Below are 56943 nucleotides of genomic sequence, written 5' to 3'. Positions count from 1 at the left end.
GCCCGCACCCTGGTGCAGGCCGGCCACCAGGTCACGCTGTTCGAGAAAAGCCGTGGCGCAGGCGGCCGCATGGCCACGCGCGAGACCGAGTTCGGCACCTTCGACCACGGCACCCAGTACTTCACGGTACGCAACCCCCTGTTCGCCCGCGCCCTGGAAACCGTGCCCGGCCTGTGCCGGCCCTGGAGCGCCAACGCCGTGCGCGTGCTCGACCCGCTGGGCCGGGTAGTGGCCGCGCCGCTGCCCACACGCGAATCGCACTGGGTGGCTACCCCCGGCATGAACGCGCTGGTCAGGCGCTGGGCTGAACCGCTGCTCGCCAAGGGGGCAGTGGAACTGCAGACCCGGGTGGTGAAGATCGAACGTGATGCACTGAACGAGCGCCGCTGGCAGCTGCACACCGAGGGGGCAGACGACAGCCGCCATGTGCACTCCGGTTTTGATGGCGTGCTGCTGGCCATGCCCAGCGTGCAGGCCCACGAGCTGTTGCGCAACTCCAAACAGGCACCGGCCCTGGCCGAACGCATCGCCGAAGTTCGGGTGGCACCCTGCTGGACGCTGATGGCGGCCTTTCCCCAGGCCATGCAACCGGGCCTGTCGGCGCTGGGGCCGCAGTGGAACGCGGCTCGCAGCACCCACCACCGCATCGCCTGGCTGGCGCGCGAGTCCAGCAAGCCGCAACGCGGCCCCATCGAACGCTGGACCGTGCAGGCCAGCGCAGCCTGGTCGCAGGAGCACCTCAACGACGATGCCGAGCGCGTGCAGGCCAAGCTGCTCAAGGCCTTCGCCGAAGTCACCGGCATCCGCGCCGAACCGAGTTATGCCACCGTGCACCGCTGGCATTACGCCCAGACCCTGCAGCCCCTGGACCAGAGCCACCTGTGGGATCCGGCCTCGCACATCGGCGCCTGCGGCGACTGGTGCATGGGACACCGCGTCGAGGACGCTTTCATCTCCGGACTGGAGCTGGCGCTGAAAGTCGCATGAGGACATGAGCACCGCCGGGCCGCCCCAAGGTGCGAAGGCCTCCTTGGGGCTGACGTCCGCGGCTCCCGGCCTGCTTGCGCAGGCCGGGACGGACGGAAGAGCCGTTGCGTCTCGCGACGGCACGTCCAGCGCTGCACACGCAGTGGCAAGCGTGGGGGCCACATACATCGGCCGATTCTCCCCCTCACCCACCGGCCCGCTGCATGCGGGTTCGCTGGTGGCGGCGCTGGCCAGCTGGCTCGATGTGCGCGCCCACGGCGGGCGCTGGCTGGTGCGCATCGAGGATGTCGACGTGCCACGCTGCGTACCCGGCGCCGACCAGGTGATCCTGCAGCAGTTGGCCGATTGCGGCCTGTTGCCGGACGAGCCCCCCCTTTACCAGTCGCAGCGCAGCGCGCTCTACCAGCGCGCGCTGGACGATCTGGTGGCACGCGGCCTGGCCTATCCCTGTGCCTGCAGTCGCAAGGACATCGAGGCCGGGCTGCAGCGGCTGGGGCGCAGCAAACCGCGCCACGGCGAACTGGTCTACCCCGGCACCTGTCGCGCGGGCCTGCATGGCCAGGAGCCTCGTGCCTGGCGGCTGCGCGCGCCCGCCGGCACCCTGCTCTGGAACGATCGCCGCCTGGGCGCGCAGGCGCAGGATGTGGCCGCCGAGGTGGGTGACTACGTGCTCAAACGCGCCGACGGCTATTTTGCCTACCAGCTCGCGGTCGTTGCAGACGACGGCGTCCAGGGCATCACCCACATCGTGCGCGGCGAGGACCTGGCCGACAACACGGCACGGCAGATCCTGCTGCAGCGCGCACTGCACCTGCCCACACCGGCCTATCTGCACACCCCCCTGGTGCTGGGCGCCAACGGCGAGAAACTCAGCAAGCAGAACGGCGCACAGGCGCTGGACACACGTGAGCCCCTGGCCGCACTGAACGCAGCTGGCGCAGTGCTGGGCCTGCAGGTACAGGCCACCACCGTGGGCAACTGGCTGGCTGCCGCCACGGCGCAATGGGCTGCCGTCTGGGGCGCCCGGTAAAATCGGTCCGTGACCGATACCCCCAAGCCCCCCGAACAGGACGCCTCAGCGTCCGCCCCGCCCAAAGACCGGCGCCGCCTGCCGCCGCCCGGCGTCGACTTCCCCAAGACCATCAAGAGCTTCGTCAAGCGCGCCGGTCGCACCACCACCGGCCAGGCCAAGGCCTTCGAACTCTATGGACCGCGTTTTGTGCTGCCCTACAGCGCCGCACCGCTGGACCGTGTCGCCGTCTTCGGCGCCGAGGCGGCTCAGCACCCGCTGATCCTGGAGATCGGCTTTGGCATGGGCGACGCCACCGCGCACATCGCGGACCTGATGCGCGAGAAGAACTTCCTCGGCTGCGAGGTGCACGAGCCCGGCGTGGGCGCCCTGCTCAAGCACATCGGCGAACGCGGGCTCACCAACATCCGCATCCTGCAGCACGACGCGGTGGAGGTGCTGGACCACATGCTTCCCGAGCAGAGCCTGGACGGCGTGCACGTCTTCTTCCCCGACCCCTGGCACAAGACCAAGCACCACAAGCGCCGCCTGCTGCAGGCGCCTTTGGTGGCCAAGCTGGCCGCGCGACTGAAACCCGGCGGCTACCTGCACTGTGCCACCGACTGGGAGCCCTATGCCCAGCAGATGCTGGAAGTGCTGGGCGCCGAGCCGCTGCTGAAGAACACGGCCGAGGGCTACGCGCCCAAACCGGACTATCGGCCCCTGACCAAGTTCGAGAAACGCGGCCTGCGCCTGGGCCACGGTGTCTGGGACCTGGTCTACACGCGCGTCTGACGCCGCCGGCGGTCATCAGCCCATGAGCCGTCCGCCCCATCAGCACAAGCCCCCCATGCTGGACGGCGTCAGTGCGAGCTGCGTTGCCCTGCCGCACGGTCCGTGGCCACGGCTGATCGACTTCCTGGGCGAGCGGCTGCCCAAGGTCGGCATGGACGAATGGCAGCAGCGCATGGCCCAGAACCGTGTGCTCGACGAGCAAGGTGTGCCGCAAGCTTCCGATGCGCCCTATCGCCCGGGCACGCGCATCTACTACTACCGCGAACTCGAAACCGAGGCCCTCATCCCCTTCGAGGAAGAAGTGCTGTACCAGGACGAACACCTGCTGGTGGCCGACAAGCCGCACTTCCTGCCCGTCACGCCCAGCGGCCGTTACGTGCAGCAGACCCTGCTGGTACGCCTCAAGCGCCGCACCGGCCTCGAACACCTGAGCCCCATCCACCGCATCGACCGCGAGACCGCCGGCCTGGTGCTGTTCAGCCTGCGGCCGCAGGACCGCGGCGCCTACCAGGCCCTGTTCCGCGAGCAGGTGGTGGACAAGGACTACGAGGCCATCGCCCCGCTGCGCCCCGACCTGCCATTGCCCGCGGTGCACCGCAGCCGCATCGAAGCGGACGAGCAGTTCTTCCGCCAGCGGGAGGTGCCGGGTGCGCCCAACAGCGAAACGCAGATCGCGCTGTTGGAAGCCCGCGGTACCCTGGCCCGCTACCGCCTGCGACCGCGCAGCGGCAAGACGCACCAGTTGCGTGTGCACATGGACGCGCTGGGCCGCCCCATCGTGGGCGACCTCTTTTATCCCGAGGTCGTGCATGGCCCGGGCCCTGCGCAGGAGGACTGGAGCCGCCCCCTGCAGCTGCTGGCGCGCGGCATCCGCTTCTCCGACCCCGTCACCGGTGCGCTGCGCCAGTTCGAAAGCCGGCGCCAGCTGGTCTGGCCCGCGGATGCATGATGTAGCGATCCTTACACTTCATGGCACCGGCCAGCGGCGATACTGGGCGTGTACTTTCCCCCCTCCCATCTGCACATCATGAAAAAACAACTCACCCTCCTGGCCCTCACCCTGGCCTGCCTGCACAGCAGCCAGGCCGGTGACCTCTCGAACCTGGCAACGCTGAACGCCGCCGAATTCCGCGCCGTCTCCGAAGACCTGGGCTCGGCCCTGAGCTACAAAGCCCTGCTGCCCACCGAAGGCCAGGGCATCACCGGCTTCGACCTCGGCGTGGCCGTCACCAGCAGCGACATGTCCCACAGCAGCGGCGCACTGAACAAGGCTGGTGCCGGCCTCACCTCCAGCGCCCTGCAGACCGTGCGCCTGCATGCGCACAAGGGCCTGCCCCTGGGTTTTGATATCGGTGGTTTTGTCGCCAGCGTGCCGGGCCTGGACGCCACGCTCAGCGGCGCCGAACTGCGTTACGCCCTGCTGGGCGGCAACGTCGCGCTGCCCGCTGTCGGTGTGCGCGGTGCCTACACGCGCCTGAGTGGTTCCGAACAACTCTCGCTGAGCACCCGCAGCCTGGACATCTCGGTCTCCAAGGGTTTTGCCATGTTCACCCCCTATGCCGGTGTCGGCCGGGTCTGGGTGGACAGCGAAGCGCATGTCGGCGGCCTGGGTAGTGTCAGCCCGAGCCTGGGCAAGGTCTACGCGGGCGCCAACCTGGGCCTGGGCCTGATGAACCTGGCCTTCGAGGTGGACAAGACCGGCGAGGCCACCACCTGGGGCCTCAAGCTCGGCCTGCGCTGGTGATCGCCCGGCGCTATAGGGCTATCATTTTTTCCGATGGGTGCTAAGTAAAAACCAGCGCCCCCCGGCCGGTCGCGCTCCCTATACTGCAGGATTGCATCGGCCCGCCTGTGGCGGACTGCATCCACCCGAGGAGCCCCCCATGAAACTCAAGACGCTTGCCCTGACCCTGGGCACCCTGCTGGCCGCTGCGCCGGCCCTGGCCCAGAACTACCCGAGCAAACCCATCACCATGGTCGTGGGTTTCGCCGCCGGCGGTGCCACCGACGCCGTGGCGCGCATCATTGCCAAGCACCTGGGAGATGAGCTCAAGCAGAACGTGATCGTGGAGAACAAGGCCGGCGCCGGCGGCAACATCGCCACCGACTACGTGGCCCGCGCCGAAGCCGACGGCCACACCCTGCTGCTGGGCAGCGTGGGTTCGCTCACCGTGGCGCCGCACATGCAGGCCAAACTGCCCTACAAACCGCTGCAGGACTTCGCCCCCGTCACCATGGCCGTGGTGTTCTCCAACGTGCTGGTGGTCAAGCCCGACCTGCCGGTGAAGAACCTGTCCGACTACATCAAGCTGGCCAAGGCCAAGCCGGGCACCATCACCTACGCCTCCTCCGGTGTCGGCGGCGCCGGCCACCTGGCCGGCGAACTGCTGGAGCAGAGCGCCGACGTTGACATGACACACGTGGCCTACAAGGGCGGCGGCCCGGCCATGCTGGGCATGCTCGGCGGCGAGGTGGACTCCTTCTTCGGCACCCCGCCCTCGGTCGGCAAGCACGTGCAGGCTGGCAAGGTCCGCGCCATCGCCACCACGGGCGCCAAGCGTGACCCGCTCATGCCCGACGTGCCCACCGTGGCCGAGCAGGGCTACCCCGGCTACGACACCATGAACTGGTACGCCTACGTCGTGCCGGCCAAGACGCCGCAGCCCATCGTCACCAAGCTGAACCAGGTGCTGGTCAAGATCCTGAAGGACCCGGTCGTGGCCAAGGAACTGGAAGCCAAGGGCCTCTCCCCCAGCCCCAGCACGCCAGCGGAACTGGGCGCCTACATGAAGCGCGAGTACGACATCTGGGCGGTGGTGGTCAAGAAGGCCGGCATCAAGCCCGAATAAGCCAGAGCTGAAACCTCTCCCGCACGGGCCTGCAACGCGCAGGCCCGTTGCCATTGGGGGCGGCCGGTACGCGGATGCCGCTGCCGCAAGCACCGCCGGCGATCAGGCTTCGAAATATTGCCAGCGGTTCTTGCCCGCCTGCTTGGCCTGGTACATGGCCTTGTCCGCATGGCGGATCAGCTGGTCCGGCTCGGCATGATCGGGCGGGCTCAGCGCCACGCCGATGCTGGTGGAAACACTGACCTCCTTTCCCTCCAGTTCGACGGGCTGCTGTACGGCCTGCAGCAGGCGCTGCAGCACGGGCTCGACGTCCTGCGCCTGCTCCAGGTCGACCAGCAAGGCGACAAACTCATCCCCGCCCACGCGCGAGAGCGTGTCACCATCGCGCAGCACGGCCTTGAGCCGGTGAGCCATGGTGACCAGGAACTGGTCACCCGCCGCATGACCGTAGCGGTCATTCACGGCCTTGAATCCATCCAGGTCCAGGAAGGCCACCGCCAGCGCCCGGTCGCGCCGCTCCGTCTGGGCCAGCGCCTGCTGCAGGCGATCGGCCAGCAGCACCCGGTTGGGCAGGCCGGTCAGGGGGTCGTAGTGCGCCATCCCGGCCAGCTGCGCATTGGCCTGCTCCAGCGCATGATGGCTGAGTTCCAGCTCCTGCTGTGCGGCGATACGAGCCGTGATGTCGCGAATGACCACGGTGAAGGTCTGGTGGCCCTCGATGGTGACATGGGAGATCGCTGCTTCGATGGGGAACTGATGCCCGTCGGCATGCAGGGCATGCAGCTGCCCCCGGCTGACCATGGATCGGTTGGAACGCCCGGTGCGGGCAAAGGCGTTGATAAACCCGTCATGCCGGTCCCGATGCTGCATGGGAATCAGCATCGAGACCGGCTGCCCCAGCACCCGTGCCTGGGTATGTCCGAACATCGCTTCGGCTGCCGAATTGAAGATCACGATGCGGTGCGACTCGTCGACGCTGATGATTGCATCCATCGCCGATTCGATGATGCCCTGCAGCCGCAGCCCGGCCTGCTCCCGGGCGGCCTCCCACTGCCGCTGGCGGCGCGCAAGGTAGCGGTAGGCCCAGATGCCGGAGCCCCCCATGAGCAGCAGCAGCAGCAGCGTCGCGCGCATCTGCCCCCACCAGATATCCAGCATCGTGGGAACCGGCATGGCCACGTAGACCGTGATGGGCAGGCCTTTCAGCCGCTCATAGGCATACTGGTAGTCGCTCCCACCGATCTGGTTGATGCCCTGCATCTGTCCCGTGGCGGGGAAGTTCTGCGTCACCAGATGGCGACGCAGGGCCCCGCCCCGGGGCGTACCGTAGACCTCGGTGTCACTGATGCCAGGGCGCACCGGATAACGGCTCAGCAGATAGGCATCGTCACGCAGCACCCCGATGGTCATGCGCTCGATGGCCGGCATGTCCCGCCAGAAGCCGGACAGCAGATCGACTGGCGCCGCAAAAATCAGCACGGCCAGGGGCCGCCCGTGGGTATCGCGCAGCACATGGCGCATGCCGAAGTGCCAGCGCGGCTCGGCCGCATCGCGGTGCGGCCGGCTGATGTCGACCAGCGCACTTGTCTGGAGCAGTTGCTGGAAATCCGGATCATCCGCCCGTGCCGGAATGTCCGACGCTACGCGTCCGGAGCTGGTCGCGAGGTAACGCCCCTGCGGGCTGAGCACGTGGATGGCCAGCAGTTCCGGGCGCAAGACCTGATACCGCTGCACGCTGCGCGCCAGCGCCGCCGGGGGCAGCAGCCGGCCCTGCGGCGCAATCTCTGCGGCCAGGCCCAGCAGGCCCGTCTGCTGCTGCTCGAAAAACCTGTCGAGCAGCTGGTGGGACAGGGAGAGCACCGTGCGCAGGTTGTTGATCTCGTTGTCCTTGACATGCAGCCAGGTCCGCCAGCCGTGGAGGAGCGCAAAGCCCAGCAGCAGGACCAGGACCAGGGGCAGCAGACGGTTCCAGCGCGGACGGACCGGCTGCTCTGCCAGGGCAACGGTATTCGATACGGACACGTCTGTTTCACCTCCAGGGGCTGGCGACTGGCACCGGATGCCATCCGGACCTTGGCCCCCAAAGTTTTCGCTTGAATGTCAGCGACTTTCTCACTTTGAATCCTCCTCGCCCTTTGGGGCCTCCAATGGATCCCCGGGTGCGAGTTGTGCGAGCCGTTCTGACAGTTGCGTCATGAAATCGACCGCCCGGTACATCTCGTCCACCAGACCGAGCGCCTGCAGCAGCGTGTACTGCGACTCGACCTCCTGCAGGGCAAAGTCCATCGTGGCGTAACGGCCGAACTCGCGCAGCCGCATCACGGCCTCGGCCGCGGGACTCACCTCCTCGAGCGGTGCGCGCCGGCCCAGCTCCCCCAGCAGCCAGTCCCGGAACCAGGCCGGCAACGCGGTCTCCCCACTGACCAGCGCCCCAACCAGCGGCACCGAAGCCAGAGACAGGGCGTCCATGTCCCCGCGCACCCGCCGGAGCAAGAGATCAAACGGGCCCGAGTCCACTCTTGCGATGTCACGCTGTTTCATGGCACGGTCGCCTGCAGCACGGACTGGCGGCACAGTTCATCCACGGGCACCGGCCAACCCAGCAGGTAACCCTGGAAGAGGTGGCAACCATAAGCGTTCAACGTGACGAATTGCGACTCGGTCTCCACGCCCTCGGCCACCACGTCCAGCCCAAGGTGGGCGGCCAGGGAGAGGATGGTCTTGGCGATGGCCACATCGTCATCGCTGGTGTCGACGTGGCTGACAAAGGACCGGTCAATCTTCAGCACGTGGATGGGCAGTTCCTTGAGGTAGGACAGCGAGGAATAACCGGTGCCGAAGTCGTCAATGGCAAAACGCACGCCGCGGTTGCGCAGCAGCTTCATCTTCTGCACCGTGTCCTGCAGGTTGTCCTGCAGCGAGCTCTCGGTGACCTCCAGTTCCAGTTGGCCGGGCAGGATCTGGCAGCGGTCCATGGCGGCGATGACCTGGGGCACGAAATCCGGCTGACGGAACTGGCGGGCGCTCACGTTGACGGCAATCTGCCAGGCCCTGTGTTGCGGGTCCCCCCGCCAGCTGGCCAGCTGCGCGCACGCCTGCTCGATCACCCACTGGCCGATGGGCACGATCAGGCCGGTTTTTTCCGCCAGCGGAATGAAGTCACCAGGCGAGACCATGCCGCGTAGGGGATGGCGCCAGCGCAGCAGGGCCTCCACCGCCACCGTCTGGCGTTGGCCGTTCATGATGGGCTGGTAGAAGATCTGGAACTGTCCCTGCGTCAGGGCCAGGCGCAGATCGGCTTCCATGGCCATGCGTTTCTGGAAGGCGCTCTGGATGGCCGGATCGAAGAAACACAGGGTCGCCCGGCCCGCATCCTTGGCCTGGTACAGCGCGATGTCGGCCTGCTTGAGCAGTTCCTCGGCCCGCTGGCCCTGGCCCTGGTACATCACCACGCCGATGCTGGGGGTGCTGTTCACCTCGGCCCGCGCCAGCGGGTAGGGCTGGCTGAGAATGCGCAGCATTTCCTCCCCCAGCAGGCCGGCCTGCGTGGTGGCCTCCACCTCGCCAGTGCCCAGATCGGACAGCAGCACCACGAATTCATCCCCGCCCAGGCGGGCCACGGTGTCACTCTGGCGCACGCCCTCGCGCAGACGCTGCGCCACCAGTTTGAGCAGTTCATCACCCTGCTCGTGCCCCAGGGTGTCGTTGATGTCCTTGAAATGGTCCAGGTCCATGAAGAGCAGTGCGCCAAACTGGCCACTGCGCGCCGAAGCCACCAGGCCCTGCTGCAGGCGGTCCATCAGCAGGCGCCGGTTGGGCAGGCCGGTCAGCGCGTCCTGGTAGGCCATCTGCTCTACCTGCAACTCAACCCGCTTGCGCTCCGTGATATCGGCGCGGATGGCCACGTAACGTTGCGGCCGGCCGTTCTCGCCCATGTAGGGCACGATGGTGGTCTGCACCCAGTAGAGAGAGCCGTCCTTGGCGCGGTTGCAGACCTCGCCGCTCCAGACCTTGCCCCCGGAAATCGTGCGCCAGAGTTCGTGGAAGAAGGAGGCGGGATGGTGGCCGGAATTGATCAGGCGGTGCGTCTGGCCGATCAGCTCTTCGCGGCCATACTGGGAGATCTGGCAGAAACGGTCGTTGACGCTGGTGATGACACCGCGCGCGTCCGTGATGGCCACGATGGCGTGCGCATCCAGCGCGGTCTTCAGGTCGGCCACCTCGTGCATGGAGTCCATGAGCTGCCTCTGCAACTGCTGCAGATCGGTGGTGTCGATGGCCACGGCCATGGCTCCGATGATCTGGCCGTCCGGTCCGTGCTCCGGCGCGATCGAGACCGAGCTGTAGAGCGCTTTGCCCTGCTCGGTCCGCATCTGCCCTTCGTAGGACGTCATCTGTCCCGTGATGGCCCGGGCCCAGCGGTAGCTCACCTCGGCGCGGCGCTCGGGCGCCACCACCTCCTCGAACGAGCGCCCCACGACCTGCTCCACCGGCAAGCCCAGCATCTGCGCCATCTGCTGGTTGACATAGCGGTAGCGGCCTTCGCGGTCCAGCCGCGCCACCCCGGCCGGCACCTGCCGCAGCACGGCATCCAGTTCGGACTGCTTGCTGCGCAGTTCCTGCTCCGAGCGCTGCAGCAGTTCATAGGGCTCGCGCATGCCCAGCCTGAAGGTGGCCGCATAGATCAGCGCATAGGAGACCACCTTGAACACATGGCCGAAGATCACCAGGAAATCGCTGGTGTCGACATAGGAGGTGAAGGTCAGTTCACCCAGGCCCATCACGAAACAGGCCGCGGCAAAATAGTAGTGGCGCGGGCCGCCGCCTTCGCGCTGCGCCATGTGCCAGAAATACCCGGCGGCCAGCAGATTGCCCGCACACAACACCCATTCGATATAGGCCTTGAAAGGCGTCACCCCCTGGCCGGGAACGAAGGTCTGGGGAAACCAGTCCAGCCGCCAGGTGCCGATGGCAAACAGCGCGACAATGGTCAGCCCCCCGGCCAGTTGCCAGTGCCAGCGTTGGCCGGGCAGGCGCACCTGCAGGGCCACCAGCCAGACCGCCAGCAGCTCGAAGCCCCGGCCCATGAACCAGAAAAAGATGGCCTTGCCCGTACTGCTGGGGCTGCCCAAAGCTGGCATGCCCTCGTAGCTGAGGGCGTGGATGATGTCCACGCCGGCCACCACCGTGAAGGCGTAGATCAGGGTACTGGCGATGCGCCGGTCCTCTCTGGAAAAGGCGTGCCAGGCGATCACCACCACCAGCACCGAGACCACCACCGAAAACATTTCCAGCAACAGATGCGTCACCAGCATGCCCGGGCTGCCGTGCGCAAACAGGCTGAAGCCGGGCAGGGCCAGCACAGCCACCAGCGCCAGCAAGGCCGCCACGCTGACCGTCAGGGCCAGGCGGCGGCTTTTCTCGATCAGGGGCTCACTACCCATGGCTTCCCACGCCTTTGCATGTCCAGGGCATCAGAAGGAGAAGAGACGAGGTTTCAGAAGCTTTCCCAGTCACCGGCATCGCTACCGCTGGCCTTGGAAGCCGGGGCTGCAGCGGCCGGGGCCGACAGGGCCGCCGGCTTGCCGGCGGCGGGGCGGGCCGCCGGCCGGGGGGCGGGCGCAGCCGCACGTGGCGCCATCACCGGAGCATGGTGGCTGACCGTCGGGGCCACGGGCTGCCCCTCGGCGAGCTTGAACACGGCCACGGCCTGCACCAAGTCCTGCGCCTGGCCGCGCAGGCTGCTGGCCGCCGCCGCCATCTCTTCCACCAGCGCCGCGTTCTGCTGCGTGGCCTGGTCCATCTGCGTCACGGCCTCGCCGATCTGCGCCACGCCCTGGCTCTGCTCGGTGCTGGCCGCGCTGATCTCACCCATGATGTCGGTCACGCGGCGGATGCTGCTCACCACCTCGCTCATGGTGGCGCCGGCCTGGTCCACCAGGGTCGTGCCCTGGCCTACCCGCTCCACGCTGTCGGTGATCAGCGTCTTGATCTCCTTGGCCGCTTCCGCGCTGCGGCTGGCCAGGTTGCGCACTTCGGCCGCCACCACGGCAAACCCGCGGCCCTGTTCGCCAGCCCGCGCGGCTTCCACGGCTGCGTTCAGCGCCAGGATGTTGGTCTGGAAGGCGATGCCGTCGATCACGCTGATGATGTCGGCAATCTTCTTGCTCGAATCATTGATGCCCTTCATGGTGTCCACCACCTGGGCCACCACTTCGCCGCCCTGCACGGCCACCGTGCTGGCGCTTTGCGCCAGCTGGTTGGCCTGGCGGGCGTTGTCGGCGTTCTGCTTCACGGTGGAAGAGAGTTCTTCCATCGATGCCGCGGTTTCCTCCAGCGCGCTGGCCTGGCTTTCGGTGCGCGCACTCAGGTCGGTATTGCCCTGGGCAATCTCGGAACTGGCGGTGGAAACGGATTCCGAACCCTGGCGCACCCTGCCAACAATCTGTGCCAGGTTGTGCTGCATGGCGGCCAGCGCCTGCAGCACCTTGGCCACCTCGTCCTTGCCGGTCGCGTCGACCCGGCGGGTCAGGTCACCCTGGGCCACGGCTTCGGAGACATCGACCGCGTTCTGCAGCGAGCGCGAGATGCCGCGCACCAGCATCAGGCCGAAGATGAACGCAAAGGTCACGCCAGCCACGATGGCCACGACGGAGAGGGTCAGGATGCCCTTGTAGCGCGCCACACCGGCCTCGTATTCATTTTTGGCTTCTGTGAGCTGCAGCTCCAGCAACTCGCCGATGGACTTGCGCACATCGTTGTACTCGGTGCGGATCGTCGTCTGGTTGAGCTGGCGTGCCTTCTCCAGATCGCCGGAACGCACGGCGTTCAGGAACGGGGTCAGTCCCGTGGCGTTGTATTGCGCCCGCTCTTCGGCCAGCTTCTTGGCGATCCGGGCCTCATCGGCCGTCATCGCGGTGGCCATGTAGGCATCCCAGATCTTGTTGATGGTGGCCGTGTTGTCGGCGATTTCCTTGTCCTTGGCCGCAATTTCCTGCGGCGTCGGGTTCAGCACGATGAAGGCTGCGTTCAGGCGGTTTTCCAGCAGTTTTTCCTGCATTTCGCCGAGCTGCCCCATGGGCACGGTGCGGTCCTCGTAGACCGTCTTCAGTCCCGCGTTGGAGGAATTGATGCCGTACAGGCCGATGCCGCCGATCACGATCAGCAAGACCGACAGGATGCCGATGAGTGCGATCAGGCGCGTGGATATCTTGAGGTTGTTCATGCGGATGCTCCTTGAGGATGTATTTATTCAGACCGTTCCGGCATGAGCCCCATGTCGGCGCTGCTCATGAGTTTCTCGATGTCCAGCAGGATCAGCATGCGCTGGGCATCGCCCTGCACCACCGTCGCGATGCCGATCACCTGCGCCGTCGATACGGCGCCGCTGAATTCGGGCGCGGGCTTGATGTCTTCGCCCTTGAGCGCCACCACGTCCGACACGGCGTCCACCACCATGCCCACCACCCGGTCGCCGATGTTGAGCACGATGGTCACGGTCTGGCTGTCGTACACCACATCGGCCATGCCGAAGCGGATGCGCATGTCCAGGATGGGCACGATGACACCGCGCAGGTTGAGCACGCCCAGCACATAGGGCGGCGCGTTGACCATGCGGGTGGAGGCCTCGTAGCCCCGGATCTCCTGCACCTTGAGGATGTTGATGCCGTATTCCTCGCCCCCGAGGCGGAAGCTCAGGTATTCCCCGTTGCCCGGCGTCACGGCGCTTGCGCCTGGTGAGGCCTGTTCTCTGACTGCGGTGTTCATCGGTGCACGTCCTTTCTTGAGGTCTGGTCCATGGCCATCCGGGCCGCTGTTGTCGCATTAAATGCCCTCATGGGCGCCCCGTGTCTGAGCAAATCTGAGCAGTTGCAGGCAGCCGGCCCTCATGGGGGCGCCTCAAATTCAGTCCCCTGAATGGTTCCGTACGACCCGCGTCTAGCACCAGAATGGGGCCGGCCCGGTCAAGCTGACGCGCCCTGTCGCTGCTGCGCCAGCGTCAGACCGAGCTGCTCCATGGGCAGGGCACGGGCATAGAGCCAGCCTTGCGCATACTGCACGCCGCGCTGGCGCAGATAGTCGGCCTGGGCCTGCGTTTCCACGCCTTCGGCCACCATCACCAGCCCCAGGGAGCGGGCGATCTCGATGATGTGGTCCACCACGTTTTTCGTTGCTGCATCGGTGCCTATGGTGTCGACAAAGGCCTTGTCGATCTTCAGGTAGTCCAGCTCCAGCCGGCTCAGATAGGACAACCCCGAGTAACCGGTGCCGAAATCGTCGATGGCGATGCCAACCCCCATGTCGCGCAGGGCGCGGATCTGCGCCCGCACCTCATCCGGCTGCACGAGCGCACGCTCTGTGATCTCGACGATGACCTGCCGGGCCCGGATACCGCCCCCTTGCAGCCTGGACTGGAGTTCGGCCACGGCGGCCGGACCGGACAGGTCGGCGGAAGAAAAGTTGAGGCTGATGTCGAAATCGGCATGCTGTCTCAGCAGCTCGGCCGCATCACGCACAAAGAGTTCCATGACTTTCGAGGTCACCTGCCCGATCAGCTCGTTGCGCTCGGCAACGGAAATAAATATCTCGGGGCTCACCAGCGTGCCGTTGGCGCGGCGCCAGCGCAGCAGCGCCTCGGCTCCGACCCAGCGGCCGGACTGCAGGTCCACCACCGGCTGGTAGTGCAGGAACAGCTCGTTGCGGCGCAAGGCCAGCCGCAACTGGTTGGGCATGGACTGGCGGCGCATGGCATTCACCACGAACAGGGCCGCAATGGCCAGGCCGGCGATCAGGGCCAGGGGCAGCAGGATCATGGCGTTCTGCCGCCAGTCCCGGTGCATCTGCGTCATGGGAATGGCGGCATAGGATGTGTAGTCAAAACGGGCGGAGCGTTTCATGACCACCAGCCGGCCGGCATCATGGAAGCGCAGGGTGCCGTTTTTCCCGAAAGACCTGGCGAACCACGCCGGCGGGATCTCTCCGGCACCACGGCTCAGCATGGACTGCTGGCTGGAACTGCCGAAAATGCCGATGTCGATGCGTTCGTCGTGGCTGACCAGATCCAGGGCTTCTCCCGGCAGAAAGAAGAAGCTGTAGCCACTGTCCTGCGGGGCCACCATGACATAGATTTCGCTGCCGGCAAAAGGCAGGGAAACGGCGGTCCGGATCCTGGAACCCAAGCGGCTCACATAGGTAGGCGGCCCCAGCGCGATGCCCTCGCCGTGGTGCCCGTAGGACGAGCACAGCAGGCGATCCCCCTGGACATAACCGATGCCCCGCAGGGTCCGGGCTCCCACGGCCTGGCGTTGCATCCGCTCGATATTGGCCGCGGAACAGGGCTGGGGGTCGGCCTGCGCCAGCAGGGGCTGGAACGCCTGCCGGTACTGGGCGCTGATGGCCTCGGTGCGCGCCAGGACTTCGCCGGCAATGGCATCGGCCCGCTGTTCCAGGCCCCGCAGACTCTGCCAGTAACTGAGGTACACCCCGCCCGCCACTGAAACCACGACGGCGACCAGACCGAGCAGGTAGGGAACGGGACCTATCCTGCGGTCAAACCTCACGGCCTGACCTCGATCGGCGCGTGAAAGCTGTAGCCCACGGCGCGCAGGGTACTGACCGGCAGCTCCAGCCCGCAGGCCTCATGAACCTTGCGGCGCAGGCGGCGCATCTGGGTGTCGAGGCGACGCATGTCGTAATCAAAATAGTCCGCGCCCAGGGCCAACACGATGGCCTCGCGCGAAACGCTCTCGCCGCCCAGGGCCAGGGTCTTGAGCACCAGATAGTCCTGGGCCGACAGGGTGATGGGTGCCTGGCCAGGCGGCGTGAGCTGGCGCGGCGAGGCCTGCAGCAGCCAGCGCGGCTGCTCCTGCACGTCCAGGCGGCGCGCCAGGGCGGCAATGGTGGCGGCCAGCTCGCTGAGGTCGGCCGTCTTGGGAATGTAGTGATCGGCGCCACCAATCAGGCCGTCCACCTTGTCCTGCATGCCGGCGCGCGCGGTCAGCATGATGATGCCCAGGCGCAGACCGTTGCTGCGCATGCGCAGGATCAGGTCCAGGCCGTCACCGTCGGGCAGGCCCCGGTCCAGCACGGCCACCTGGTGCTCGCGCGGCTTGAAGACCCGCATGAACTCGGCCACCGTGGACGACACGGTGACGCGATGGCCCTGCGCCTGGAGGAACTCGGTGAGTTCCTCGCGCAGCACGGGTTCGTCTTCCAGCAGGATCACTTGGGCCATGCTGGCAGTGTAGGAGAGCCCCCGCTGATTTGTCTGAGCAAATCTGAGCAGCCTCTTTCACCCCGCATATTCCAGCATTGCAGGCCTGGGCCCATGCTATGTTGTAGCCCCATGTGGAAACAATGCTGCGCTGCGCTGGCCACCCTGCTGCTCTCGGCCGTCGCCCTGGCCCAGGCTGCCGAGCCCGTCCAACTCGACGCGCAGCGCGACGGGTTCGCCCTGGCCGGCCATCTGGAATGGCTGGAGGATGCCAGCGCCCGCATGACACCGGCCGAGGTGCAGGCCGCGCCGGACTGGGCCCTGCTGCCGGGCATGCCCAACGCCGGCTTCACGCGTTCGGCCATCTGGATCCGCCTGACCGTGGTGCAGCCAGCGGACAGTGAAAACGACTGGCGCCTGAGCATCGACGACACCCTGCTCAATGAAGCGCAACTGCACACCCCCGGGTCCGACGGACGCTGGGAAAGCCAGCGCGCGGGGCACGCGGTCCTGCGCACGGAATGGCCGCTGGACAGCCGTGTCCCGACCTTCCGCCTGCGGCTGCAACCCGGCCAGCAGACGCTCTACCTGCGCTTGCAGAGCCAGCACACCCTGTCCCATCCGATCCGGCTGCACTCGATCAACGGCTACATGCGGCAGAACGGCCTCGAGGCCCTGTCTTTCGGTGCCTACTTCGGCATCTTTGCCGTGGTCATCGTGCTGCAGCTGGCTTTCTGGCTGGTGGGCCGCGAAGCGCTCAGCAGCTGGTATCTGCTCTACACCTCGGTCCTGCTCACCGTCACGCTGCTGCGCTCGGGTTATCCCCAGATGGGCCTGGGATGGAGCGGCCCGTCGAGCATGCAGTTGCTGATGATGATTTCGATCCTGGCCCCCATGGCCATCGTCCGCCTGAGCGCGGTCTGGCTGCAACTGCACCAGCACCTGCCACGCTTCAACGTGCTCTACCAGAGCAGCACCTACATCATGGGCCTGCTGGCTGGCGCGGTGGCCCTGGCACGCGACCCGGCGCTCGGCCTGCAGATCAGCCAGGCCATCAACTTCCTGATGGTGCTGATCTCCATGGGGGTCGCCCTGTGGCTTTGGCGCCGCAAGCTGGGCGAGTCCGGCTACTACCTGCTGGTGTTCGGTGCCATCGACACGGGCATCCTGGTCCGCCTGATACGCAACCTGGGCGCTCTGCCGGTGAATTTCTTCACCGATTACGCCATCTATCTGGGCACCGTCGTGCACCTGATCTTGATGAGCCTGTATTCCATCCGCCGCTACAACAAGCTGCGCGCCGCGCTGGAAGGCGAACGCCGCGCGCGCGAGGAGCAGAAGGACTTCGTGAGCATGGTCTCGCACGAATTCCGCACGCCGCTGGCCATCATCAACACCTCGATCCAGCAGCTGGCGGCCAACCTGGACGCACCGGCCGAAAAATCCCTGCAGCGCGCGCAGAACATCCGCAACGCCATCCAGCGCATGGACCTGCTGCTGGACGACTACCTCTCGCTGGACCGGCTGGACAGCGCGCAGCAGGCGCTGCAGCTGCGGACCTGCGACTTCTACGAGGTCATCGAGGACGCCGCCTCCGACTGGCCGCTGGGCCGCGTGCGGATCCTCCTGGACCGGCTGCCCCCGCATTTTGTCTGCGACCCCGACCTGATGCGCATCGTGCTGCGCAATCTGCTGGCCAACGCGGTGCGGCATTCCCCTGCCAGCTCGGTCATCGAGCTTGACGTCGCAGGCCAGGACGACGGCAGCTTGCGCATCCGGGTGCAGGACCAGGGCGAGGGCATCCCGGCCGAGGAACTGCCGCGCCTGTTCCAGCGCTACTTCCGGGGACGCGCCAGCCAGGGCAAACCGGGCGCCGGCCTGGGCCTGCACCTGGTGCAGCGCATCGTGCAGCTGCACGGCGGCGCCATCACGGTGCAGAGCACCGTGGGTCAGGGCACGAGCTTCGTGATCACGCTGCCGGCGGGCCAGTTGCCGAACGGCTGACTCGCTGGCAGCAGCGGGCGCCTGCTGCGCGCTCAGATTTGCTCAGACACAAACCACCGTCTGGCAAGTATCTTGGTGACCCAAGATGGGCCCCGGATGCGAGCAGCTTGAGCTGCCAGACCGGCCAGCCCACAGCGCCAGGGAGCCCTGACCGTCCGCAAGGACAGCCACCATGCTGACCATCTTCAAGAATCTGATCTCCGCCGCCCCGCCCGAGGAAGCCACCCCCACGGCCGCGCGCCTGCGCATGAGCCTGGAGGAGCGCAAGGCCTACCGGCGCGAGATGCTCTACCAGTCCATCCGCGAATCCCTGCTGGGGCTGGAGGCCCTGGCCAGCATGTACAAGTTCAAGGTCATGAGCATGGACGAGCGGCACCACCGCTTCATCGTCATGATCGAAGTGACCCAGATGTTCCAGGCACGCCAGGGCGGCAAGCCCATCGGTTTCCAGGAGATCGAGACCATCGTCAAGCAGCGCACCTTCGAGCGCTACGGTGTGGTGGTGCAGGGCATGTTCTGGCGCGTGGATGAAAACCAGGCCTCCTACACCCGCACCCGGCGCGCAGGCGATCAACCGCAAACCCCCATCCGGCCCCAAACCCCCATCCAGCGGCAGGTGGTGCAGCGTTATGCGCGCCAGCCCTACCAGCCCGTCACTGAGCGGGAACGCGAGCAGTTTGCGCAAGCCATCCGGCAGGGCCAGCGGCCGCCGCCGATCCGTGTGGGTGTGCAGGAATACGTGTCCGACCTGGGACCGCTGGAAACCACGACCGAGGTCGGCGGCACACAATATGGCCAGCTCTGACATCTGAACCTCACCATGGACCTCCAGCGCCTGCTCGAATCACCCGGGGCCCTGCCCAGCATCCCCCGGGTGGTGGCCCTTGCGCTCAATGAGCTCGACCAGGAAGCCCCGGACCTCATGCGAGTCAGTGCCCTGCTGGCCGATGAACCCGTCATGACGGCCCGCCTGCTGCAGGTGGCCAATTCGGCCCGTTACCAGTTGAGCCAGCGCATCGGCTCCGTAGCCCAGGCGCTGGCCGTGCTGGGCCTGACCGAAGTGCGGGAGATGCTGCTGCAGGCCGCCATCGCCAGCGCGTTTCGCCGGGTGGGGGATATCGACATGCGCCAGTTCTGGCGCTACAGCCTGAACACGGCACGGCTGACACGGCAGCTCGCGCACAGCCGGACACGCCTGCTGCGCCACTCCACCGCATCCCCCTACACCATCGGTCTGGTCCATGCGCTGGGCGAGCTGGTCATGCAGCTCGGCCTGCCGCTGGAGATGGCCGCACTGAACCAGCAATGCGGCGTTTTTGCGCCGGAGCGGGCCCAGGCCGAGCAGGCCCGGCTGGGCTACTCCTATGCCCAGGTCGGCGCCGGCTTCGCACGCGCCTGGCACCTGCCGCCGGAGTTGACCCTGGTGGTGGAGCAGCACGATGCGCCGTTCTCGCGCGGCAGCAGCGAACCGCTGGCGGGCATGCTGCACATGGCCGCCTGGCGCTGCCGGGCCCGCGAGACGGGCTACACCGAAAGCGATCTGGCCCAGACCTATCCCGAAGTCGCTGCGCTGGCCCTGCGCCTGCAGCTCGAAGAGGTGCTGTCCCTGGACCCGGTGGCATGGGCCAGCGAGACCGACATTGACGCCATGGCGGCCGGCTGAGCCGATCGTCACAGCCTCATCTCGACCTGGGGGCCGACGGCCTGCCTCAGTGCGGGCAGTGATAAGCTGTCCGGGTCTGTTCAGCACGGAGTTCCCCATGTCCAGCCACGTCCTGGTTGCCGGTGTCGGCATGATCCCCTTCACCAAACCCGGGGCCAACCGCCCCTACCCCGAGATGGCCGCCGAGGCCGTGCGTGCCGCCCTGGCCGACGCCGGCCTGGACTACGCGCAACTGCAGCAGGCCTATGTGGGCTACGTCTACGGCGACTCCACCGCCGGCCAGCGCGCGCTGTACGAAGTGGGCATGAGCGGCATCCCCATCGTCAACGTCAACAACAACTGCTCCACCGGCTCCACCGCCCTCTACCTGGCCCGCCAGGCCGTGGCCAGCGGCGCGGCGGACTGCGTGCTGGCCCTGGGCTTCGAGCACATGAGCCCGGGCGCACTGGGCGCCGTGTTCAACGACCGCCCTACCCCCTTCGACCGTTTCGACGAAGCGACCCAGGACCTGGTGGGCCATGCCGAGATCCCGCTGGCCCTGCGCTACTTCGGCGGTGCCGGCCTGGCCCACATGCAGCAGTACGGCACCCGGCTGGAAACCTTTGCCGCCATCCGCGCCAAGGCCAGCCGCCACGCCGCGCACAACCCGCTGGCCCTGTTCCGCAAGGAAGTCACAACCGAAGACGTGATGGCCTCGCCCGTGCTGTGGGACGGTGTGATGACCCGCCTGATGGCCTGCCCGCCCACCTGCGGCGCGGCCGCTGCCGTGGTCTGCTCGGACGCGTTCGCGCAGAAACACGGCCTGGACCGTTCGGTGCGCATCCGCGCCCAGGCGATGACGACCGACACGACCGCCACCTTCGGGGCGCGCGACATGCGCGAAGTCGTCGGCTTCTCGATGGCCAAGGAAGCCGCACGCCAGGTCTACGAGCAGGCCGGCGTCGGCCCGCAGGACGTGGACGTGGTGGAACTGCACGACTGCTTCGCGCAGAACGAACTCATCAGCTACGAAGCCCTAGGCCTGTGCCCCGAGGGCGGCGCTGAGAAGTTCGTGATGGATGGCGACAACAGCTACGGCGGAAAATTCGTCACCAACCCCTCGGGCGGCCTGCTCAGCAAGGGACACCCGCTGGGCGCCACGGGTCTCGCGCAGTGCACCGAGCTGGTTCAGCAGCTGCGCGGCCAGGCCGGCGCGCGTCAGGTGCAAGACGCCCGGCTGGCCCTGCAGCACAACCTGGGGCTGGGCGGCGCCTGCGTGGTGACGCTGTACGAGCGGGCTTGACGCGACGCTCAGTCCCGGCTCAGAACTTGTGAAGAAATCGTAGCGAGCGGCCTGAGCGCAAGGCGGACGGAGCGCAGGAACCGGAACGTACTTCCTGTACGTGAGGATTCCGACAACGCAGTTGCGGCGAGGCTCACTTTCGCACAGCGAAAGTTAAGCGCAGCGGCCGGAGCCAACACCGCCCAACGCAGCGATCAGGTCGCGCAGTAGATTTATCCACAAGTTCTCAGTGTTTCGGCGCGCCGCTGGCCTTAGCCGCCGCATCGAAGCCGCCCTTGGCCTTCCACTCGCTCATGCCGCCCTGCAGGATGCGCACGTTCTCGTAACCCGCCAGGCGCAGCGCCAGGCCGGCCTGGGCCGACAGCGTGCCCTGGTTGCAGTAGATCAGCACCGGCTTGTCCTTGGGGATCTCGTTGCGCTTGGCCAGCACCTGGCGCCACTCGATATTGACTGCACCGGGGATGTGACCCTTGTCGAACTGGCCTTTGTCGCGCGCGTCGATGACAAAGAACTTCTTCCAGTCGTCTTTCGGGATCTGCTCGGGAAAGATGGTGGCGCCGCCGTAGTCGACGAATTCGAAGTAGCCCTCCATGGCGTCGATGACGGCCTTGTCGTTGGCATGGGCCGGCAGACTGGCAACACCAGCGGACAGCGCAAGCAGGGAGATGGTCAGCAGTTTTTTCATGGTTTTCATTCCTTCAATGTGAATTGGTTCAGGCGGGGTTGAGCCGCGGATGGGTTTCTTCGCCCCACCACCAGAGCAGCGCACCGGATGCGAGCATGGACAAGGCGACGAACCAGAAGGCGCCCTCCATGTGGCCGGTGAAATGCGCCACCGCGCCCAGGCCCAGCGCGCCGATGCCATAGCCCAGGTCGCGCCAGAAGCGGTAGATGCCGATGGCCGAGCCGCGCCAGTTGGGGTGCGAGATGTCGGCCACGGCCGCGGAGAGGTTGGGGTACAGCAGCGCCATACCCAAACCCGACACCGCCGCCGACAGCGACCACCAGGCCACGCCCGAGCCCAGCAGCATCATGGCCACGCCGGCGCCGCATATCCACATGCCGGCCACGTTGGGGAGATGGCGGCCGATGCGGTCCGACAGCTTGCCGGTGAAGAGCTGCGAGCCGCCCCACACAAAACCGTAGACGCCGATGACCCAGCCCACCTGCGGCAGGCTCAGGCCCTGCTGGTAAAGGAACACCGGGTAGAACACCCAGATCAGCGCGTCGACGAATTTCTCCACCAGGCCGGCCTGGCACAGCGCGGCCAGGCGACGGTCGCGCCAGCTCATCAGCGCGAACATGTCCCAGGTCGTCGGCTTGCCCGGCACGTGCGCGGGATAACGCGGCACCGGGCCGGTGGCCTGGCCGGTGGCCTGGCCGGCGGCATGGCGCGCGCCCTCGGCCTTGGCCCAGGGCAGCGTTTCCTTGACGAAGAACTGCGTCAGCAGCAGCGCCGCGACGATCACCACCAGACCGAAGATCAGCAGGCCCTGGCGCGGGCCGAAAGCCGTGGCCATGTAGGCGGTGACGATGCCGGCAATGGCCACGCCCACGTAACCGGCGAACTCGTTGAGGCCGATGGTCAGGCCGCGCTGGTCGGGCCGCGTGATGTCGAGCTTGGAGGTCTGCGTCATGGACCAGGCAAAACCCTGGTTCATGCCCAGCAGCACGGTGGCTGCCACGATCCAGCCCCAGCTCGGCGCCCACAGGATCATGAAGGGGATGGGCAGCGCGCTGAGCCAGCCGATCAGCAGCACGCGCTTGCGCCCGATGTTTTCCGACAGGCGGCCGGCCACGAAGTTGAGCGTGCCCTTGACGAAGCCGAAGGCCACGACAAAGGAGATCAGCAGCATGAAGGAGCCCTTGGGCACACCGAACTCGGCGCTGGCCAGCGCCGGCACCACGGTACGCATCATGCCGATGGTCAGGCCGACCAGCAGCACCTGCAGCAGTTGGTGGACGAATTGCGCCAGGTTGTGGCGGATGCCGTGCAGATAGTCCTGCACCTCGTGGCGGGCGATGCTGAGTTCACTCATGGGCTGCTCCTCAGGCCTGCACCGTGCGCAGCAGCACACGCTGGGCCAGCCAGGCGCCCAGCACCATGGCGACCACGACGAGCAGGCTGGAGACGGACAAGGTGGCCACGCCGGCCATGCCCTGGCCGATGGTGCAGCCCATGGCCAGGATGCCGCCCAGGGCCATCAGCACAGCGCCGGCCAGGTTGCGCAGCATCTGCGCGCCCGTGGGCAGGCCCCAGGCAAACTGGCGCGCCAGCACCGCACTGGCGAAGGCGCCGATGAAAACACCCAGCACCGAGGCCGAACCGAACTTCAGCGGGAAACCCAGGCGCTCCATCGCAAGGTAACGCAGCAGGTCCTGCGCCGGCGCCACGAAGGCCAGGGAACTGAGCACCGGTGTTTCGAACTCGTCGGCACCGGCAATGCTCACGTACCAGCTCGCCGCTACCAGCAACCCGACCAGCGCGCCCGCCAGCGGCAGGCGCCAGCCCCACCAGACCGACTGGCGCGGTGCGCGCAGCAGAAACAGCACGATCGCACTGCCCAGGAGCAGCGTGATCAGCCAGGCCGGCAAACCACCCAGCAGAACCGGCAGCGACGCGGCCGGCAGTTGCACGGCCGGGCCGCTCAGCACTTCACGCACCGGGGCCAGCACGCCTTCCAGGCTGGCCATGATGGCCAGCACGAAGACCAGCCAGCTCAGCAAGGCCGCGCCCTGCCCCTGCGCGGCGCGCACGATCAGGCGGCTCGGGCAGCCGCCGGCCAGCATCATGCCGGTGCCGAACAGGACACCGCCGACCAGCAGGCCCAGCAGCGGGATGCCGGCGCGCAGATAAGGCGTGCCGGACAGATCGACCAGGCCGAAGCCAGCCAACAGCTGCGTGCCCAGCAGGGTCACGAGCACGGCCAGCAGAAAAGCGCGCAGGCGCGCCTGGTCCTTGCCCTCGAAGGCATCGGCCAGCGCGGCGCGCGCGCAGAAGCTGCTGCGCTGAAGAACGACGCCGAGCAGCACGCCCAACCCCAGCCCGCCCCATAGGGGCAGGTTCACAGAACCTGTTTCCAAATCTTTACTCCGATGAATGCTTGTAGTGCGCCCGTTCAGGCCGCGATGTTGGCCGCGACCATGCGGTCCATGTCGGCCGGGCGCGGCGGGATCTCGCGCGTGAGTTCGGCAATGAAGTCCTCACGGCTCATGGACAGCGCCGGGTTCCAGCGTTTCTCGAAGCCGATGGTGGACGAGGGTTTACCAGACAGGCCGACGCCGCAGGCGCTGCCGGCCTGGTGGCCGGGATAGATCTCCAGGTCGGCCGGCAGGCCCATGAGCTTGGCCTGCAGCGAATCGTAGAGCTGGCCCGCCATCTCGCGCTCCCGGCCCGCCAGGTCCGGGCGGCCGACGGCGCCGACGAAGAGCGTGTCGCCCGTCACCACGAACCAGGGCGCGCCACCGCGGCGCAGGTCGGTCACCAGCAGGCAGACGCTGTCGGCCGTGTGGCCCGGCGTGTGCAGCACTTCCACCTGCACATTGCCCAGGTCCAGCTTCTGGCCGTCGCGCAGCGGCATGTAGTCGAATTTCACGAAGTCCTTGTCAGACTCGTGCAGGCAATAGGGCGCACCCAGCATCTGGGCCAGCTTGCGCCCGCCGGAGTAGTGGTCGGCGTGGACGTGGGTGTCGATCACGTGCGTGATCGACACCCCGGCCTTTTTCGCCTCATCGATGAACCATTGCTCATCACCCGCCACGACGTCCACGGCCACCGCCTTGGCGACCGTTGCGCACCCGAAGAAATAGGACAGCGACGCTTCCTTGGTCGCCAGTTGCTTGAAAAACATGTCTCTCTCCTAGGATCAATCTCGTCAGAAAACCAGTACCTTGTCGGCCTCGACCGTCCAGTCGGCCAGCTCCTTGAGGGTGGAGCGTTTCGTGCCAGCGGCCAGATCGCCATCTTTCATGCCGCGCGCATCCATGCAGGTGCCGCACAGGCCCACTTCGCCATTGCGCGCCACCTTGCCCAGCATCAACTCCACGTTGTAATAACCCTCGGGCAGCTTCTGCCCGGCGCGAGCGCAGGCCACGGCATCGGCCAGCAGGAAGACACGCACCTGCTGGCCTTCGCGGCCCGCCAGCGTACCGGCCAGGCGCAGCGCGTTGTAGGCGCGCTCGCTGCCGTAGGGGGCTTCATTGAGGATGAACAGGGTTGATGCCATGGCACAGCTCCTTCCTTGAATCGGGGACTCAGCCGCGTTCCAGCGGCAAACCGGCGGCCTGCCACTCGGCCACGCCGTCCAGAATCTTGCGCACGCGGTAGCCCTTGCCGGCCAGCAGCTTCTGCGCTTCGTCCGACAGCAGGCAGAAGGGCCCGCGGCAATAGGCCACGATCTCGCGGCCCTTGGGCAGCTCGGCCAGGCGCCGCTCGATCTCGGCCACCGGCATGGAGCGCGCATGCGGCAGGTGCGCCACGTCGTACTCTTCCTGCGGCCGCACGTCGATCACGATGACCTCGCCGCGTTTGGCCTGGGCCAGCAGATCGGCACGGCCCATCTGCGCCAGCTTGTCGGGCTGGGCCACCATCTTCTGCAGCGCCAGCTGCAACTCCACCAAGTGTTCTTCCGCCACCAGGCGCAGCGTCACCCAGAGCTGGGCCACGTCTTCGCCGCTCAGGCGGTAGACCATGTACTTGCCTTCGCGCCGGTGCTCCACCAGGCGCGCGGCCTTCAAGGCCTTCAGGTGGGCGCTGGCCAGCTTGACGTCGATGCTCAACTCGGTCGCCAGCACCTCCACCGTCTTCTCGCCCTGGGCCAGCAACTCCAGCAGCTCCAGCCGCTTGGGGCTGGACACCGCCTTGCCGATGCGGGCCACCTGTTCGTAGAGCAGATCCTTGAGTTCGCGTTTTTTCATACGCACATTCTAACGTTTATTCGAATGATAAATCCAGACCCGCCAGATCTGCATCACGCCGTGCGCCCCACCTCCCCCGGCGAGCCCGCAAAAAAAAGGCCCCTCACAGAGGGGCCAAGTCGGGGAGCACACTGAGATTTACTTCGGCAGCACCACGCTGTCGATCACATGGATCACGCCGTTGTCGGTCACGATGTCGGTCTTCACCACATTGGCGTTGTCGACCTTGACACCGCCCATGGTGCTGACGGTGAGTTCGGAGCCCTGCACCGTCTTGACCTTGCCGGCCTTCACGTTGGCGGCCATCACCTTGCCCGGCACCACGTGGTAGGTCAGCACCTTGGTCAGCGCGGCCTTGTCCTTGAGCAGGGCGTCGAGCTGGGCCTTGGGGATCTTGGCAAAGGCTTCGTCGGTGGGGGCGAAGACCGTGAACGGGCCCGGGCCCTTGAGCGTGTCGACCAGGCCGGCAGCCTGAACGGCGGCCACCAGGGTCTTGAAGGAACCGGCGGAGACGGCGGTGTCGACGATGTCGGCGGCATTGGCGCTCAGCGCGCCCAGGCCCAGCACAGAGGCAATCAGCAATTTCTTCATCTTCAGCTCCATAGTTTGGTGAGACGGGTTGGATCCCCGGAAAGGGGTACGTTCCGGGGAACGCAGACGAATAATAACCAATTGGTATTATTTGATACTGATCGGTATAATAACAAACCAGTCAGTGTGGATATAGTCCATCCAGGCCTGACCACGACCCCAAACAAGCACCATGAGCCCCACCGCCCTGAAGTCACCCCCACCCGCAGCCAAGCGCAGCTTTCGCGAGCAGATGCACCTGGCGCGCGAAGACGCCATCGTCGAGGCGGTCAATCGCCTGCTCGCGGAAAAGGGGTTCGACGCCATGACGGTGGATGCGGTTGCGGCCGAGGTCGGCATTGCCAAGGCCAGCCTCTACCGCCACTTCCCCAGCAAGGAGGACCTGGCCGCCGCCGCCATGGTGCGTGTGCTGGAGCGCGCGCTGGCGCATATCGAAGGACTCGATCCCACGCAGACACCGCTGCAGCGTCTGCAGGCGGTGGCGCGCTGGACGCTGCAGACGCAGCTGGCCGGCGCCATGCCCACCCTGCCCAGCGCCAACTCCAGCCTGCGCGCTGCGCTCATGAGCCACCAGGGCTATCTGGACCGCCTGATGGAAGTCAGCGACAGGCTGGGTGCCTGGATCGAGGCGGCCCAGGCCGACGGCAGCCTGGACCGCGGCCTGCCCTCGGTGGTGGTGCTCTACACCCTCTATGCGCGGGCCTGCGACCCGGTGCTGGGTTTCCTCAAGAGCACGGGCCAGTTCGATGACGAGCAGATCATCGACATGGTGCTGCGCACCTGCTTCCAGGGCCTGAGCGCACGCTGAAGCTCAGCGCGGCCCGAGCTGCTGGTCCAGCCGCTGCTGCAATTCGGACTCGATGCGATCGCGGTAGGCGCTGAGCAGAAAACCCAGGCGGGCCTCAAGCTCGAACGCCCCGGCGCTCACCAGCAGACGGCCGCTGAGCCCGGGACGCGCGAAGGAAATGCTCTCCTGATGCTCGCCACTTTCCTGCGTGCACTGCAGGCCATAGGCCTGCTCGGCCTGCACCCGCCAGCCCTGCGCCAGCCGGCGTGCGCCCTCCCAGCCCAGCTGGTGCGCGCGGTGGATTTGCAATTGCGCCATGCCTCCTCCTCTTCTGGCAAGAAGGATACAAGCGGCTGGCGACCCGGCAGACTTGTGGGGACTTGCCGCGAGGGGTGTTCAGTGCGTGATCACCACCAGCACGCTGCAGGGTGCGTGCTCGATCAGGGCCTTGGAGACGGAGCCCTGCCACCAGCGCGCCGCCCAGCCGTCCAGATGCCTGTGCCCCACCACGATCAGGTCGGCCCCGATGCGGCTGGCGGTGCGGGCCAGTTCGCGCACCGGGTCCCCTTTCACCACTTCGCCGCGGGCGCTCATGCCCGCCTCCTTCAGCCGGCGCAAACCGGCGTCGAGGATGGCCTGGTAACGCTGCTTTTCGCTTTCTTCCAGGGAGTCGTCATACACACCGCCCTCGGGCCCCATGGTGACGATGGGCAGCGGCATCACGGCGATGAGCGTCAGCTCGGCCTGGCTCCACTGCGCGATTTCGCGGCTGTCCAGCAGGGCCTGCTGACCGGGCGCAGAACCGTCGTACGCAAGCAGGATTCGTTTGTACATGCTGCACCTCCGGGTGTAGGGTGAAACCACTCAACTCAGGCCGCTTAAATTCTAGGCACTTTTGCCGGGGCCACCAGCACCAGGGCCGTTCAGTTCGCTATCGTCTGGGCCACCGGCAGGCGCACCTGGTTGTCGGTGCTGAACTGGTAGTCCTCGAACACATGCTGCGCGCTGAGCAGCTGGTAGCTGCCGTCGGCGTGGCGCAGGCTGGTGTCCTTCAGGCGCCAGGCCAGCTGGCCGCAGGTCCAGATGTCGAAGTTGCGCATGTGGGTGCACAGGCAGGTCTTGTCCCACACCTTGACCTTGCGCTCACCGGGATGGGCCGCCACTTCGCGGTTGTAGGCGTCGATGTAGGCGCACTTGCCCTTGGCGTCCAGCAGGTAGCCGTAGGCCTCGCAGTTCGGGCGGATGCCGTCGCCGATGCCCGGGCTGCCCTTGATCATGCGCATGGGGTAACCGGTGGGCGAGATCTCGTTGACCTCGATGTCCTCTTCATTGGCCTTGAAGTATTCCTGCTTGATGTCGTCGGGCAGGCCGCATTCGCGCGTGACGGTGAAGCGCGTGGCCACCTGCACGCCGGCCGCGCCCATCTCCAGGAAACGCACCGCGTCGCTGCCGGTGAAGATGCCGCCCGCGGGGATGACGGGGATGCTGAGCTGCTCCTGCTTCAGGTAGGCCAGGATCTCGGCCACGATGGTGGCCAGGTCGTACTGGGCCCAGTCCATGCCAAAGCCCAGGTGGCCGCCGGCCAGCGGGCCTTCCACCACCACGTAGTCGGGCAGGCGGTCCAGGCGGCTGTTCTTTTTCAGGAAGAGCTGCAGGGCGCGCAGCGAAGAGACGATGATGCCCAGCTTGGCATCACGAAAACGCGGGTTGCCCTCGATCAGCGCGAAGGAACCCAGGTGCAGGCCGGCCGCCAGGGTGATGCCGTCGATGCCCGCGTCCAGCGCGCTGTTCATGCGCACGCTGAGCGTTTCCCTGGGCGCGTTCATCGTGAGCTTTTCCATGCAGTTAATGAAGACCTGGCCGCCGCCGGTCTTGCGCTCCATGGTCTTGCCCACGTGCAGGCGCGTGGCCTCGGCCAGGTCCCCCAGGTCGAACTTCACGGCCGACTTGTCGGCTGATTCGACGTTGTACTGGTACAGGGCCTGCTTGGCCTTGACGAACTTGGTCTTGTAACGGCGGTCACTCACCGTCTTGACCATGGCATCGGAAATATGGCCCACCCCGCCCAGGCGGGCCGCCTCCAGCGCCAGGTCGGCCGAGGAGATGTCCACCCCCATGCCACCGATCATGAGGGGCACCAGCTCCTGCTGGCCCATGCGCAAACGGAAATCATCCAGGCGTTTCATCGTCAGCTTCTGTGTCTTGTGTAAGTCAACCCAACCAGGCCGGCGCCACAGGCGCCAGCCCCCTGTGGGTGATTATGGTCCGCTTGCCCGCGCCCGGGTAGCCAAGCGGTGCACGAACCCAGGGGAATTGGGGAATTGCTGATCTAACGCAGAGTCTGCCGCCGGCACAGGCGCACAATGGCCCATCGCTGCAGCCGCGCAGCCCTTGGGCCAGCAACGGCCCCCTCCCCCCGCCTACTCACCATCCCATGCTCAGCTTCCTGCCATCCCTCGTCAAGGGTATCCTCGCCTCCCTGCTGTTGGGGATCAACACGCTGTTCTGGTGCGCGCTGCTGTTTGCGCTGGCCCTGCTCAAGCTGGTGCTGCCCTTCCAGGCCGTGCGCCAGGCCATCGACCCGGCACTCAACGCGATCGCCACCGCCTGGATCGCCTGCAACAGCGGCTGGATGCGGCTCACGCAAAAAACCAGCTGGGATGTGCAGGGTGTGGCCGAACTGCCCTACCAGGGCTGGTACCTGGTGAACTGCAACCACCAGTCCTGGGTGGACATCTTCGTGCTGCAGCACGTGATGAACCGGCGCATCCCCATGCTCAAGTTCTTCCTGAAGCAGCAGCTCATCTACGTGCCGGTGATCGGCCTGGCCTGGTGGGCGCTGGACTTCCCCTTCATGCGCCGGCACGGCAAGGCCGCCCTGCGCAAGAACCCGGACCTGCGCCGGCAGGACCGCGAGACCACCCGCCGCGCCTGCCAGAAGTTCGCCCGCGTGCCCACCAGCGTGATGAACTTTGCCGAAGGCACGCGTTTCACGCCGGCCAAGCACCAGGCCTCGGGCTCGCCCTACCGCCACCTGCTCAAGCCCAAGGCCGGCGCCCTGGCGCTGGCGCTCAACGCCATGGGCGACCAGTTCCACGCCATGATCGACGTGACCATCGTCTACCCCGCCGGCGCCCCCACCTTCTGGCAGTTCCTCTGCGGCCGCACGCCCAGGGTGATCGTGCGTGCGCGGCAACTGCCGATCCCGGCCGAGTTCGGCACGGGGGATTACGAGGACGACCCGGAATTTCGCGGCCAGTTCCACCGCTGGCTGGCTGGCATCTGGGAGGAGAAGGACGCGCAGATCAACGTGCTGCTGCGCGGCTGATCCGTCGATAGTCCTGCAATCATCCCGCTGAATTGCGGGCAGCGTGGCCACATGCCAATGGATAAGGCAAGGCCTGCGCCTTAACTCGTCAGAAATCGAAAATCTACGGGCACGATCTGCCTTAGTGACATACTTATGCTGGCAATAGAGCGTCCCGTCACATAAAAGACGCCAAATCACAACGACACGATTCAGCGGCCAGTTCCATGTGCTGCGTCGCGTCACATGGGGAGGTCAACATGGACAGCACTTACTTCATTGCATGGTGGGGAGCTATCGTTGCCACTACCGTCCTGATCTGGGATGTGGTCAAGTGGGCACGAAGCACAGCGATTGTTCGGTTAGTTGTTCGAGCCAATACTTGGTACCCAGACAGTGAAGTAGTCCGGGAAAAATCCACCGAGCATGGCGTCTCGCAAGAACTTAAGTCATATCTCCATATCGAGCTATCTAACGTTGGGAGTATGCCAACGACGATCATGGGCATCGAGGCCCAGAAAGCATTGAAGAAAGGTACCGTATCGCAGTCAGGACCAACCTTCGTACCGCACTATGGAAACAAATTGCCTTACGTTCTGCGGCCAGGTGAAGTATGGAGTTGCCGAGCCGACCAAGAGGTCCTATTTGGTCTACCAGGTCAGGCTCCTCTGGAACTCTTCGTATATCTGTCACACAAAGCGAAGCCCGTGCGGAAAAGGATTCCTACCCCAACAAACAAAACAAGACCTGACCACATGACCTAACCCCTGCCCATGCCCATGGGGACTCCTGGAATAGCCATGCTCCTCTCCCGTATCCAACAAGATCTTTTTGACTTTACCGGCAAGGATCCGGAAGACTTCGCTGGCCTTGTCGAGTTTTGGTATCAGGCGAATAGCAATGCACTTTCCGCGGCACTTACTGCACAGCCGGGGCTGAGCCTAATAGTCAACGTGTCCGAGTTTCAAACATTCGAGAGTCTTTCCAAACGGCTCTTCTTGCTTGCAGACACGTTGATCATTAGAGACACCCGGGAATGGAATTCAGAAAGTTCGCAGTATCAAGACATTCCCATTCCCGTTTCTGGATATAAACCAGGCTATATCGACGAGGTCATTGACAAACTGAAGGACTTAAAGCCATCAGCGCTAACACTTTTTCAAAAGCCGGCAATGTATTGGACCAGTACACACAAGAAGCTTAACAATGGTTACGACGCTGCGTATGTCGGAGGAGCATGGAATCTCATTCCTCCACAGTTTGTCAGTTGGATTGCGGGTAAGGGCCGCACGTACATGGAGACTGGGAATGTAGTGTATGCGCCGTTCATTCCTCCCCTGGAAATGGAGCTGCAATTTCTAAACGAAGGTGTGTCTTTGCCAGACTACTTCAATGCGATGCCATTTTTTCACCAACGCTACGAATGGCTCAGTGGTGAACAGACTCATGCGCTGCTATCTCTCAACATTCCGTTTCTCGATGGCTTGGACATCCAGGATATCTCTCGAGTCAAGACAGAACATCAGGATGAGTTCAGATCGTTCAGTCGTGCGATGCTCGAATCAGTCTCTAGCGTCAAGGCTGCGCTGGGTACCGAGGGGTTCGTTGCCGAAGCGCGCCACATCCAGAGAGATCTTGTAGATGCAGCCTTGGCCGACGTTGGAAAAACCATAGTGAAGATCAAAAGGTCTCAAGCCCTGAGAAGGGCAGGACTGCTGACCGGTCTCATTGGACTGAACGGCGCCGCACTCTTGGGCGCTCCCGACGCGACGATGGTCGCAAGCCTTGGCTCAAGTGGAGCTGCTCTAGTTCTCGAAAAGCTCGCCCAGCTGAAAGATGAGGGAGAACTCAAGGAGAAAAATGGCTATTTCTTGTGGAAACTCCAACAAGCTTCGGGGCAATAAGCGTAGCGTTTGCGAAAGAAGCAAAACAGAATTCTTCCGCACTGCATGCGCCTGAGGCACCCCGGTGTTGAACGTCTGCTTATGCCGCCACGACTATCCGTAATGAGTCGAAATAGACTCGGGACTATCGAACGACTGAGCATGACGGACGAATGCTCAACTCAGCAATCCCGCCAGCAGCTTCGCCACATGCAGCGCCTCGCGCTGCGCACCGTCGGCAATCTGATGCCGGCAGCTCGTACCATCATCCACCACGATGACATCTGCCCTGGCGCGCACGGCCGGCAGCAGCGCCGCCTAGGTCATCTGCATGGAGACCTCGTAGTGCTCGGCCTCGTAGCCGAAGTGCCGGCCATGCCGTAGCGACTGGACTCGATGCGCTCGGGCCTAGCGCCAGGGAACAAGCCTAGCAGTTCCATCACGGGCATGACGGCGGCAAGGCCTCGTAACTAGCGGCCCAGCTTGCTCGAACCCCATTGCTCGAGTTGTCTCTTGTCATGCGCGCCTTCCGCTTCGATGGAATCTTCGGGCAGCTGCTTGAGGCATTCCTCCAGGGCCGCGGGATCGGGTTTTTCGCTGGGCACAGGAACAGTACGAACTTGTGGCGATTTGCCGTCCCACATGAACGGATTGCGGAACGCCGGTGGGTCGGGCAGGCAGTCGTTTTTGTACAGGGGCGGACCGTCTGAATCGAAGGGTTGGAACGAAATCGTTTTCTCGAAGATCAGGGTCTTTCCGGTCGGGGTCGGGGGAAGCGGGGGCATGTTTTCGATGGCCTTGCGCGCGAGATTTTCGGCCACCTGCGAGGTCGTCCACAAGGTTTCCAGTCGTGCCAAGGTCCCGTCGGGGGCTATTTCAATCCGGAACCGGACGATGCCCTGGTCCGGCCCTTCGATGGCCCTGCCCATCATGCTTCGGACTTGCTGCCCCCAGGTGTACCGGTAGCGCTTGCTGTTTTTCAAGGTGTAGTTCGCTGCGAGGGCCCACTCTTGCGCTGTCGGTGCGGGGGGTGCATCCATGAACGCCGGCTGACGGTCCACAGCAGGCAGGGCCACCGCAGTTTTCTGGGGAGCCTGGATCCTGGAAACGGGTGTTGGGTCAGGTGCCGGGCCCGGGCTTGGGTCGGGGGGCGTTGAAAGCGTTTTCTGCGGTGATGCTGGCGTCACTTCGAGAAAAACGACTTCCTCCTCAGCCTTCGGGGCTTCGGGCTTGCTGATGAATCTGCCCAGGAAATTGCCTGCAAAAACAATCAGCAGCGCATGCAGGGCCACGGACAGGAAAACAGCGACGAAATGGTTGTATCTGTGAATTTGCATGAGGCGCCCGGGCCATCGTACAAGGTAGTGATCGTGTCTGACCGCTTTCCCAGCTGCGCCGGCTCAAGAGGTCTCTCAGGAATGCTCGCGAGGCTGGCCGTTGGCCGACGATCCCCCATCAGACCCTCCTTGGACCGAAGCGCATTTTCGCCTGGGGTCGACAGCCGCCAATCCAGCGAACCTTGCCGGATCAAACTCGCTAAGCCAACTGCCCCGCCAGCAACTTCGCCACATGCACCGCCTCGCGCTGCGCACCATCGGCGATCTGATGGCGGCAACTGGTGCCGTCGGCCACCACGATCGCGTCCGCTTTGGCCCGCACGGCCGGCAGCAGATTGGCTTCGGCCATCTGCATGGACACCTCGTAGTGCTCGGCCTCGTAGCCGAAGCTGCCGGCCATGCCGCAGCAGCTGGACTCGATGAGTTCCGGTTTTGCGCCGGGGATCAGTGAGAGCACTTCCATCACGGGCGTGACGGCGGCAAAGGCCTTCTGGTGGCAGTGGCCGTGCAGCAGCACGGGCTGGCTCACGGGTTTGAGTTTGGCCTTGAAGGCTTCGAGCTGGCCGGCCTTGGCTTCACGCGCGAGGAACTCCTCGAACAGCAGCGCGCTCTTGGCAATCTGTAACGCGCCCTCGCCCAGGCCCATGACCAGCAGCTCGTCGCGCAGCGTCAAGAGGCAGCTCGGCTCCAGGCCGACGATGGCAATGCCTTTTTCGGCGAAGGGCAAGAGGCTGTCCACCACCTCACGCGCTTTCACCTTGGCCTGGTCGACCATGCCGGCCGAGAGGAAGGTGCGACCGCAGCAGAGATGCTTGCCGTCCTGCTGCACCTTGCTCGCCACGTGCACGGCGTACCCCGCGGCCTGCAGCACCAACAGGGCGGCGTGGGCATTTTCCGATTCGAAATAGCCGTTGAAGGTGTCGACGAAAAGCACAACGGGTTTCGTCGCCGCCAGCACTTCTTCACGCGTGGCGCTCTGCACCGGCGTGTTGAAGAAGTGCCGGCTCTTCCACTGCGGCAGGCTGCGTTTGGCCGAGAAGCCGAAGAGCTTTTCGCTGAACTGGGCCATGAGTGGCAGCTTGTCGCGCAGGTTCAACACAGGGGCGATCTTCGCGGCGTGGCGCGCGTAGTCGGGCAGCTGGCCGACGAGTTTGTCTTTCAGCGTGTGGCCGTGCTTGGTCTTGTAGTGCTGCAGGAACTCGACCTTGAGCTTGGCCATGTCCACGCCCGTGGGGCAATCGCGTTTGCAACCCTTGCAACTAACACAGAGGTCCATCGCCTCGCGCACGACTTCGCTGGTCAAGGCATCCTTGCCGTCCAGGCCCTCGATCTGGCCGCTGAGCGCCAGGCGCAGGGTGTTGGCGCGGCCGCGGGTGAGGTGCTGTTCGTCGCGCGTGACGCGGTAGCTCGGGCACATGGTGCCGGCGTCGAACTTGCGGCAGTGGCCGTTGTTGTTGCACATCTCCACGGCCTTGGCCAGGCCCAGCGCCGGGTCGCCGCCGGTGCCGGGGGCGGTGGTTTCTCCAGTCACCGGGTCGGCCTGCACGTTCCAGGCGCTCCAGTCCAGCGCGGGCTGGATGGGCACGACGCGGTACGAAGGCGGGAAGCGCATCAGCGTGGTGTCGTCCATCTTGGGTGGATCGATCAAACGCTGGGGGCTCAGCAGGTTGGACGGGTCCAGGTATTCCTTGATCTGCGTGAAGGCCTGGGTGAGGCGCGGGCCGAACTGCCATTCGATCCACTCGCCGCGGCACAGGCCGTCGCCGTGTTCGCCGCTATAGGCGCCCTTGTACTTGCGCACCAGTTCGCTGGCCTCTTCGGCAATGGCGCGCATCTTCTTCGCACCGTCGCGGCGCATGTCCAGGATGGGGCGCACGTGCAGCGTGCCGACCGAGGCGTGGGCGTACCAGGTGCCGCGGCTGCCGTATTTGCGGAAGACCTCGGTGAGCGCGTTGGTGTATTCGGCCAGGTGCACCAGGGGCACGGCGCAGTCTTCGATGAAGCTCACGGGCTTGCCGTCGCCGCGCAAGCTCATCATGATGTTGAGGCCGGCCTTGCGCACTTCCCACAGGTTCTTCTGCGGGGCATCGTCGATCATCTCCACCACGCTGCCGGGCAGGCCCAGCTCGCCCATCAGGTCCACCAGTTCCCTGATCTTGGGCGCGATGTCGGCCTTGCTGGCGCCCGAGAACTCCACCAGCAGCACGGCCTCAGGCTTGCCGTTGTTGATGGCGGGCGCGAGCGCGGTTCGGATGGTGGGGGCGAAGGCCGGGTTCTGCAGCGAGAGCTCGATCATGGTGCGGTCGACCAGCTCCACCGCCGTCAGCGCCCCGCCCGACATGTTGTGGCCCAGCTTGACGATGTGCTGGGCGCTGTCCATGGCCTGATAGAAGGTGGGGAAGTTCACCACGCCCAGCACCTTGGCACGCGGCAGTTCGCTTAAGCGCAGGCAGAGCGAGCGCGTGAGCGCCAGCGTGCCTTCGCTGCCCACCAGCAGGTGGGCCAGGTTGACCGAGCCGTCCGTGGTGTAGGGCTTCTCGTTCTGGTTGTGGAAGATGTCCAGGTTGTAGCCGGCCACGCGGCGCAAGACCTTGGGCCAGCGCGCTTCGATCTCGTCGCGGTGCAGGCCGGCCAGGCCGCGCACGTAGTCGCCGATCTGGCGCGCGCGACCGCTGGCCTGGTCGTAGCGGCCGAAGTTCAGCAGCTCGCCGTCGGCCAGCCAGGCCTGGGCGCCGATGACGTTGTGCACCATATTGCCGTAGGCGATGGAGCGGCTGCCGCAGGAGTTGTTGCCGGCCATGCCGCCCAGGGTGGCCTGCGCGCTGGTGGAGACGTCCACCGGGTACCAGAGGCCGTGTTTTTTCAGGTCGGCGTTCAGGTGGTCCAGCACCAGGCCGGGCTCCACACGCGCAGTGCGCTGCTCGACGTTGACGTCGAGGATCTTGCGCATGTGTTTGCTGTGGTCGATGACCAGGCCCGCGCCGACAGTCTGGCCGCACTGGCTGGTGCCGCCGCCGCGCGGCACGATGGGCACCTTGAGGTCACGGCAGATGTCCAGCGCCAGGCGCACGTCGGCCGCCTCGCGCGGCAGGAACACACCCACCGGCATGGCCTGGTAGATGGAGGCGTCGGTGGCGTAGCGGCCGCGGTCGGCCGGGCTGAACAGCACCTCGCCCCGGGTTTCGGCGCGCAGGCGCGCGGCCAGGCGGCCGGCCACTTCATTGCTGAGACGGGAGACGGCCTCGTAGGTCCTGGAAGCTTGCGTCACGTTGGCGGGCAGAGGGGCGTTCATATCTGTACTCAATTTTTCGCGTTCACGGTCTGGGCCGTACGCATTTGCTCGACCACCACGTCGCGCTTGTGGCCCAGGTGGGCCACCAGTTCGGCACGCAGGGCAGCACCGTCTCGTTTTTGCAGGGCCTCGATCATGCGGTCGTGTTCCTGCATGGCACGGGTCCATTTTTCGCCGTCCTGGTTGGAGCGGAAGCGCAGGGCCTGCAGGCGGGCATTGACCTGCTGGTAGGTGGCGGTGAGCACCGGGTTGCGGGCGGCACTGTTGATGGCGCGGTGGATGGCGGCGTTGAGCCGGTAGTAGGCAGAGAGGTCGCGCCGGGTGTAGGCGGCTTTCATCTCGTAGTGCATGGCCTCGATCTCGGCCAGTTCCTCGGGGGTGATGCGCTGCGCCGCCAGCTCGCCTGACAGGCCTTCCAGCCCGGCCATGACCTCGAAGGTGTTGAGGATGTCGTCCTCGCCCAGCTCCACGGCAATGGCGCCGCGGTTGGGCAGCAGCTCCACCAGGCCCTCGGCAGCCAGGGTCTTGATGGCTTCGCGCAGCGGCGTGCGCGAGACCTTCATCTGCTCGCAGAGTTCGCGCTCGTTGAGCTTGGCGCCGGGCGCGATCTGGCCCTCCACCAGCAGCTGGCGCAGGCGCTGGGTGACCTGCCCGTGCAGGGCGGTCGGCATGGTCAGGATTTCAGCCATGGATATGCTTTGTATTCAAAAAAATCTTGATTTCAAGCGATTTTAGGGTCTTTCTGGTTGACAAACAAATTTTGTATGCAAAAAATGGGTGGATTCCTTATTCATTATTTGCCATGCTGACCACCGATTTCCACCCCACCGGCCGCCACTTCCTGCAGATTCCGGGCCCCTCACCCGTGCCTGACCGCGTGCTGCGCGCCATGAGCCTGCCCACCATCGACCACCGCGGCCCCGAATTCGGCGCCCTGGGCCTGAAGGTGCTGGCCGACATGCAGAAGATCTTCCAGACCAAGCACCCGGTGGTCATCTACCCGGCCTCGGGCACCGGCGCCTGGGAAGCTGCGCTCTCCAACACGCTGTCGCCCGGCGACCACGTGCTGATGTACGAAACCGGCCACTTCGCCTTCCTCTGGAATCGCCTGGCCACGCGCCTGGGCCTGAAGGCCGAGGTCATCGCCCACCCGGGCACCGACAACGGCGTGCCCGCGAGCTGGCGCCGGGGTGTGCAGGCCGACCTGATCGAGCAGCGCCTGAAGGCCGACACGCAGCACAGCATCAAGGCCGTGTGCGTGGTGCACAACGAAACCTCCACCGGCGCGACCAGCAATATCGCCGCGGTGCGCAAGGCCATCGATGCGGCCAAGCACCCGGCCCTGCTGCTGGTCGACACCATCTCGGGCCTGGCCTCGGCCGACTACCGCCACGACGAGTGGGGCGTGGACGTCTCCATCAGCGGTTCGCAGAAGGGCCTGATGCTGCCGCCCGGCATGAGCTTCAACGCCGTCTCGCCCAAGGCCATCGAGGCCAGCAAAACCGCGAAGCTGCCGCGCAGCTTCTGGGCCTGGGACGAGATCATCGAGATGAACAAGACGGGTTACTGGCCCTACACGCCCAACACCAACCTCCTGTACGGCCTGAGCGAATCGGCCGACATGATCCTGGGCCAGGGCCTGGACGTGGTCTTCGCACGCCACCAGCGCTGGGCCGCCGGCGTGCGCGCCGCGGTGAACGCCTGGGGCCTGCCCATCCAGTGTGCCGACGCCAGCGTGCACTCGCCCATCCTGACCGGTGTGATGACACCCGAAGGCGTGGACGCCGACGCCATCCGCAAGATCATCTACGAGCGCTTCGACTGCTCGCTGGGCACGGGCCTGGGCAAGATCAAGGGCCGCATGTTCCGCATCGGCCACCTGGGTGACAGCAACGACCTGACGCTGATCGGCACCGTGGCCGCCTGCGAAATGGGCCTGAAGCTCGGCGGCGTCAAGCTGGCCGGCTCGGGTGTGCAGGCCATCATGGACTACTACGCCGGCCACCCGGCCGCGCTGCCGCAGCGCAAGGCAGCGTAATCCTGTTTTTTGATTGGGTGCCGCGCGGAGTCCGCCGCGCAGTGTGCCCTGTGTGTGAGTGACGGACGACCCATAAAGAGGAGACAAGCATGACCACCGATACCCGCAAGACCCCGGGCGCGCGCGCGCGCCTCCATGCCATCGCGGCTGCTGCCGTGCTGGGCGCCACCGCCCTGCTCGGCGTCACGCCGGCGCTGGCACAGATCGAGCTCAAGCTTGGCCACGTGGGCGAGCCCGGCTCGATGTTCCAGAAGAGCGCGGACGAGTTCGCCCGCCGCGCCAACGCCAAGCTGGCCGGCAAGGCCAAGATCGTGGTCTACGGCTCCAGCCAGCTCGGCGGCGACAAGGAGATGGTGCAGAAGCTCAAGCTGGGCACCATCGACATGGCCCTGCCCTCCACGGTGATGTCCTCCGAGGTCGACCTGATCGGCATGTTCGAGATGCCCTACATCGTCAAGGACCGCGCCCACATGAGCCGCATCGAGCGCGACGTGTTCTGGCCCGGTATCGCCCCGGCCATCGAGAAAAAGGGCCTGAAGGTGCTGGCCGTGTGGGAAAACGGCGTGCGCCACATCACCAACAACAAGCGTCCGATCAAGGGCCCGGACGACCTCAAGGGCATCAAGCTGCGCGTGCCCGAGGGCAAGTGGCGCGTGAAGATGTTCCAGGACTACGGCGCCAACCCCAGCCCCATGAAGTTCTCCGAACTGTTCACCGCGCTGCAGACCGGCGTGATGGACGGCCAGGAAAACCCCTTCACCCAGATCTACTCGGCCAAGCTGCATGAAGTGCAGAAGTACCTCTCGCTCTCCGGCCACGTCTACACGCCGGCCTACCTGACCGTGGGCACGCGCCGCTACAACGGCCTGCCGGAAGACGTGCGCCAGGTGCTGGAGGCGACGGCCAGGGAAACCCAGGCCTATGTCTACGAGACGGCGGCCAAGGACGAGACCGATCTGCTGGCCAAGCTCAAGCAGAGCGGCATCCAGGTCAACGAGGTCGACAAGGACGCCTTCATCGCGGCCAGCAAGGCCATCTACGAAGAGTTCGGCAAGGAAGTCGCCGGCGCCAAGGCGCTGATCGACAAGTCCGTGGCCCTGGGCAAATAAGAAGGTACGACGGACATGCACGACAACGTTAAGCAGATGGGCGGCGGCGCCCTGGACCGTTTCCGACAGCGCTACGGCCTGGTCCTGGAATGGGTGGTGATGTTCCTCATGGTGGCCCTGGCCGTCGAGGTGACGCTGGGCATCGTCTTCCGCACCCTGGGCCAGTCCCTGGTGTGGTACGACGAGGTGGCTTCGGTGCTGCTGGCCTGGCTGACCTTCTACGGTTCGGCCCTGGCCTCGGTCAAGCGCGGCCACATCGGCTGCCCCGAGGTGGTTGACCAGCTGCCGCCGCAGGCCAAGTACTGGGTCAACGTCTTCAGCCAGGTGCTGGTGCTGGCCTTCTTCGCCCTGCTGGGCTGGGTGGGCCTGTCCATCCTGCCCATCCTGGCGACCGATGCGCTGGTCAGCCTGCCCTGGGTGCCGATGAGTTTCGTGCAGTCCGTCATCCCTGTCTCCTCGGTCCTGATCCTGCTGGCCGAGACGCTCAACCTGGTCGACCTGCTGCGCCACCAGGGCGCCGCGGCCGACCCGCTGGCCGAAGGCCTGCACTGAACCGCCGAGGAAAAAAGAACCATGTCCACCATGCTCATCCTCTTCGGTGCCGTGCTGCTGCTGGTGCTGATCAACGTGCCCATCGCGGTGTCGCTGGGTATCGTTGCCGTCATCGCCATGCTGACCAGCCACGGGCTCGATTCCCTGCCCAATATGGCGCTGGTGATCTACAACGGCGCCACCAACTTCCCGCTGCTGGCGATCCCGCTGTTCATCCTGGCCGGCGCCATCATGAACGCCTCGGGCATCTCGCAGCGCCTGATCGCCTTTGCCTCGGCCATCTTCGGCTGGGTGCGCGGCGGCCTGGCCCACGTGTCCATCGGCGCCTCGCTGTTTTTTGCCGAGATCTCGGGATCCGCCGTGGCCGACGTGGCCGCGCTGGGCTCCATCCTGATCCCCGGCATGAAAAAGAAGGGTTACCCCGGCCCCTACGCCGCGGCGGCCATGTCCTCGGCCGCCACGCTGGCGGTGATCATCCCGCCCTCCATCCCCATGATCCTGTACGCGGTGATGGCCGAGACCTCGGTGGTGCAGATGTTCGTGGCCGGCGTGGTGCCCGGGCTCATCGGCGCGGCCGGGCTGATGGCCATGGCCAGCTTCCTGGCACGACGCTACAACCTGCCGCGTGACGAGCGCTTCTCCATGCGACGCGTGCTGCAGACCGGCCGCGAGGCACTGTGGGCCTTTGCCCTGCCCATCATCATCCTGGGCGGCATCTTCGGCGGCGTCGTGACCGCCACCGAGGGCGCCGCGCTGGCGGTGGTTGCCGCACTCTTCGTCGGCCTGGTGATCTACCGCGAGCTGGACCTCAAGCACCTGCGCGCCGCCGTCATGGAGGGCGGTTCGCAGACCGCCGTGGTCATGCTGCTGGTGGCCACCAGCGCCCTGCTGGGCACCTACCTGACCGAAGTGCAGGCGCCGCAGGCGCTGGCGCAAGCGGTGTCGGACTTCACCTCCAACAAGTGGGTGGTGCTGGCCCTGCTCAACGTGCTCTTCCTCTTCCTGGGCATGTTCCTGCACTCGGCGGCGGCCATCATCCTGGTGATCCCCATCGTCATGCCGCTGGTGCGTGCGGTGGGCATCGATCCGGTGCACTTCGGCCTGATCGTCACCATCAACCTGGGCATCGGCCAGCAGACGCCGCCCGTGGCCAGCGTGCTGATGGTGGCCAGCTCGATCGCCAAGGCCTCGGTCTGGGAAGTGACGCGCGTGAACGTCTGGTTCATCGGTGTGCTGTTTGCCGTGCTGATGCTGGTGACCTATGTGCCTTTCGTCGGCCTGGGTCTGGTTGAATACTTCTACCGTTGAGGTAACGGCATGAGTGACGGTGCCGTGCACCTGAGCATCGAGGCCGGTGTGGCCTCGGTGCTGTTTGACCGCCCCCAGGCGCGCAATGCGATGACCTGGGCCATGTACGAGCAGCTGATGGTCATCTGCCGCCAGCTCAGGGACGAGACCAGCGTGCGTGTCGTCACCTTCCGCGGCGCCGGCGGCGAGGCCTTCGTGGCCGGCACCGACATCGCGCAGTTCCAGAACTTCCGTTCAGGTGCGCAGGGTGGCGAGGACGGCGTGGGCTACGAGCGCCAGATCGACGCCTGCATGGAGCTGCTGGGTAGCCTGCCCATGCCCACGGTCGCCGTGGTCGAGGGCTGGTGCGTGGGCGGTGGTGTAGCGATTGCCACGGGTTGCGATTTCCGCATCGCCACGCCCACCGCGAAGTTCGGCGTGCCGATTGCCAAGACGCTGGGCAACTGCCTGTCGGTGAGCAACCTGGCGCGACTGTCGGCGGCCTTCGGCATGCAGCGCGTCAAGCGCATGCTGCTGCTGGCCGAGATGATCCACGCCGACGAGGCCCTGGCCTGCGGCTACCTGCAGGAGATCGCCGCGCCGGCAGAACTCGATGCCGCGGTGTTGCGCCTCACCGGCAAGCTCGCCGCGCTCGCGCCGGTGACGCAACGCGTCAGCAAGGAAGGCCTGCGCCGCCTGACCGTGCACAGTCTGCCCGAGGGCGAGGATCTGGTGCGCGCGGCCTATGGCAGCGCCGACTTCCGCGAAGGCGTGAGCGCCTTCGTCGAGAAGCGCCCGCCGGCCTGGAAAGGAAACTGATGACGAACAGGAAAGCAGGCCCCCTGGCCGGTCTGCGCGTTCTCGAACTCACGCAGATCATGTCGGGCCCGACCTGCGGCCAGCTGCTGGCCGACATGGGCGCGGACGTGATCAAGGTCGAGAAGCTGCCCGGCGGCGACGACGCGCGCGGCTACCGCGACCCGCTGGTGAACGGCGTCTCGGCGCCCTTCATGATGATGAACCGCAACAAGCGCGGCATCGCCATCGACCTCAAGCACGCGGACGGCAAGGCCATCCTGCTGCGCATGGTCGAGAAGGCCGACGTGCTGGTGGAGAACTTCCGCGGCGGCACGCTGGACAAGCTGGGCCTGGGCTACGAGGTACTCTCGAAAATCAACCAGGGCCTGATCTACTGCGCCATCACGGGTTATGGCCTCGACGGGCCTTACGCAAAAAAAGGCGGCTTCGACCTGATCGCCCAGGGTTTTGCCGGCCTGATGTCCATCACCGGCGAGCCCGGCGGCGCACCCGCCAAGAACGGCAATGCAGTGTCGGACATGAACGCCGGCATCCTCGGCGCCTTGGGCATCGTGGCCGCCTACGTGCACAAGCTCAAGACCGGCGAAGGCCAGATCGTCGACACCTCGCTGTCCGACGCTGCGCTGCAACAGCTCTACTGGCACGCCGCCATCTTCTTTGCCACGGGCAAATCGAGCGAACCGACGGGCTCGGCCCACATCCTGACCGCACCCTACCAGGCCTTCGAAGCCAGCGACGGCTGGATCAACATCGGCGGCGCCAACCAGGCCAACTGGGAGCGCATCGCCGAAGTGCTGGGCCATCCCGAGTGGCGCGAGGACCCGCGCTTCAAGACCAACAGCGAGCGCATGGCGCACCGCGAGGAACTGGTGAGCCTGATGAACGCCGTGCTACGCACACGCACACGCGCCGAGTGGCAGGCCGCCTTCGACCAAGCCGGTGTGCCGGCCGGCCCGGTGCACACCGTGGGCGAGGCCCTGAGCCACCCGCAGACCCTGGCCCGCGGCATGGTGGTGGAGCTGGACCATCCCCAGGCCGGCCTGACACGCGCCCTGGGCTGCCCCATCCATTTCTCCGCCACGCCGGCCCAGGTCACGCGCCCCGCGCCCCTGCTGGGCCAGCACACGCGTGAACTGCTCAAAGAGTTCGGCTATAGCGATGCACAGGTTGATACATTCATAAGTACTAACGCTATCGCCGAACCCTGAATCGCATGTCACCATATAAGGCGCCTCAGACTTTCGTGGCGACTTATATGGTGACTGCTTATGAATACAAAAATTGCAGCGCTACTTTGCGCGTTGGGCATCTTCTTTCATGGCGGCCTGCAGGCCCAGTCCAACTGGGTCGTCGGCCAGTCGGCACCGCTGTCCGGCAGCAATGCCGTGTTCGGCCAGGACATCCGTGACGGCGCCCTGGCCTGGTTCAGGTCAGTCAATGCCCAAGGCGGTGTGAATGGCGTGCCCATCGAGCTCATCACCCTGGACGACCAGAACCAGCGCAAGATCGCCGGCGAGAACACCACCAGGCTGCTGCAGAACCGCAACCTGGTCGCCCTCTTCGGTTACGCCTCGGCCACGCTGAGCCTGGACGCCATGCCCCAGGCCGAGAAGGCCGGCATACTCTTCTTCGCCCCCTTCTCGGGTGCCAATCCCGTGCGCAAACCCAGCCCCGTGGTCCACACCCTGCGTGCCTCCTACGGTGATGAGCTGGAAAAGATGCTGGCCTTCTGGACCGGCTTCGGCATGAAGCAGGTGGTGGTGGTGCACTACGACGACGAGGTCGGCATCCAGAACCTGGGGGTGGTCAAGGACTACCTGGCGCGCCAGGGCAAGCAGCCGCTGGCCTTCGCCCTGGAGCGCAATGCCAAGCTGGACGACGCCCGCTTCACGCAGCTGGCCGCCCTCAAGCCTGAAGTCATCATCAACACGGTGCTCTCCGGCCCGGCCGCCGAGATCAGCAAGCAGCTGGTGGCGCGCGGCATGTACATCCCCATGTCCAGCCTGTCCTTCGTGGGCGCGCAGCAGTACATCGACGCGGCCGGCGAAGCCGGGGCCGGCGTATCCATCTCCCAGGTCGTGCCCAACACCGGCGCCTCGCTGCCCGTCATCCGCGAATGCAGCAAGGCCCTGCAGGATGCCGGCGTGAAGAAGGCCATGAACAGCACGCACCTGGAAGCCTGCATCGCCGCCAAGGTGCTGACCGAGGCCATGCGCCGCAGCAAGAAGCCCGGCGACGCCAAAGCCCTGCTGAGTACCCTGCGTCACCTGGGCACTTACGACACCGGCGGGTTCACCGTCAGCTATGGTCCGGAACAGAACCATGGCAGCAAGTACGTGGAACTGGGCATGGTCACGCGCGGCGGCAAGCTGCGCAACTGAGTCCGATAGCCCCCGGCCGAGTGCCAGGTGGCACCGGCCCCTCTGCGCCGGCTCTGCGCCGGCTCTGCGCCGCCGCTCCAAGGCGGAGCGGACCCTCATTAGAATCCCACGGTGACCGCGTGCCCTCAGGCGCGCGGGCTGGGCGCGGCCCCGTCGATAACAAAAACCCCCATCACCCTCCATGACCACGACCTACCGCGCTGACATCGACGGCCTGCGTGCCATTGCCATCCTTGCCGTCGTCGTCTTCCATGCCTTCCCGCAGCTCCTGCCGGGCGGCTTTGTAGGGGTCGACATCTTCTTTGTCATTTCCGGCTTCCTGATCACCGGGCTCATCGTCTCCGACCTGGATGCGGGCCGGTTTTCGTTCCGGCATTTCTACGCCAGGCGGATCAAGCGCATCTTCCCCATCCTGTCCGTCGTGCTGGCCAGCTCCTTTCTGTTCGGCTGGTTTGTGCTGTATTCCGATGCCTACGCCACCCTGGGCAAGCACATGGCCGCTGCGGCAGGCTTCATCTCCAACTTCGTCTACCTGGGCGAGTCCGGTTATTTCGATGTGGACGCCAGCGCCAAGCCTCTGCTGCACCTCTGGTCACTGGCCATCGAGGAGCAGTTCTATTTCGTCTGGCCGGTCCTGCTGGTGTACGCCAGGCAGGTCCGCAAGATGGACGATGGCGCCCTGCTCAAGCTCCTGCTGGTGATTTCCCTGGCCTCGCTGGTCTACGGCATCCACCTCACGCGCAGCGACCCCAGCACCGCCTATTACCTGCCTACCACGCGGTTCTGGGAACTGTCCCTGGGCGGCATCGCCGTCCTGCTCACGCGAAAATACCGCATCACGGGGCGCCTCGCCGATCTGCTGGCCTGGACGGGACTCGTCCTGCTGGTCTGCGCCTGCCTGCTGATCGACAAGGACGCGGGTTTCCCGGGTTACCTGGCGCTGCTGCCCTGCCTGGGCACGGCAGCACTGCTGATGGGCGCAGCCGAATCGGCAGCGCTGCGCACGGCGCTCAGCCACAAGGCCCTGGTCTTCGTGGGACTGACCAGCTACTCCTTCTATCTCTGGCACTGGCCCGCCCTGTTCTTCCTGAACGAGCTGGTCGTGGATCCGGCCCCGGCCCTGATCCTGGCCACCCTGGGCCTGAGCTTTGCCCTGGCCGTGATCGGCTACCACCTGGTGGAGACACCCGCGCGGCGCATGGGCTCGCCCGCCGTGCCCGTGGTTTTGCTGGTGATGCTGGCCCTGATCGGCTACCTCGGCTTCAATGCCTACAAGCGCAACGGCCTGGATTTCAGGGAGGTGAATGGGCGCATCGCTCTGGGCAAGCTGCTGCAGCAGAAGCCCGCCAGCACCACGGCGCAGGAACAGGAAATGCGCCTGAGTTTCGCGCTGGGCCAGGAAGAGGCCGCCCAGCTCGCCTTGCTGATCCCCAAGCTGCGCAAGGACTCGGCTGAGCTCCAGCAGATCCGGGAAGACTCGAACGCCGTGAACAACCAGGAGGCCTTCTGCTCCGGCGGGCGCCTGGCCGGCGGCGGCTGTGGCAAGACAGTCGCTGACGCCCCATCGGGCAAGCGGGTCGTACTGGTGGTGGGGGACAGCCACGCGGCCAATGTCCACCAGGCCCTGACCATGGCCTACCCCGACATCACCTTCGTGCCCTTCATCGATGGCGGTTGCATTCCCATCTCGAAGCGCTACCAGAAACCCGACACCCTTTGCGGCAAGGTGGTGCACGGCGCGATGGCGCATGTCCGGACCCACCCTGTCGACCTGGTGATGCTGACCTCCCGCTGGCCAGGCTCCTTCGAAGAAATCGCGCCGGACATCACGCACTACAAGCAGTACGTCCCGAAGATCGCGATGGTCGGTCCCTCGCTGACCTTCAAGAAGGATGTCTATCGCATCCTCTCCGACTACGCGCCCCCGACCGCCTTCGACGACCATGTCCAGCAAAGCTTCCAGCAGCGCAATGTCTCCCTGAATGCCGCGATGCGCGCGTTTGCGCTGGAACAGGGCATCAGCTATGTGGACAAGATCTCCCTCTTCTGCCGCGGCGCGGCCTGCCCCCTCTTCCAGGGTCAGAAGCTGATGATCTACGACCGGGGGCACCTCACGGCCAGCGGCGCGGCCCATCTGGCCCGGAGCCTCGCCATGGCAGACCCGGTATCCGCCATCCTGCGCTCCGAACAGCCTGTCGTTATCGACTGGAAACCGCGATAGGGTGCGGCCCCGGCGCCTGCTTCCTGGCAGGCGTTTTGCAACACTTTCTTACAGCGCCGTACATCTGCATACAGGTGTTTCTGTTTCGGGGCTAGTCCTGAAACAAACTGGCGCGCACGATACAGGCATTCACTCTTTTGACCGGGGTTCTTCATGAACAAGCAGTTCTTCCATCGCCGCGCAGTCACCAGCCTGCTGTGTGCCGCAGGCCTGCTGCTGGGTGCTCACAGCCAGGCCCAGAACGCCTGGATCGTCGGCCAGTCCGCGCCGCTGTCCGGCAGCAATGCCGTGTTCGGCCAGGACATCCGCGACGGCGCCCAGGCCTATTTCAAGATGATCAATACCCAGGGCGGCGTGGCCGGTGCCCCGGTCGAGCTGCTCACCCTGGACGACCAGAACCAGCGCAAGATCGCCGGCGAGAACACCGGCAAGCTGCTGCAGACCAAGGGCCTGGTGGCCCTGTTCGGTTACGGCTCGGCCACGCTGAGCCTGGACGCCATGCCCCAGGCAGAGAAGGCCGGCGTGCTGTTCTACGCCCCCTTCTCCGGCGCCAACCCGGTGCGCAAGGCCAGCCCCGTGGTCTACACGCTGCGCGCCTCCTACGGCGACGAACTCGAAAAGATGCTGGCCTTCTGGACCAGCCTGGGCCTCAAGCAGGTGGTGGTGGTGCACTACGACGACGAGGTCGGCGTGCAGAACCTGGGCGTGGTCACCGACTACCTGGTCCGCCAGGGCAAGACCCCCAAGGCCTTCGCCCTGCAGCGCAATGCAGGCATCGATGCGGCCAGGATGAATGCCCTGATGGCCCTCAAGCCCGAGGTCATCATCAACACCGTGCTCTCCGGCCCGGCCGCCGACATCAGCAAGCAATTGACCGCACGCGGGCTCTACGTGCCCATGTCCAGCCTGTCCTTCGTCGGGGCCCAGCAGTACATCGACGCGGCGGGCGAGGCCGGCGCCGGCGCCTCCATTTCACAGGTGGTGCCCAACACCTCCGCCTCCCTGCCCATCATCCGTGAGTGCGGCAAGGCCCTGCAGGATGCCGGCGTGAAGAAGGCCATGAACAGCACGCACCTGGAGGCCTGCATCGGCGCCAAGGTGCTGACCGAAGCCATGCGCCGCAGCAAGCGCCCGGGTGACGCCAAGGCCCTGCTGGCCGCCTTGCGCAACCTGGGGACCTATGACGTCGGTGGGTATACCGTGCAGTACGGCCCGGAGCAGAACCACGGCAGCAAGTATGTGGAACTGGCCATGGTCACGCGTAACGGACGGCTGCGCAATTGAAGGTGTGAGGGGGAGAGGGGGTTTCCAGAGGGAATTGCAAAGGGCGCCGATGGCGCCCTTTTTTTATCCCGGCTGAAGTGACTCAGGCCTTGATCTCGCGCGCCGTGATCTGGTACTTGAAGGCGTCGGGTGAGTAGGAGTCCAGGCGTTCGTCGGCGGTCTCGGCCACCGGGTACATCAGGAAACCGAGCCTGGGGCCCTGGGCGCCCGGCAGGGCCACGTCATGCGCCATGTTCCAGGCCAGCCAGTTGCCTTCCCAGCCGCCGAACAGGGCCTGGTTGACGGGAGCCACCACCGGGTCGCTGGTGTTCTTGATCCACTGCGCCGTTTCCAGGCGCATGACCTTGGCCACGTCGGCCGGGTCCATGGCCACCCAGCCATGGTCCTTGAGGTAGACCTCGGCGCGGCAGTGCTGGGCGCCCTTGAGGCTGGCCGGGTTGCCGCTGAGTTCCTTGTAGCCGAAGGCCGAAGGCACCAGGCGCAGGCCGTAGACGTCGCGTGCGGGCAGGCCCACGGCACGGCACAGGCCGACAAAGACGGCGTTCAGGTCGGCACACTTGCCGCCCAGATTGCCGGTCTCCAGCATGGTCTTGATGTCACCCTCGCCGCAGCCGCGCACCTTGGGCTCGCGCCAGGTGTTGGCCACCACCCAGTCGTAGATGGCGCGGGCCTTCTCGACGTCGGTCTTCGCGCCACGGGTGGCCTCCAGGGCCGTCTTGCGCACGATGCCGTCGGTGGGCAGCAGGGCCGTGGGTCGGGTCCAGAACTGCAGGGTACTCGCGGCTTCCGGCGCCGGCGTCTTCACGCTCCAGTCGACGGCGCGGTTATTGGTCTGGATGCGGGTGCTCAGCTCGACCCAGGGGTTTTTCTCGCCGGGCGCGAACGTCACGTGCAGCAGGCGCGCGCCATAAACGGCGTCGCTGCCCATGCGGGTGCTGCCATTGCTGGCATAACTGCTGTCGAGCGAACGCTGCCAGTCGCTGTCGACCGAAGGCACCGGCAGCCAGACATGGGTGACGCCCTCGGCCTGCTGGATGTCGACGCGGGTGGTGACCTCGAAGGTACGCCAGGCGCCGGGCTGCGGGTTGAACTGGCGCTGCGCCGGCGCGGTCTGCGCCAGGCCAAGGGCCGGCAGCGTGTAGGCGGCCGACAGGCTGGCTGCGTTCTTCAGGAAGGTTCGACGTTCGGTGGTCATTTAGAGAGCTCCGTCATGGTGGGGGTAACGCCGCCGGCGCAGGTCAAGGTGCTCCGGAACGACGTGCGCACGACTGGAATAGCCGTGGCTGCCCAGATTATCGAGGTGGCCCCACCCCGGAGTAATCCCCAAGCTAAACCCCACAATGCATGGGGTATATTGATAGCCATACCTATGAGAAAGCTGCTGGAGACCTACACCACGATGGAGCAGACAGGGCAAGGGCCCGTCAGTCGCGGCATCCTGCTGCGCGGCCAGGGCACCCAAAGTACCGAGAGCGTGCGCCGTGTCTTTTTGGAGCGGCTGGGCGCCACCGACCTGGCAGCACAGATCCATGCCGAAGCCGGCCAGGACCCGCAGGGCCAGGGGGTGCGGCTCTGGCTGGACCACCCCGCCACCCAGACCTGGGCACCGGGCCACAACACCATGCAATTGGCCCACACCCTGGGCCTGCGCACCCTGGACAGCGAGACCGATCTGCAACGCGAGATCCTGGTCACCATGCTCATGAGCCCGACCGGCCTGGACTTCCCCAGCCTGGACGAGTTCGAATCGGCCCTCCACATCCGGCGCAACATCGTCCAGGCAGCCCGGCGCACCACGCTGGCCTTCGACACCAATGCCGCCGAGCGCCCGCAGGACTGCTGGACCTACGACGAGGACCGGGGCTTCACCCTGCTGCCGGGCGTGCCGCTGATCGAGGCCCTGATCAAGACCACGCAGCCCGAAGTCTCGGGCCGGCTCTACTCCTTCTCCTGCTACCGCGCCACCGAATACGTCACCCTGCTGGGCATTGCCCAGGAACTGGCACGCAGCAACACCGAGCTGTTCGAGCGCCTGCAGGAGGTCTGGCGCCAGCGCGCCATCATGTCCGAGGAGTTCCACACCGTGTTCCTGCGCGAGCAGGGTTCGCTGGAGCAGCCGGTGCCGCCGCTGTACTACGTGCCGGGCGACCGCGTCTGGTTCCGCAACCCCGACGAGGCCTCGGCCGACGCCTGCGGTTTCGAGGGCTCCTGGGTCATGTACCTGGGCGGTGGCCTGTTCACGAACTTCTGGAAGCAGCACCAGCCCTACACCCTCACGCGCAAGTGCGTGGAGATCTACCACTGGCGCCACGGCCTGTACAAGGACGAACAGGGTGAGTCGCAGATCGACGAAGTGCGCATTGAGCCCCTGATCGAGGCCACGCTTGCCAACCCGGACGAACTGGCACAGGTGATGGCACGCATGACCCGCTGGCGCGAGCCGCGCGGCGTCTACACCGAAGCCGGCGGCTGCATGGACACCACACGCGAGTTCGCGCGCTGGGTGCGCCCCGGCACCTCGGACATGCCCATCCCCCGAACCTGATCTGTCATGCTGACGCGGCAGACGCACATCGATGCGCTCAAGTGCATCGGTTCGCAGCTCATCGTGCTGCACCACTTCTCGGCCTACGGCCCGCTGGCCGACGCGGCGGCCCTCGCCGCCCCCGCACTCATGGGCTGGCTCTACGACTACGCCCGCATGGCGGTGCAGATCTTCCTGGTGCTGGGGGGCTACCTGGCCATGCAAGGCCTGCAGCCGGCCATGCGAGGTGACGCCGACGATCTGGGACGCGCCGTGCTGCTGCGCTACCTGCGCCTGGCCCTGCCCTTCGGCGTGGCCATGCTGCTGGCCGTCGCCGCTGCCGCCATGGTGCGCAGCTGGCTGAACGCCGACTTCATCCCCGCCGCGCCAGGCTGGGGCCAGGCCCTGGCACACCTGTTCCTGCTGCATGACGTGGTAGATGCCGAAGCCCTGTCGGCCGGGGTCTGGTACGTGGCCATCGACCTGCAGCTCTATGCCCTGCTGGCGCTGCTGCTGTGGCTGGGCCAGCGCAGCGCGCGGCCCGCACCGGCCCTGTGGCTGGTGGCCGGGCTCATGCTGGCCTCGCTGCTGCATTTCAACCGCGACGCCGGCTGGGATGACTGGGCGCCCTATTTCTTCGGCAGCTATGCACTCGGTGCGCTGGCCTGGTGGGCGGCGCGCTCGCCCCATGCGCTGCGCTGGCTGGGCCTGCTGGCCGGACTTGGCGCACTGGCCCTGCTGCTGGACTGGCGCACCCGCATCGCATTGGCGCTGGGCGTAGCCCTGCTGCTGATCGTGCTGGCACGACGAGCGGATGCGGGGAACGCACTGCCAACGGCCATCGCACGGCCGCTGCACGCGCTGGGCCGCACGTCCTACGCGCTTTTCCTCGTGCACTTCCCGGTGCTGATGCTGGGCAATGCGCTGTACGCACGCACGGGTGGCGACCAGGCGGGCGAGGCCGTGGCCGCGCTGGTCCTCAGCGTGCTGGCCAGCGTGGCGCTGGCCTTCGTGTTCGAGCGCCGCATCGAGGCGCCGTTATCGCGCTGGATCAGCCAGCGCTTCAGCTCGAAACGCCGGGCTTAGTCCGCACGCGCAGCAGGGGCTCCACCATGGCCTGCGCCTCGCGGCCGCTCCAGTCCACCTCACCGCGCACGCGCAGTCTTGGCCGGCCCTCGGCGTCGATCAGGATGGTCGTGGGCAGCACATTGGCGCCCCAGGCTTTGGCGGCCTCGCTCTTCGGGTCCAGCAGCACCGTGAGATTGAGGCCGCTGGACTGCAGGTACTGCGCGATGCGACGCGGGCCTTCGCCCACGTTGAGGGCCAGCACCAGCAACTGCTCGGGGCCGTAGATCTCACCGAGTTGCTGCAGCGAAGGCATCTCGGCGCGGCAGGGCGGGCACCAGGTGGCCCAGAAGTTCAGCACGACGGCGCGACCGCGCAACTCGGCCAGGGTCCAGGTCTTGCCCTGCAGGTCCAGCGCCTGCAGCGCCGGTGCAGGCCGGCTGGCAGGCCAGGGCGCCACGTCGTAGCCACGCTGTGCCAACGCCGGTGCCGCAACGGCCCCGAGCGCCAGCCCGAGCAGTTCACGCCGCTGCATCAGAGTTTTTCCGACACCCAGCCCTGCACACTGGCCAGGGCCGCGGCCAGCTTGCTCGCGTCGGTGCCGCCGGCCATGGCCATGTCGGGTTTGCCGCCGCCCTTGCCGCCGACCTGCTGGGCCACGAAGTTGACCAGTTCACCGGCCTTCACCTTCGCCATGCTGTCAGCCGTCACGCCGGCGGCCAGCTGCACCTTGTCGCCGTCGACGGCGGCCAGCACGATGGCCGCGCTCTTGAGCTTGTTCTTGAGCTGGTCCAGGGTGTCGCGCAGGGTCTTGGCGTCGGCACCTTCCAGGCGGGCGGCCAGCACCTTGAGGCCTTTCACGTCCACCGCCTGCGTCACCAGGTCGTCGCCCTGGCTGGAAGCCAGCTTGCCCTTGAGCGCGGCGATTTCCTTTTCCAGCGCCTTGACCTGGTCCAGCACCTGGCCCAGGCGGACATTGAGCTCCGTGCTCGGCGCCTTGAGCGTGCCGGCGGCCTGTGTCACCGTGTCTTCGAGCTGCTGCAGATACGTCAGCGCGTTGGCGCCGGTCACCGCCTCGATGCGGCGCACACCGGCAGCCACACCACCCTCGGCCACGACCTTGAAGAGGCCGATGTCACCCGTGCGCTGCACATGGGTGCCGCCGCAGAGTTCGCGGCTGCTGCCGATGTCCAGCACACGCACGCTGTCGCCGTACTTCTCGCCGAAGAGCATCATGGCGCCGGTCTTCTGCGCGGACTCGATATCCATCACGCGCGCCTGCGTCGCGGCATTGGCCAGGATCTCGGCGTTGACCTGGGCCTCGATCGCGCGGATCTGGGCTTCCGTCACCGGCGCGTTGTGCGCGAAGTCGAAGCGGGTGCGCTCGGCGTTCACCAGCGAGCCCTTCTGCTGCACGTGGCTGCCCAGCACTTCGCGCAGGGCCTTGTGCATGAGGTGGGTGACCGAGTGGTTGCGCATGGTGGCGGCGCGTTGCAGCAGGTTGACTTGGGCCGTCACGTGGTCGCCCACATTGAGCGTGCCCTGGGCCAGGGTGCCGTGGTGGCCGTAGACATCGGCCTTGATTTTCTGCGTGTCGCCCACGTCGAAGCGGGCCGAGCCGCTGGTCAGCACGCCCTCGTCACCCACCTGGCCGCCGCTCTCGGCGTAGAAGGGGGTGGTGTCGAGCACGACGACGCCATTCTGGCCGGCCTTGAGCACGGCGGTCGGCGTGCCGTCCACATACAGCGCCACGATCTTGGCCGATGCTTCGAGCTTGTCGTAACCCACGAACTGGTTGCCGGCGCCCGTGTACTCGAGCGCCTTGTCCATCTTGAACTTGCCGGCCGCACGGGCCTGGTTCTTCTGCTTCTCCATGGCAGCCTTGAAGCCGGCCTCATCCACGCTCAGGCCACGCTCGCGGCAGACGTCGGCCGAGAGGTCGAGCGGGAAACCATAGGTGTCGTGCAGCTTGAAGGCCACCTCGCCGGGCAGCACCTTGGCGTTGGCCAGGGCCGCGTCCAGGATCTCCATGCCGTTGGCCAACGTTTCATAGAAACGCTCTTCCTCGGCCTTGAGCACCTCGGTGATGCGCTGCTCCTGCTCTTTCAGGCGGGGGTAGGCGTCACCCATGAGGCGCACCAGTTCGGCCACCAGCTTGTGGAAGAAAGGCTTCTTCTGGCCCAGCTTGTAGCCGTGGCGGATGGCGCGGCGCACGATACGGCGCTGCACATAACCACGGCCTTCGTTGCCGGGGATCACGCCGTCGCTGACCAGGAAGGCGGTGGCACGGATGTGGTCGGCGATGACCTTGAGCGAGGGGTTCGTCAGATCTTTCGTACCGGTCTCGCGGCCGGCGGCCTTGATCAGCGCGGCGAAGATGTCGATCTCGTAATTGCTGTGCACGTGCTGCAGGATGGCGGCCAGGCGCTCCAGGCCCATGCCGGTGTCCACGCAGGGCGCGGGCAGCGGCGTAACCGCGCCGCTCTCGTCCATGTTGAACTGCATGAACACGTTGTTCCAGATCTCGATGTAGCGGTCGCCGTCTTCGTCAGGGCTGCCCGGGGGGCCGCCGGCGATGTGGGGGCCGTGGTCGTAGAAGATTTCCGAGCAGGGGCCGCAGGGGCCGGTATCGGCCATCATCCAGAAATTGTCGGACTTGTAGCGGCCGCCCTTGTTATCGCCGATGCGGATCACACGCTCGGGCGGCAGGCCGATTTCCTTGGTCCAGATGTCGTAGGCCTCGTCGTCCTCGGCATAGACCGTGGCCAGCAGGCGATCTTTCGGCAGCTGGTAGACCTCGGTCAGCAGCTCCCAGGCCCACTTCAGGCTCTCGCGCTTGAAGTAGTCGCCGAAGGACCAGTTGCCCAGCATCTCGAAGAAAGTGTGGTGGCGTGCGGTGTAACCCACGTTCTCCAGGTCGTTGTGCTTGCCGCCGGCGCGCAGGCAAGCCTGCACCGAGGCGGCGCGCACGTAGGAGCGCTTGTCGCTGCCCAGGAACACGTCCTTGAACTGCACCATGCCGGAGTTGGTGAACATCAGGGTCGGGTCGTTGCCCGGCACCAGCGGACTGGAGGCCACCACGGTGTGGCCCTTGGCGGCAAAGAAGTCGAGAAAAGTCTTGCGGATGTCCGCCACGGACATGGTCGGAACAGCGGGAGTGGAGGTGGTCATGGGCCTGATTATAAATTTGGCACCGCCCTCTCCCGAACCGCAGGGCTTCAGCGCCCCCGATGGCTGCGCGACTGCTCGCGGGCAAGCTCGATGAACTCGGTCACCACCGGACGGCTGCGCGAGCCGCGACGCCAGACCAGGCCCACGTCGATGCTGGGCGCGGCGTCGCGCAGGCTGCGTGCCTCCACGTGCTCGGCGTCCAGCGTCCAGGGGCGGTAGAGGAAGTCCGGCAGCAGGGCGATGCCCGCGCCTATGCCCACCAGGGAACGCACGGCTTCCAGCGAGGTACTGCGCATCAGCACTGGCGGGTGCAGGCCGTGGCGGGCCCACAGGGCGTTGAGCACGCTTTCCACCCGGTCCGCCTCCAGCACCACCTGGGGGTAGGCCGCGCACTCCTGCAGGCTCAGCTCGGCCTTGTCGGCCAGGGCGTGGCCCGAAGCCATCCAGACCCGGTTGGGCGAGCGCGTCAGTGCCTCTACCTCCAGGGCCTGCGGGTCGCCCAGGGCGTTGGAGACCATGATGGCCAGGTCCACCTCGCCGTTGATCAGCAGGTGCTCCAGAAACTGGGGCGCGTCTTCCACCACCGAGATCGTGACCGAGGGGTGCGAGCGCTGGAAACGCGCGAACAGGTCGGCCAGGTAATAACCGGCCACCAGGCTGGTCACACCTATGGTCAGGCTGCCCGAGAGTGTCTCGGGTTTGCCACGCCCGAGTTGCCCGGCTTCGGCCACCGCCGCGATGACCTTGCGCGCGCTCGCCTGAAAACGGTGCCCATCCTGGGTCAGCACCATCCCCTTGGTGGTGCGTTCGAAAAGCTTGACGGCCAGGGCGTCCTCCAGCTCCTGGATGCTCTTGGTCACAGCCGACTGCGCAATATTGATCATGCGTGCGGCTGCCGCGACCGAGGCGGTTTCCGAGACCGCCAGGAAGTAGCGGAACTGTCTCAGGGTGATGTGGCGCTGCATTTTGGTGCGCAAAATGAGGGGGTTAACCCTTGATATCTATTTTTTAGATAGACAGGACACCGAATATTGAACTGTGCAGGCTAAAACGTCAAGGCTACATTGGCCTTGCTTTTTGCCTCCGGCGCATGAACAACGCCATCAAGCGAAGCCCCAGCCCGGCTGGAATCCGATCAACCCGAAAAAGTGGAGAAGACATGAAGCTACTGAAGTACGCGGCCATTGCCGCCGGCATGCTGGCCCTGGCCAGCGCCAGCCAGGCGCAGAAGATGGTCCAGAAAATCGGCAAGGGCGAGGGCCAGGTCGACATCGTGGCCTGGGCCGGTTACATCGAGCGCGGCGCCACCGTCAAGGAATTCGACTGGGTGACCGGCTTCGAGAAGGCCACCGGCTGCAAGGTCAACGTCAAGACCGCCGGCACCTCCGACGAAATGGTGGCCCTGATGAACGAGGGCGGCTTCGACCTGGTCACCGCCTCGGGCGACGCCAGCACCCGCCTGATCCGCGGCAAGAAGGTGCAGCCCATCAATGTCAGCCTGATCCCCAGCTACAAGAACATCGACCCGCGCCTGCAGAAGGCCCCCTGGCACTTCGAGGGCAACACCCACTACGGC

50 protein-coding genes, 1 other RNA gene and 1 pseudogene (2 of these 52 only partly in view) are annotated in these 56943 nt (G+C 65.9%); 26 read left to right on the top strand and 26 right to left on the bottom strand.

Annotated features, from left to right (window positions below; genetic code table 11):
* From HTY51_RS05555 to HTY51_RS05530, 6 genes are all read left to right on the top strand, one after another.
* Positions 1-987: the 3' portion of an NAD(P)/FAD-dependent oxidoreductase gene (locus tag HTY51_RS05555; protein ID WP_254606999.1), read on the top strand. It extends 60 nt beyond the left edge of the window; the window shows 987 of its 1047 coding nt (coding positions 61-1047); the start codon falls outside the window, past its left edge; it ends in the stop codon at positions 985-987.
* Between the two features lie 151 nt (positions 988-1138).
* Positions 1139-2017 (top strand): tRNA glutamyl-Q(34) synthetase GluQRS, encoded by an 879-nt coding sequence (gluQRS, locus tag HTY51_RS05550; protein ID WP_254606998.1) that lies wholly within the window; start codon positions 1139-1141, stop codon positions 2015-2017.
* 78 nt (positions 2018-2095) lie between these two features.
* A complete protein-coding gene (gene trmB / locus HTY51_RS05545; protein WP_254607046.1) occupies positions 2096-2791 on the top strand; it encodes a tRNA (guanosine(46)-N7)-methyltransferase TrmB in 696 nt (231 codons plus the stop codon).
* A 22-nt stretch (positions 2792-2813) separates the two neighbouring features.
* Complete coding sequence (locus tag HTY51_RS05540) at positions 2814-3740, top strand: pseudouridine synthase (protein ID WP_174251800.1); 927 nt, start codon at positions 2814-2816, stop codon at positions 3738-3740.
* 78 nt (positions 3741-3818) lie between these two features.
* Positions 3819-4535: a hypothetical protein gene (locus HTY51_RS05535; protein WP_174251799.1), complete on the top strand. Its 717-nt coding sequence runs from the start codon at positions 3819-3821 to the stop codon at positions 4533-4535.
* A gap of 139 nt (positions 4536-4674) precedes the next feature.
* A complete protein-coding gene (locus HTY51_RS05530; RefSeq protein ID WP_174251798.1) occupies positions 4675-5640 on the top strand; it encodes a tripartite tricarboxylate transporter substrate binding protein in 966 nt (321 codons plus the stop codon).
* A 102-nt stretch (positions 5641-5742) separates the two neighbouring features.
* On the opposite strand, the gene HTY51_RS05525 is transcribed toward HTY51_RS05530, so the two are convergent.
* The 7 genes from HTY51_RS05525 to HTY51_RS05495 form a co-directional block, all read right to left on the bottom strand.
* Positions 5743-7662, bottom strand: a complete 1920-nt coding sequence (locus HTY51_RS05525; protein WP_174251797.1) for a diguanylate cyclase domain-containing protein — start codon at positions 7660-7662, stop codon at positions 5743-5745.
* A 90-nt stretch (positions 7663-7752) separates the two neighbouring features.
* Positions 7753-8181 carry a hypothetical protein gene (locus tag HTY51_RS05520; protein ID WP_174251796.1) on the bottom strand — a complete coding sequence of 143 codons (429 nt, stop codon included), beginning with the start codon at positions 8179-8181 and terminating at the stop codon, positions 7753-7755.
* On the bottom strand, positions 8178-11084 hold the full coding sequence (locus HTY51_RS05515; protein WP_217448247.1) for an EAL domain-containing protein: 2907 nt from the start codon (positions 11082-11084) through the stop codon (positions 8178-8180). Before HTY51_RS05515 ends, HTY51_RS05520 begins: the two co-directional genes overlap by 4 nt.
* 53 nt (positions 11085-11137) lie before the next feature.
* The gene (locus HTY51_RS05510) at positions 11138-12865 is read right to left on the bottom strand and encodes a methyl-accepting chemotaxis protein (protein ID WP_174251795.1); all 1728 of its coding nucleotides are present in this window, start codon (positions 12863-12865) and stop codon (positions 11138-11140) included.
* Between the two features lie 23 nt (positions 12866-12888).
* Entirely contained in the window at positions 12889-13407 is a 519-nt protein-coding gene (locus HTY51_RS05505) for a chemotaxis protein CheW (RefSeq protein ID WP_174251794.1), read from the bottom strand.
* Between the two features lie 197 nt (positions 13408-13604).
* Entirely contained in the window at positions 13605-15200 is a 1596-nt protein-coding gene (locus tag HTY51_RS05500; RefSeq protein ID WP_174251793.1) for an EAL domain-containing protein, read from the bottom strand.
* On the bottom strand, positions 15197-15874 hold the full coding sequence (locus HTY51_RS05495; RefSeq protein ID WP_174251792.1) for a response regulator transcription factor: 678 nt from the start codon (positions 15872-15874) through the stop codon (positions 15197-15199). Before HTY51_RS05495 ends, HTY51_RS05500 begins: the two co-directional genes overlap by 4 nt.
* Before the next feature lie 111 nt (positions 15875-15985).
* Here HTY51_RS05495 and HTY51_RS05490 point away from each other — a divergent pair, with 111 nt between their 5' ends.
* From HTY51_RS05490 to HTY51_RS05475, 4 genes are all read left to right on the top strand, one after another.
* Positions 15986-17857 carry a sensor histidine kinase gene (locus HTY51_RS05490; protein ID WP_174251791.1) on the top strand — a complete coding sequence of 624 codons (1872 nt, stop codon included), beginning with the start codon at positions 15986-15988 and terminating at the stop codon, positions 17855-17857.
* A gap of 172 nt (positions 17858-18029) precedes the next feature.
* Complete coding sequence (locus tag HTY51_RS05485; protein WP_174251790.1) at positions 18030-18662, top strand: hypothetical protein; 633 nt, start codon at positions 18030-18032, stop codon at positions 18660-18662.
* Positions 18663-18677: 15 nt separating this feature from the next.
* The gene (locus HTY51_RS05480) at positions 18678-19520 is read left to right on the top strand and encodes an HDOD domain-containing protein (RefSeq protein WP_174251789.1); all 843 of its coding nucleotides are present in this window, start codon (positions 18678-18680) and stop codon (positions 19518-19520) included.
* Positions 19521-19617: 97 nt separating this feature from the next.
* The gene (locus HTY51_RS05475; protein ID WP_174251788.1) at positions 19618-20802 is read left to right on the top strand and encodes a lipid-transfer protein; all 1185 of its coding nucleotides are present in this window, start codon (positions 19618-19620) and stop codon (positions 20800-20802) included.
* Positions 20803-20818: 16 nt separating this feature from the next.
* On the opposite strand, the gene HTY51_RS05470 is transcribed toward HTY51_RS05475, so the two are convergent.
* The 8 genes from HTY51_RS05470 to HTY51_RS05435 form a co-directional block, all read right to left on the bottom strand.
* A non-coding RNA gene (locus tag HTY51_RS05470) (sX9 sRNA) lies at positions 20819-20904 on the bottom strand.
* 124 nt (positions 20905-21028) lie between these two features.
* The gene (locus HTY51_RS05465; RefSeq protein ID WP_217448246.1) at positions 21029-21487 is read right to left on the bottom strand and encodes a rhodanese-like domain-containing protein; all 459 of its coding nucleotides are present in this window, start codon (positions 21485-21487) and stop codon (positions 21029-21031) included.
* A 28-nt stretch (positions 21488-21515) separates the two neighbouring features.
* Entirely contained in the window at positions 21516-22841 is a 1326-nt protein-coding gene (locus HTY51_RS05460) for an MFS transporter (RefSeq protein WP_174251786.1), read from the bottom strand.
* A gap of 10 nt (positions 22842-22851) precedes the next feature.
* Positions 22852-23886, bottom strand: a complete 1035-nt coding sequence (locus tag HTY51_RS05455) for a YeeE/YedE family protein (RefSeq protein ID WP_174251785.1) — start codon at positions 23884-23886, stop codon at positions 22852-22854.
* A 35-nt stretch (positions 23887-23921) separates the two neighbouring features.
* Positions 23922-24653: an MBL fold metallo-hydrolase gene (locus tag HTY51_RS05450; RefSeq protein WP_174251784.1), complete on the bottom strand. Its 732-nt coding sequence runs from the start codon at positions 24651-24653 to the stop codon at positions 23922-23924.
* A 24-nt stretch (positions 24654-24677) separates the two neighbouring features.
* Positions 24678-25028 (bottom strand): DsrE/DsrF/TusD sulfur relay family protein, encoded by a 351-nt coding sequence (locus HTY51_RS05445; protein ID WP_174251783.1) that lies wholly within the window; start codon positions 25026-25028, stop codon positions 24678-24680.
* A 28-nt stretch (positions 25029-25056) separates the two neighbouring features.
* Positions 25057-25719, bottom strand: a complete 663-nt coding sequence (locus tag HTY51_RS05440) for a metalloregulator ArsR/SmtB family transcription factor (RefSeq protein WP_174251782.1) — start codon at positions 25717-25719, stop codon at positions 25057-25059.
* 138 nt (positions 25720-25857) lie between these two features.
* Positions 25858-26310, bottom strand: a complete 453-nt coding sequence (locus HTY51_RS05435) for a fasciclin domain-containing protein (protein WP_174251781.1) — start codon at positions 26308-26310, stop codon at positions 25858-25860.
* Positions 26311-26482: 172 nt separating this feature from the next.
* Between HTY51_RS05435 and HTY51_RS05430 the strand changes: the two genes are divergently transcribed.
* Positions 26483-27118, top strand: a complete 636-nt coding sequence (locus HTY51_RS05430; RefSeq protein ID WP_254606997.1) for a TetR/AcrR family transcriptional regulator — start codon at positions 26483-26485, stop codon at positions 27116-27118.
* A gap of 3 nt (positions 27119-27121) precedes the next feature.
* On the opposite strand, the gene HTY51_RS05425 is transcribed toward HTY51_RS05430, so the two are convergent.
* The 3 genes from HTY51_RS05425 to HTY51_RS05415 all read right to left on the bottom strand — a co-directional run bounded on the left by HTY51_RS05425 (position 27122) and on the right by HTY51_RS05415 (position 29283).
* Positions 27122-27415: a polyhydroxyalkanoic acid system family protein gene (locus HTY51_RS05425; protein ID WP_174251780.1), complete on the bottom strand. Its 294-nt coding sequence runs from the start codon at positions 27413-27415 to the stop codon at positions 27122-27124.
* 78 nt (positions 27416-27493) lie between these two features.
* A complete protein-coding gene (locus HTY51_RS05420) occupies positions 27494-27931 on the bottom strand; it encodes a universal stress protein (RefSeq protein WP_174251779.1) in 438 nt (145 codons plus the stop codon).
* A gap of 89 nt (positions 27932-28020) precedes the next feature.
* Complete coding sequence (locus tag HTY51_RS05415; protein WP_174251778.1) at positions 28021-29283, bottom strand: nitronate monooxygenase; 1263 nt, start codon at positions 29281-29283, stop codon at positions 28021-28023.
* Between the two features lie 248 nt (positions 29284-29531).
* On the opposite strand from HTY51_RS05415, the gene HTY51_RS05410 reads away from it, so the two are divergent.
* The 3 genes from HTY51_RS05410 to HTY51_RS05400 all read left to right on the top strand — a co-directional run bounded on the left by HTY51_RS05410 (position 29532) and on the right by HTY51_RS05400 (position 32308).
* Positions 29532-30425 (top strand): acyltransferase, encoded by an 894-nt coding sequence (locus tag HTY51_RS05410; protein ID WP_174251777.1) that lies wholly within the window; start codon positions 29532-29534, stop codon positions 30423-30425.
* A 239-nt stretch (positions 30426-30664) separates the two neighbouring features.
* A complete protein-coding gene (locus HTY51_RS05405; RefSeq protein WP_174251776.1) occupies positions 30665-31168 on the top strand; it encodes a hypothetical protein in 504 nt (167 codons plus the stop codon).
* Between the two features lie 36 nt (positions 31169-31204).
* The gene (locus HTY51_RS05400) at positions 31205-32308 is read left to right on the top strand and encodes a hypothetical protein (protein WP_174251775.1); all 1104 of its coding nucleotides are present in this window, start codon (positions 31205-31207) and stop codon (positions 32306-32308) included.
* 156 nt (positions 32309-32464) lie between these two features.
* On the opposite strand, the pseudogene HTY51_RS18835 reads toward HTY51_RS05400, so the two are convergent.
* The 4 genes and pseudogenes from HTY51_RS18835 to HTY51_RS05380 form a co-directional block, all read right to left on the bottom strand.
* A pseudogene (locus tag HTY51_RS18835) lies at positions 32465-32718 on the bottom strand (hypothetical protein); the annotation flags it as partial.
* 39 nt (positions 32719-32757) lie between these two features.
* Positions 32758-33624 (bottom strand): energy transducer TonB, encoded by an 867-nt coding sequence (locus tag HTY51_RS05390; RefSeq protein ID WP_254606996.1) that lies wholly within the window; start codon positions 33622-33624, stop codon positions 32758-32760.
* A 199-nt stretch (positions 33625-33823) separates the two neighbouring features.
* The gene (locus tag HTY51_RS05385; RefSeq protein ID WP_174251773.1) at positions 33824-36916 is read right to left on the bottom strand and encodes an FAD-binding and (Fe-S)-binding domain-containing protein; all 3093 of its coding nucleotides are present in this window, start codon (positions 36914-36916) and stop codon (positions 33824-33826) included.
* 8 nt (positions 36917-36924) lie between these two features.
* The gene (locus HTY51_RS05380; RefSeq protein WP_174251772.1) at positions 36925-37605 is read right to left on the bottom strand and encodes a GntR family transcriptional regulator; all 681 of its coding nucleotides are present in this window, start codon (positions 37603-37605) and stop codon (positions 36925-36927) included.
* A gap of 113 nt (positions 37606-37718) precedes the next feature.
* Here HTY51_RS05380 and HTY51_RS05375 point away from each other — a divergent pair, with 113 nt between their 5' ends.
* The 9 genes from HTY51_RS05375 to HTY51_RS05335 all read left to right on the top strand — a co-directional run bounded on the left by HTY51_RS05375 (position 37719) and on the right by HTY51_RS05335 (position 48607).
* Positions 37719-38954 carry an alanine--glyoxylate aminotransferase family protein gene (locus HTY51_RS05375; RefSeq protein ID WP_174251771.1) on the top strand — a complete coding sequence of 412 codons (1236 nt, stop codon included), beginning with the start codon at positions 37719-37721 and terminating at the stop codon, positions 38952-38954.
* Positions 38955-39043: 89 nt separating this feature from the next.
* Complete coding sequence (locus HTY51_RS05370) at positions 39044-40063, top strand: TRAP transporter substrate-binding protein (protein WP_174251770.1); 1020 nt, start codon at positions 39044-39046, stop codon at positions 40061-40063.
* A gap of 15 nt (positions 40064-40078) precedes the next feature.
* Entirely contained in the window at positions 40079-40615 is a 537-nt protein-coding gene (locus HTY51_RS05365; protein WP_174251769.1) for a TRAP transporter small permease, read from the top strand.
* A gap of 21 nt (positions 40616-40636) precedes the next feature.
* Positions 40637-41923: a TRAP transporter large permease gene (locus HTY51_RS05360; protein ID WP_174251768.1), complete on the top strand. Its 1287-nt coding sequence runs from the start codon at positions 40637-40639 to the stop codon at positions 41921-41923.
* Between the two features lie 9 nt (positions 41924-41932).
* Positions 41933-42721 carry an enoyl-CoA hydratase/isomerase family protein gene (locus tag HTY51_RS05355; protein ID WP_174251767.1) on the top strand — a complete coding sequence of 263 codons (789 nt, stop codon included), beginning with the start codon at positions 41933-41935 and terminating at the stop codon, positions 42719-42721.
* Entirely contained in the window at positions 42721-43929 is a 1209-nt protein-coding gene (locus HTY51_RS05350) for a CaiB/BaiF CoA-transferase family protein (protein ID WP_174251766.1), read from the top strand. The genes HTY51_RS05355 and HTY51_RS05350 overlap by 1 nt, the downstream gene beginning before the upstream one ends.
* A 60-nt stretch (positions 43930-43989) precedes the next feature.
* Entirely contained in the window at positions 43990-45102 is a 1113-nt protein-coding gene (locus HTY51_RS05345; RefSeq protein ID WP_174251765.1) for an ABC transporter substrate-binding protein, read from the top strand.
* A 181-nt stretch (positions 45103-45283) separates the two neighbouring features.
* Positions 45284-47323 carry an acyltransferase family protein gene (locus HTY51_RS05340; RefSeq protein WP_174251764.1) on the top strand — a complete coding sequence of 680 codons (2040 nt, stop codon included), beginning with the start codon at positions 45284-45286 and terminating at the stop codon, positions 47321-47323.
* A 153-nt stretch (positions 47324-47476) separates the two neighbouring features.
* Entirely contained in the window at positions 47477-48607 is a 1131-nt protein-coding gene (locus HTY51_RS05335; protein WP_174251763.1) for an ABC transporter substrate-binding protein, read from the top strand.
* Between the two features lie 82 nt (positions 48608-48689).
* Here HTY51_RS05335 and HTY51_RS05330 read toward each other — a convergent pair whose 3' ends face one another.
* Positions 48690-49802 (bottom strand): transglutaminase-like domain-containing protein, encoded by a 1113-nt coding sequence (locus HTY51_RS05330; protein ID WP_174251762.1) that lies wholly within the window; start codon positions 49800-49802, stop codon positions 48690-48692.
* 174 nt (positions 49803-49976) lie between these two features.
* On the opposite strand from HTY51_RS05330, the gene HTY51_RS05325 reads away from it, so the two are divergent.
* Both HTY51_RS05325 and HTY51_RS05320 read left to right on the top strand, forming a co-directional pair.
* Positions 49977-51152 carry a hypothetical protein gene (locus tag HTY51_RS05325; RefSeq protein WP_174251761.1) on the top strand — a complete coding sequence of 392 codons (1176 nt, stop codon included), beginning with the start codon at positions 49977-49979 and terminating at the stop codon, positions 51150-51152.
* A 6-nt stretch (positions 51153-51158) separates the two neighbouring features.
* Positions 51159-52217 (top strand): acyltransferase, encoded by a 1059-nt coding sequence (locus tag HTY51_RS05320; protein WP_174251760.1) that lies wholly within the window; start codon positions 51159-51161, stop codon positions 52215-52217.
* Here HTY51_RS05320 and HTY51_RS05315 read toward each other — a convergent pair.
* Genes HTY51_RS05315 through HTY51_RS05305 form a run of 3 tightly spaced genes read right to left on the bottom strand, consistent with a single transcriptional unit; the run spans position 52195 to position 56332 of the window.
* The gene (locus tag HTY51_RS05315) at positions 52195-52731 is read right to left on the bottom strand and encodes a TlpA disulfide reductase family protein (protein WP_174251759.1); all 537 of its coding nucleotides are present in this window, start codon (positions 52729-52731) and stop codon (positions 52195-52197) included. The two genes, HTY51_RS05320 and HTY51_RS05315, sit on opposite strands and share 23 nt — an antisense overlap.
* A complete protein-coding gene (alaS, locus tag HTY51_RS05310) occupies positions 52731-55367 on the bottom strand; it encodes an alanine--tRNA ligase (RefSeq protein ID WP_174251758.1) in 2637 nt (878 codons plus the stop codon). The genes HTY51_RS05315 and alaS overlap by 1 nt, the downstream gene beginning before the upstream one ends.
* A gap of 47 nt (positions 55368-55414) precedes the next feature.
* On the bottom strand, positions 55415-56332 hold the full coding sequence (locus tag HTY51_RS05305) for a LysR family transcriptional regulator (RefSeq protein ID WP_174251757.1): 918 nt from the start codon (positions 56330-56332) through the stop codon (positions 55415-55417).
* Positions 56333-56526: 194 nt separating this feature from the next.
* Here HTY51_RS05305 and HTY51_RS05300 point away from each other — a divergent pair, with 194 nt between their 5' ends.
* Positions 56527-56943 carry the 5' end (the start) of an ABC transporter substrate-binding protein gene (locus HTY51_RS05300; RefSeq protein WP_174251756.1) on the top strand. It continues 744 nt past the right edge of the window, so only the first 417 of its 1161 coding nucleotides appear in the window; it begins with the start codon at positions 56527-56529; its stop codon lies beyond the right edge, outside the window.

The organism is Rhodoferax sp. BAB1 (assembly GCF_013334205.1).
In the GTDB taxonomy this organism is placed as follows: domain Bacteria; phylum Pseudomonadota; class Gammaproteobacteria; order Burkholderiales; family Burkholderiaceae_C; genus Hylemonella.
Note: the sequence above shows the minus strand (reverse complement) of the source record. Positions and strands in the feature narration are given on the sequence as shown.

Bases quoted from the DNA above. Each gene is read 5' to 3' on its own strand.
- HTY51_RS05315 (WP_174251759.1), bottom strand. From the start codon at position 52,731: ATGCAGCGGCGTGAACTGCTCGGGCTGGCGCTCGGGGCCGTTGCGGCA.
- HTY51_RS05365 (WP_174251769.1), top strand. From the start codon at position 40,079: ATGCACGACAACGTTAAGCAGATGGGCGGCGGCGCCCTGGACCGTTTC.
- HTY51_RS05515 (WP_217448247.1), bottom strand. From the start codon at position 11,084: ATGGGTAGTGAGCCCCTGATCGAGAAAAGCCGCCGCCTGGCCCTGACG.
- HTY51_RS05490 (WP_174251791.1), top strand. From the start codon at position 15,986: ATGTGGAAACAATGCTGCGCTGCGCTGGCCACCCTGCTGCTCTCGGCC.
- HTY51_RS05465 (WP_217448246.1), bottom strand. From the start codon at position 21,487: ATGAAAAAACTGCTGACCATCTCCCTGCTTGCGCTGTCCGCTGGTGTT.
- HTY51_RS05450 (WP_174251784.1), bottom strand. From the start codon at position 24,653: ATGTTTTTCAAGCAACTGGCGACCAAGGAAGCGTCGCTGTCCTATTTC.
- HTY51_RS05390 (WP_254606996.1), bottom strand. From the start codon at position 33,624: ATGCAAATTCACAGATACAACCATTTCGTCGCTGTTTTCCTGTCCGTG.
- HTY51_RS05530 (WP_174251798.1), top strand. From the start codon at position 4,675: ATGAAACTCAAGACGCTTGCCCTGACCCTGGGCACCCTGCTGGCCGCT.
- HTY51_RS05520 (WP_174251796.1), bottom strand. From the start codon at position 8,181: ATGAAACAGCGTGACATCGCAAGAGTGGACTCGGGCCCGTTTGATCTC.
- HTY51_RS05425 (WP_174251780.1), bottom strand. From the start codon at position 27,415: ATGGCGCAATTGCAAATCCACCGCGCGCACCAGCTGGGCTGGGAGGGC.
- HTY51_RS05355 (WP_174251767.1), top strand. From the start codon at position 41,933: ATGAGTGACGGTGCCGTGCACCTGAGCATCGAGGCCGGTGTGGCCTCG.
- HTY51_RS05430 (WP_254606997.1), top strand. From the start codon at position 26,483: ATGAGCCCCACCGCCCTGAAGTCACCCCCACCCGCAGCCAAGCGCAGC.
- HTY51_RS05380 (WP_174251772.1), bottom strand. From the start codon at position 37,605: ATGGCTGAAATCCTGACCATGCCGACCGCCCTGCACGGGCAGGTCACC.
- HTY51_RS05415 (WP_174251778.1), bottom strand. From the start codon at position 29,283: ATGAAACGCCTGGATGATTTCCGTTTGCGCATGGGCCAGCAGGAGCTG.
- HTY51_RS05305 (WP_174251757.1), bottom strand. From the start codon at position 56,332: ATGCAGCGCCACATCACCCTGAGACAGTTCCGCTACTTCCTGGCGGTC.
- HTY51_RS05540 (WP_174251800.1), top strand. From the start codon at position 2,814: ATGAGCCGTCCGCCCCATCAGCACAAGCCCCCCATGCTGGACGGCGTC.
- HTY51_RS05320 (WP_174251760.1), top strand. From the start codon at position 51,159: ATGCTGACGCGGCAGACGCACATCGATGCGCTCAAGTGCATCGGTTCG.
- HTY51_RS05345 (WP_174251765.1), top strand. From the start codon at position 43,990: ATGAATACAAAAATTGCAGCGCTACTTTGCGCGTTGGGCATCTTCTTT.
- HTY51_RS05400 (WP_174251775.1), top strand. From the start codon at position 31,205: ATGCTCCTCTCCCGTATCCAACAAGATCTTTTTGACTTTACCGGCAAG.
- HTY51_RS05325 (WP_174251761.1), top strand. From the start codon at position 49,977: ATGAGAAAGCTGCTGGAGACCTACACCACGATGGAGCAGACAGGGCAA.
- HTY51_RS05485 (WP_174251790.1), top strand. From the start codon at position 18,030: ATGCTGACCATCTTCAAGAATCTGATCTCCGCCGCCCCGCCCGAGGAA.
- HTY51_RS05360 (WP_174251768.1), top strand. From the start codon at position 40,637: ATGTCCACCATGCTCATCCTCTTCGGTGCCGTGCTGCTGCTGGTGCTG.
- HTY51_RS05410 (WP_174251777.1), top strand. From the start codon at position 29,532: ATGCTCAGCTTCCTGCCATCCCTCGTCAAGGGTATCCTCGCCTCCCTG.
- HTY51_RS05535 (WP_174251799.1), top strand. From the start codon at position 3,819: ATGAAAAAACAACTCACCCTCCTGGCCCTCACCCTGGCCTGCCTGCAC.
- HTY51_RS05480 (WP_174251789.1), top strand. From the start codon at position 18,678: ATGGACCTCCAGCGCCTGCTCGAATCACCCGGGGCCCTGCCCAGCATC.
- HTY51_RS05445 (WP_174251783.1), bottom strand. From the start codon at position 25,028: ATGGCATCAACCCTGTTCATCCTCAATGAAGCCCCCTACGGCAGCGAG.
- HTY51_RS05370 (WP_174251770.1), top strand. From the start codon at position 39,044: ATGACCACCGATACCCGCAAGACCCCGGGCGCGCGCGCGCGCCTCCAT.
- HTY51_RS05440 (WP_174251782.1), bottom strand. From the start codon at position 25,719: ATGAAAAAACGCGAACTCAAGGATCTGCTCTACGAACAGGTGGCCCGC.
- alaS (WP_174251758.1), bottom strand. From the start codon at position 55,367: ATGACCACCTCCACTCCCGCTGTTCCGACCATGTCCGTGGCGGACATC.
- HTY51_RS05460 (WP_174251786.1), bottom strand. From the start codon at position 22,841: ATGAGTGAACTCAGCATCGCCCGCCACGAGGTGCAGGACTATCTGCAC.
- HTY51_RS05375 (WP_174251771.1), top strand. From the start codon at position 37,719: ATGCTGACCACCGATTTCCACCCCACCGGCCGCCACTTCCTGCAGATT.
- HTY51_RS05420 (WP_174251779.1), bottom strand. From the start codon at position 27,931: ATGTACAAACGAATCCTGCTTGCGTACGACGGTTCTGCGCCCGGTCAG.
- HTY51_RS05495 (WP_174251792.1), bottom strand. From the start codon at position 15,874: ATGGCCCAAGTGATCCTGCTGGAAGACGAACCCGTGCTGCGCGAGGAA.
- HTY51_RS05350 (WP_174251766.1), top strand. From the start codon at position 42,721: ATGACGAACAGGAAAGCAGGCCCCCTGGCCGGTCTGCGCGTTCTCGAA.
- HTY51_RS05510 (WP_174251795.1), bottom strand. From the start codon at position 12,865: ATGAACAACCTCAAGATATCCACGCGCCTGATCGCACTCATCGGCATC.
- HTY51_RS05405 (WP_174251776.1), top strand. From the start codon at position 30,665: ATGGACAGCACTTACTTCATTGCATGGTGGGGAGCTATCGTTGCCACT.
- HTY51_RS05340 (WP_174251764.1), top strand. From the start codon at position 45,284: ATGACCACGACCTACCGCGCTGACATCGACGGCCTGCGTGCCATTGCC.
- HTY51_RS05330 (WP_174251762.1), bottom strand. From the start codon at position 49,802: ATGACCACCGAACGTCGAACCTTCCTGAAGAACGCAGCCAGCCTGTCG.
- HTY51_RS05335 (WP_174251763.1), top strand. From the start codon at position 47,477: ATGAACAAGCAGTTCTTCCATCGCCGCGCAGTCACCAGCCTGCTGTGT.
- HTY51_RS05505 (WP_174251794.1), bottom strand. From the start codon at position 13,407: ATGAACACCGCAGTCAGAGAACAGGCCTCACCAGGCGCAAGCGCCGTG.
- HTY51_RS05475 (WP_174251788.1), top strand. From the start codon at position 19,618: ATGTCCAGCCACGTCCTGGTTGCCGGTGTCGGCATGATCCCCTTCACC.
- HTY51_RS05435 (WP_174251781.1), bottom strand. From the start codon at position 26,310: ATGAAGAAATTGCTGATTGCCTCTGTGCTGGGCCTGGGCGCGCTGAGC.
- HTY51_RS05385 (WP_174251773.1), bottom strand. From the start codon at position 36,916: ATGAACGCCCCTCTGCCCGCCAACGTGACGCAAGCTTCCAGGACCTAC.